Below are 55,112 nucleotides of genomic sequence, written 5' to 3' on the forward strand. Positions count from 1 at the left end.
GCGCCAGCTCCAGCCAGTTCGGAATGTAGTTGTGCAGCGGGCACTTCCAGCTGCAGTACGGATTGCCGCAATCCAGGCAGCGGCTGGCCTGGTGCTTGGCCTCGGCCTCGCCGAAGCGGCCGTACAGTTCGCTCCAGTCGCCGCTGCGGCGCAGTTCCAGCGGAATGCGCGTCGGCATCTGCCGGGGCATCTCGCGAAAAGCGAACACGGGCTTCTTGCTGTCCATCTTGCTCACGCGGCCCTCCGCAGATTCTCGGCCAGCGATTCCAGACTCGCGGCCTTCGGCTTCACCAGCCAGAACTTGCCGAGGAAATCGCGCATCTCGTCGAGGATGCGTCGCGCCCACGGGCTGCCGGTCAGCGCCACGTGCGTCTCCAGCAGATCGCGCAGGTGCGAGCGGTGGTTCTCGAAACCGTCCGACGCGATGCGCAGGATGTCGATGAGCTCGTGGTTGTAGCGATCGACGAAATCGCGCTCGGTGTCGAGCACGTACGCCATGCCGCCGGTGAAGCCCGCACCGAAGTTCAGGCCGGTGCGGCCCAGCACCGCGACCACGCCGCCGGTCATGTACTCGCAGCAGTGGTCGCCTGCGCCCTCGACGACCGCGGTCGCGCCGGAGTTGCGCACGCCGAAGCGTTCGCCCGCGCGACCGGCCGCATACAGCTCGCCGCCGGTGGCGCCGTACAGGCAGGTGTTGCCGATGATCGGCGTTTCGTGCGCGGTGAAACGCGCGCCGTGCGGCGGCCGGATGACGATGCGGCCGCCGGCCATGCCCTTGCCCACGTAGTCGTTGGCCTCGCCGTGCAGCTCGAACTGCAGACCGCCGGCGTTGAACGCGCCGAAGCTCTGCCCCGCGGTGCCATCGAAGCGCAACGAGATCGGAGCATCGGCCATGCCGCGGTCGCCGTGCGTGCGTGCGATGTGGCCCGAAAGACGCGCACCGATGCTGCGGTCGGTGTTGCGTATCGTGTAGGTGTAGGCGCCGCCGCGCTTGCCGGTGATGGCTTCGGACAGATCGATGTCGAGCTGCTTCGCCAGCCCGGTTGCGCCGCTCGCCGGTTGCGGTGCGCCGCAATGGCCGCCGTGCGCCAGCCCGCTGCCCGCTAGCAGCGGCGCCAGGTCCAGGCCGTGCTGGCGGTCGCCGTCGCCTTCGATCTGCCGCAGCAGGTCGGTGCGGCCGACGATCTCGCCCAGCGTGCGCACGCCCAGCTGCGCGAGCCAGTAGCGCACCTCTTCGGAGAGCAGTCGGAAGAAGTTCTCCACGCGTTCGGGCAGGCCGGTGAAGTGGTCGCGACGCAGTGCGTCGTCCTGCGTGGCCACGCCGGTGGCACAGTTGTTGAGGTGGCAGATGCGCAGGTACTTGCAGCCCAGCGCGATCATCGGCGCGGTGCCGAAACCGAAGCTCTCGGCACCCAGCAGCGCGGCCTTCACCACGTCCAGGCCGCTCTTCAGGCCGCCGTCGGTCTGCAGGATCACGCGCTCGCGCAGGTCGTTGGACACCAGCGCCTGGCGCGCTTCGGACAAGCCCAGTTCCCACGGCGTACCGGCGTAGCGGATCGAGGAGATCGGGCTGGCGCCCGTGCCGCCGTCGTGGCCGGAGATGGTGATCAGGTCCGCGCCGGCCTTCGCCACGCCGGTGGCGATCGTGCCCACGCCCGCGTGCGAGACCAGCTTCACCGACACCAGCGCCTGTGGATTGACCTGCTTGAGGTCGAAGATCAGCTGCGCGAGGTCCTCGATGGAATAGATGTCGTGGTGCGGCGGCGGCGAGATCAGGCCGATGCCGGGCATCGCGTAACGCAGGCGCGCGATCAGCTCGTTGACCTTGTGGCCCGGCAGCTGTCCGCCTTCGCCGGGCTTGGCGCCCTGCGCGACCTTGATCTGCAGCACTTCGGCGTTGACCAGGTATTCCGGCGTGACGCCGAAACGCCCCGATGCGATCTGCTTGATCTTCGAGACCTTGTCGGTGCCGTAGCGCACCGGGTCTTCGCCGCCTTCACCGGAGTTGCTGCGCCCGCCCAGGCGGTTCATCGCGATGGCCAGCGCTTCGTGCGCTTCGGGCGAGAGCGCGCCCAGGCTCATCGCGGCCGAGTCGAAACGCTTCACGATCGACGACACCGGTTCGACGTCGTCCAGCGAGATCGCGGTGGACTTCGACGCATCCACTTCCAGGAGGTCGCGCAGCGCCGCGGTCGGGCGCTCGTTCACCGCTTCGGCGTAACGCAGCCAGTCGCTCCAGTCGCCGCTGTGCACCGCGCGCTGCAGGTTCATCACCACGTCGGGATTGAACAGGTGGTACTCGCCGCCCGGCGTGTACTTCAGCAGGCCGCCGATGGCGGGCAACGCATTGGCGTTCCAGGCGTGGTCGGCCAGTTCCTGCGCGTCGGCCTGCAGGTCGTCGAAGCCGGCGCCGCCGATGCGCGAGGGCGTGTCGGCGAAGCACAGCTGCGTCACTTCGCGATCGAGACCGACGATCTCGAACAACCGCGCGCCGCGGTAGCTGCCGATGGTGCTGATGCCCATCTTCGAGATGATCTTCAGCAGCCCCTTCTTGATGCCGCGGCGGTAGCTGCGCCCGATCTCCGCGACCTGGCCATGCTTGGTCTTGAGGATGCCGCGCACGCCCAGGTCGTGCAGGGTCTGATACGCCAGGTACGGATAGACCGCGGTCGCGCCGAAGCCGAGCAGGCAGGCGAAGTGGTGCGGGTCGCGCGCCGTGCCGGTCTCGATGATGAGGTTGGATTCGCAACGCAGCCCCGTGCGCACCAGGTGCTGGTGCACCGCGCCGGTGGCGAGCAGCGCGTGCACCATCAGCCGCCCCTGCTCCGGGTAGCGGTCGCTGAGCACCAGCAGCACCTTGCCGGCGCGCGTGGCGGCTTCGGCTTCCGCGCAGATGCGCTCGATCGCCGCCTTCAGGCCTTCCTCGGGCGCGTAGTGCAGATGGATCAGCGTGTGCGAATGGTCGTACGGCGCCATCGCCAGCATCTGCCGCAACTTGCGCTGCGACAGCACGGGCGAGTTGAGGTGGATATGGTCCACGTTGCCCGGGCCGTCGACGAAGATGTTGCCTTCGCGACCCAGCTGCGTGGCCAGCGACATCACGCAGTCCTCGCGCAGCGGATCGATCGGCGGGTTGGTCACCTGCGCGAACGCCTGACGGAACTGGTCGTAGAGCGGGCGCACCTGCTGGCTCAGCACCGCCATCGGCACGTCGTCGCCCATCGAGCCGACCGCTTCCTGTTCGGTCTCGGCCAGCGGGCGCAGTACCTGCTCGCGCTCCTCGCGCGTCAGCTGGAACAGCTTCTGGAAGCGCGTCAGCGTTTCCGGATCGAACGGTTCGGCGGCCAGCGCGGGATCGATCAGCTCGGTCTGCAGGTAGGTCATGCCCTGCTTGAGCCAGCGCTTGTACGGTGCGCGGGCGCGGTTGATGCGGTCGATGGCGTCCGAATCGAGCACTTCGCCCAGGTACAGGTCCACCGCGATCATCTCGCCCGGGCCGAGCTTGCCCTTGGCCTCGATCTCCTCGATCGGCCGCTCCCACACGCCGGCTTCGGAGGCGATCAGGAAATGGCGGTCGCGCGTGCGCATCCATCGCGCCGGACGCAGGCCGTTGCGGTCCAGCGTGCACGCCGCGTAGCGACCGTCCACGGTGACGATGCCGGCCGGGCCGTCCCACGGCTCGGTATTGAGCGAGTAGTACTCGTAGAACGCGGCGAGGTCGGCGTCCTTGTACTCCAGCGACTGCGTCGCCGGCGGAATCAGGATGCGCATCGCCTTGAGCAGGTCCATGCCGCCGGCCTGCAGCAGCTCGAGCATGTTGTCGAGCGATTGCGAGTCCGAGCCGTCCAGCGTGACCACCGGATCGAACTCGGTCAGGTCCAGGTTCGGCGTGCGCCACGCGTGCGCGCGTGCCTGTGCCCAGGCACGGTTGCCGGAGATGGTGTTGATCTCACCGTTGTGCGCCAGCAGGCGGAACGGCTGCGCCAGCGGCCAGCGGGGCGTGGTGTTGGTGGAGAAGCGCTGGTGGAACACGACCACGCTGGCGGCCAGATCGGCGCGCTGCAGATCGGGATAGAGCTGCGACAACCGGTCGGGCAGCACCATGCCCTTGTAGCCGATGCTGGCCATCGACAGGCTGACGACATAGAAATCCGGCAGGTCGCGCAGTTGCTGCTCGGCACGGCGACGGGCGAGGAACAGCGAACGCTGGAAGCTGGCGGCGTCGAACGCGGCGGCCGGCTTCACGAAGATCTGCTCGACGCGCGGCATGGTGCGGCGTGCGAGTTCGCCACAGGCAGCGATGTCCACCGGCACCGTGCGCCAACCGGCGACGTCCACGCGTTCGCGTTGCAGTTGCGCGCCCAGGGTTTCCTTCGCGCGCGCGGCTTCGGCCTCATCGTGCGGCAGGAACACCAGGCCGGACGCGTAATGCGCGCCCAGTGCGATGCCGGCCTCACGGGCGAGGTTGCGCAGGAACGTGTCGGGCTGGCGGATCAGCAGGCCGCAGCCGTCGCCGCTCAGGCCGTCGGCGGCGATGCCACCGCGATGGGTCATGCGTACCAGCGCCTCGATCGCGCGATCGACGATGGCGCGGCTGGGCGCGTCGTCGAGGTGGGCGATCAGACCAAAGCCGCACGCATCCCGCTCGTCGCGGGGGTCGTACAGACCGACAGGGCCGGGGCGGTACTGCTGCTCCATCGTTACTCCGTCGCGGATTCACCGCTGGGTTGTCGTGCGCAAAGACAAAACGAACCTGGCTTTTCCAGGGATTTGCGGCGATGCCAAAGGCGGTCCGCTTGCGCGGTCCGGCCTGCCTCACCACCCTGGTTCAACCGAATAAATCACACTTTGTGCGCTGCGGCAATTTGCGAGCCAACGCGACGGCTCCGCGTCAAGTGCCATCATCCAAGTCATTGATGACATTGGGACATTCGTCCGACATTCGGGGGCGTTTGGTAACGATTGAAACCATCGGCGTTTCCGATGCGCGGTGGCCACCTGGTTCGTCTCCAGCTGCCGCCTGTCGTCATCACCGCGAAGGCGGGAATCCATCCATCCAAGGCCTCACGGCTACCGGAGGGCGTGACGCAGCCAACGCCGGATTCCCGCCTTCGCGGGAATGACGGCAATGAAGCAAAGCGTGTCGGCACGCGGCGCTAAACTTGCCGTCTCTTCGAACCTCCTCGGCCTTCCGTGACCGACACCGCTCCCGTCCCGGGCGCGCGCCGCCGCGCCGCGCTCGTCTTCATCTTCGTCACGATCCTGATCGACGTGCTGTCGTTCGGTCTGATCATTCCAGTGCTGCCGCACCTGATCGAACAGTTCGCCGGGGGCGACACCGCGCATGCGGCGTACTGGGTGGCGGCCTTCGGTTTCCTGTTCGCCGGCATCCAGTTCGTGACCTCGCCGATCCAGGGCGCGCTGTCGGACCGTTTCGGCCGGCGCCCGGTGATCCTGCTCTCCTGCCTGGGCCTGGGCCTGGACTTCGTGTTCATGGCGTTGGCGCCGTCGCTGGCGTGGCTGCTGGTGGGCCGCATCATCTCGGGCATCACCTCCGCCAGCTTCACCACGGCCAACGCGTACGTCGCCGACGTGACGCCGCCGGAGAAGCGTGCGAAGAGCTACGGCATGCTCGGCGCCGCGTTCGGCGTGGGCTTCATCATCGGTCCGCTGATCGGCGGCGCGCTGGGCGAAGTCGACCTGCGGTTGCCGTTCTGGTTCGCCGCCGGACTGGCGCTCGTGAACTTCTGCTATGGCTTGTTCGTGCTGCCCGAGTCGCTGCCGAAGGAACGCCGCAGTGCGCGCTTCGACTGGTCGCACGCCAACCCGGTGGGCTCGCTCGCGCTGCTCAAGCGCTATCCGCAGGTGTTCGGCCTGGCCGCCGTGGTGTTCATCGCCAACCTGGCGCACTACGTGTATCCCAGCGTCTTCGTGCTGTTCGCCGACTACCAGTACCAGTGGGGCCCGCGCGAGGTGAGCTACGTGCTGGCGATCGTCGGCGTGCTGAACGTGATCGTGCAGGCAGGGCTGGTGGGCAAGGTGGTGCATGCGATGGGCGAACGCCGCGCGCTGATCCTTGGCCTGACGTGCGGCGCGATCGGCTTCGGCATCTACGGCTTCGCCGACGTTGGCTGGGTGTTCCTGATCGGCCTGCCGGTGTCGGCCATCTGGGGCCTGGCCGCACCGTCCACGCAGGCGCTGATCACGCGCCAGGTGGGACCGGAAGTGCAGGGCCGCATCCAGGGTGCGCTGATGAGCCTGGTGAGTCTGGCCGGCATCATCGGCCCGGTCCTGTTCGCCGGCAGCTTCGGCTACTTCATCGACGATGCCGCACCGGTGCACCTGCCGGGTGCGCCGTTCCTCATCGCCGGCGTTCTGCTGGCGGTGGCGGTGGGGATCGCCTGGCGCTACGCACGCGTACCGGCGGCGACGCCGGTGACCGCGGTGGAAGCCGAGGCGCAGTGACGAAAGCCCCTCTCCCGACGGGAGAGGGGTTGGGGTGAGGGGTAACGGAGCGGAGGCGTTCAACCCTCCGGCAAGTTCGAAGGCTGCGCGCACCGCGCATCGACAACCGAATCCGGGCGTGGTCAGTCTTCCAGCGACGTGAGCAGCTCGCCCGGGAACGGCAGCAGCGCCCAGAACGCGATGTCCTCGCGCGCCCATTCGAACGCCGCTTCATTGAAGACTTCCAGCAGCGTGTCGAACTCCTGCAGGTTCGCCGCGCGCCAGGTCGAGGCGTTCTCGACCAGCAGCACGTAGCCCGGTGCCGGTCGCCAGGACAGATCGCGCAGGGCGTCCGACAGCGCATCCCAGTTGGCGCCGACCCACTCCGGGAACCCGCCCGCCTTCGCCAGCCGTTCCATCAAGCCCGCCTTGTCGGTGCAACCGGCCAGGTCCACGCGCATCACCGCGTAGTCCAGCCCCGCGCCCGCCTGCGCCATCACTTCGGCATCGCGTTCGTCGATGAAGTAGGCGCCGCTGTGCTCGGCGTCGGCAAGGATCGAACGCAGGTCCACGGCGTTCATCGACGCACCTGCGGCGAGGACCATTCAAAGCGGCGGAAACTGCCGTAGTGATCGTCGGTGTACCAGTACTCCACCGGTGGATCGCCTCCGGCAACGATGCGGCGTGGGCCGCGGTCGTTCGACCCGGGTGTGGGCACGGTGTACTCGCGGTAGTAACCCGAAGCCTGCGGCGGCAGCCGGCCTTCGCGATTCTGGAACACGCTGCCGTCCTGGCGGAACGGATGCGCCTGGCCGCTCGCGATGCGATCGAGCACCGCATGCGCCTCCACCGGCAGGAACGCGGGATAGACCGTGCCCTGCGCACTCTGTGTAAGCGCCGGCCCGGGTGGCGTACGCAACTCGCCGTCGCCGGAGCGCTTGCTCCACAGCCACAGTCCCAGCAGCGCGACGATGGCGACCAGCCAGATGTGTCGACGGCGCACGGTCGTGCCTCCGGATGGAATCAACCGCAGCGGATGCCGGTGATCGCGCCGCGGTCGTTGAGGTCGACGTTCACGCGATCCTCGCGGAAGTCCATCGTCGCCGGCTGGCCCGGACGCAGCACGCGTGCATCGCGGCTGCCGGTGTCGTGCAGGATGCGGTTGACCACGTCGTCATTCACGGCCGAGCCGATCGCCCAGCGCGCACCTTCGGCATTGCACACGCCGGTGGGCGGCTGGGCAGTTCCTGCGGCCGGAGGCGTCGACGCGCATGCGCAAAGCGAGGCGATGGTGGCGGCGAGCAGGAAGCTGCGGAACATGGGGGTTCTCCGTATCCGGGTGACGGGCGAAACGTGCGCCCGTGGCTGTGTGCGGGGTGTAAAGGGGAGGATACCGGAATGAGGTTGGTGGCCATGTGGGGGATGGGGATGACTCGGCATGCCGGGCAGTTGCTGACTGTCGGGCAGTTATTGGCTGTCATTCCCGCGAAGGCGGGAATCCAACCTTCAGTCGTCGCACGCTTTGCGAAGGGCGTGATGCAGAGCAAAGGCAAAGGCTTCCGCCCGAAAACGGGCGGGTTACTTTTGTCTTGGCAAAAGTAACCAAAACCGTTGGCTCCCTACGCGATCCGCCGCTGCGCGGCGGTTCCCTGCGCTCCTCGCCGGAAAAGGGACGTCGCCCAAACTCGCGCCGCTTCGCGGCACTCAAACAATGGGCGACTCTTCGCCCTTCTCCGGCTCCGGTGCTCGGCTCGCTCCGAAGTCGCAAGATCAACAGCGCCAGCGCCAGCGCCAGCGCCAGCAACAGCAACAGCAACAGCAACAGCAGCAATGGCAGCAACGGCAGCAACACCACCGAAACACCACCGTCGCGCTAAAGTCACACCATGCCGGATCTTCCCAACGCCCCCGCCTGCGAGCGCAACCGCGATCCCATCCTCGCCGTGTTGCAGCGTCACTTCGCCGATCGCCGCGAGGTGCTCGAGGTCGGCAGCGGCACGGGGCAGCATGCGGTGTACTTCGCCGCGGCCATGCCATGGCTGCGCTGGCAATGCAGCGATCGTGCAGACGCATTGCACGGCATCGGACTGTGGATCGATGAGGCCGCATTGCCCAACACGCCGGTGCCGGTGGAACTGGACGTCGCCAACGGCCCCTGGCCACGTGCGGGTACTGCGGGCGGTCGCTTCGATTCCGTGTTCAGCGCGAACACGCTGCACATCATGGGCTGGCCGGAGGTGGAGTCGTTCTTCGCCGGGCTGGGTGATGTGCTCGCGGACGATGCGACCCTGGTGGTCTACGGCCCCTTCAACTACGACGGCAGTTACACCAGCGATAGCAACCGCGATTTCGATGGCTGGTTGAAGGCGCGCGATCCCCGCTCCGGCATTCGCGGGTTCGAGGCGGTCGACGCGCTCGCGCGCGCCATCGGTCTGGAGCTCGCCGAGGACGTGGCGATGCCGGCCAACAACCGCTGCCTGGTGTGGCGCAGGAGCGCGACGTCGCGTTGACGCCGCAGCGCTAGAGTCGCCGTCACACCGTCCGGAGGCGAGGCGCATGGCACACAAGGTCATCTTCAACCTGCCGCGGCGCGAGCTGGGCCGGGAGGACGTCGAATTCGTGGTCGAGCGCGACGGAAAGCGTTTCGGAACGCTGCTGGTGTCGAAGGGCGCCATCGAATGGCGGCCCACCAACAAGGTCTACCGGCGCAAGCTCAACTGGGATCGCTTCGACCTGCTGATGCGTACGCTCGGCAAGCCGGTCTGACCACTCAGGCTTCCTGCCAGCGATACCAGCGGCGGTGTGCCAAGGCCAGCAGTTCACGGTCTTCGGGCGTGTCACCGTACGCGTGGATCACCGGATGGTCCGACAGGTCGTACTGCGCGCGAACGCGACGCGCCTTCTCCTCGCCCACGCATTGCGCACCGTGGTAACGGCCGGTCGCCACGCCGTCACGCATCTCCAGCGATGAGCACAGCAGCGCCAGTCCATGCAGTGCGCACCAGTGCTTCAGGTACAGATCGAAGCCGCCCGACACCACGACGACGGTGTCGCCCTGCTCGCGGTGCCATTGCAGTCGTTCCATGGCGTGCGGCCGCAGCGAAGCGGGGATGATCTCGCGTGCGAAGCGCTCGCCGAAGGCCTCGAGCTCTTCTTGCCTGCGACCCCGGAAGGCGAAGTCGGTGACGCGTTCGCGAATCGTGTTACCGCTAACCACGCCCAGCTTGTAGCCGACCACCAGCGGCGCCAACGTGATCCCGCCGACCGCGCGCTGGCGCGGGCTGGCGGCGAAACGCACGAATTCAGGGTAAAGCTCGCGGTTGGTCAGGGTGCCGTCGAAGTCGAACAGGGCCAGGTTCATGGGCGGGTCTGCGGAAAGCGACCAGCTTAGACAGCCGCACGCCCGATGTGCGACGCTCGTTGCCGACGCCGACCCGACGATCCCGCATGACGGACGAGAGCCCCGCGCCATCCAAGGCCACCCTGCGCGGCGAGGCCGCGTTGGTTCGAGCGCTGGGGCCGTTCCAGCTCGGGGCGTCCATCATCAACATCATCGTCGGCGCCGGCATCTTCATGCTGCCGGCACTGCTCGCCGCGCGCCTGGGCGCAGTCGCGCCGCTGGCGTTCGTCGCCGGTGCCGCGGCCATCGTGCCGATCGCGCTGTGCTTCGCCGCCGTCGGCAGCCGCGCCGTGGCGACAGGCGGCCCGTACACGTACGTCGGCGCCGCCTTCGGCCCGTTCGCGGGATTCCTGGTCGGCGCGCTGATGTGGATCTGCAATGTGACGTCCAGCGCCGGCGTGGCCGCCGCGCTGGCCACCCAGCTGCAGCAGGTCGCGCCCGTGCTGACGCAGCCAACGCCGCGCGCGATCCTGATCGCGGGCGTCTACTCCGCGCTGTTCGCGCTCAATGCGTTCGGCGTGAAGCTGGGCGCACGGATGATCGTGGGCCTTGCGGCGCTGAAGCTGACGCCGCTGTTCCTGCTGGCCTCGGTGGGCCTGTTCTTCATCGACTGGTCGCACGTGAGTTTCGATTGGCGTGCGGTGCCGTCGTGGGAAGCGCTGGGTTCATCGCTGGTGCTGGTCGTATTCGCCTACGCCGGCATGGAAACCGCGCTGGTGCCGACGGGCGAGGTGCGCGATCCGTCGCGCCACGTGCCACGTGCGACGCTGACCGCGATCCTCATCGTCGTGTTGCTCTACATCGGCATCCAGGCCGCCTGCCAGGGTGCGTTGGGCACTGGCCTGACGGGCAGGGCCGCGCCGGTCGCCGACGCCGCCGGTGCGCTGTGGCAGCCGGCGCGCACGCTGTTGCTGGTCACAGCGGGCGTGTCGATGCTCGGTTTCCTGATGGGCAATCTGTTCTCGTCCTCGCGCCTGCTGTTCGCGCTGGGCCGCGACGGCTTCCTGCCGCGCGCGTTCGGCATCGTCGATGCGCGTCACCGCGTGCCGATGCTGGGTCTGTTCGCGCATGCGGGCATCGCGGTCGCATTGGCGGTGGTGGGCACGTTCGAAACCATGGCGCTGATCTCCGGCGGCGCCATCTGCCTCGTGTTCGCTGCGGTCGCCGCGGCGGCGTGGCGCGCGCAACGCATGGGCCTGCGCGGTCACGGCGAACCGATGGTGCTGCCGCTCGGCGGCTTCGTGCCGGTGCTGGCGATGCTCACCATGGCCGCGATCCTCGCGACGCTGAGCGCGCAGGAGTGGCTGGCGATCGCGCTGTCGCTGACCGCGCTGGTGATCGTCTATGCGGTGCTCGCAGCGCTGCGCGGACGGTCCGCCCGCACCAGCCGGATCTGATCGCGCCTGTTCTCCCGAGCCGGCGCACGTGACGCCGTGTGTGCCGCTGTCAGCCCCGATGCTCCAACGCCAGGTACTCGGCCGACTGCATCTCGATCAGGCGCGAGGCGGTGCGCTCGAACGCGTGCGCGAGCTTCGTGCCCGTGTATAGCGCCGTCGGCGCGGCGGCGGCCGTGCAGACCAGGTTGACGTGGCGGTCGTACAGTTCGTCGATCAGGTGCACGAAGCGGCGCGCGGGATCGTCGTTGCGGCCGTCGAACAACGGAATGCCGCCGACCAGCACCGTGTGGTACTCGGTGGCGATCTCGATGTAGTCGCTGGCCGCGCGCGGACCCTCGCACAAGGCGGCGAAGTGTAGCCATGCATGCCCTTCGGCCAGCGCGCGTACCGGGATCTGCCGGCCCTCGATCACCAGCGGTCCCTGCTCGCGCGGACAAGCGGCGGCCAGTTCGTGCCAGCGTTCGCCCAGCCAGGTGTCCGAGGCCGCATCGAGCGGCGCGCGATACACGGGCGATCGCGTGAGCGCACGCAGGCGGTAGTCCTGCGCACTGTCCAGGTACAGCACCTTGCAATGTTTCTGGATCAGCGCGATCGCGGGCAGGAAGCTGTCGCGCTGCAGGCCGTCCTTGTAGAGGTGCTTGGGCTCGGTGTTGGAGGTGGTGACCAGTGCCACGCCCTCGGCGAACAGGCGTTCAAGCAGGCGGCCCAGCAACATCGCGTCGCCGATGTCGTTGACGAAGAACTCGTCCAGCACCAGCACGCGCAGCGTGCGCCCCCACTCGCGGGCGATGCTGGCCAGCGGATCGCTCTGCCCGGCGTGCGCACGCAACTGCGCATGCACTTCGCGCATGAAGCGGTGGAAGTGCGTGCGACGCTTCCCTTCGAACGGGAGCGCGTCGTAGAACAGGTCGATCAGGAACGTCTTGCCGCGTCCCACGCCGCCCCACAGGTACAGGCCCAGCGGCGGCTCGGGCTTCTTGCCGAACAGGCCGTCGAGCAGACCGCGCCGGGGTGGATCCAGCAGCGCGGCGTGCAGGCGGTCCAGCTCGCGCAGCGCGGGACGTTGCGCGGGATCTTCATTCCAGTCGCCGCGCGCCACGCCGGCGTCGTAGCTCGCCGACGGCGCGGCGGTCGAAGGTGCGGCGTTCGCGGCCGCGTGCGTTGCGTTCATGCGCCCTGCGGGAGTTCCGGCGGAAGGTACGGCTTCACGCCATGCTTGATCGCGCCGCGCAGGTCGATGAGGCGGCGATGGAAGAAGTGGCTGGTGTCGGGCATCTTCACCAGCTCCGGCGGTTGGCGTAGGCCCTTGAGGCTGTCGATCCACGCATACACCGCCTGCGGGTCGACGATCTCGTCGGCTTCGCCCTGGATCACCAGCCACGGGCATTCCGGCGGTGCGATCGTGCTGAAGTCCCAGTTGCGGCCGGCGGCCGGCGGCGCGATCGAGATCAACATCGACGGATGCAGCTCCGCCGCGCACTTGAGGGTGATGTAGGAACCGAAGCTGAAACCGGCCAGCCACAGCTTCGCGCCCGGACGCTGCGCGCGCACCCACGCGACGACGGCGCGCAGGTCCTCTGCCTCGCCACGGCCCTGGTCGAAGCTGCCGCTGGAGGCGCCCGTGCCGCGGAAGTTGAAGCGCACCGTGGCGATGCCCGACTCGCGCAGCGCGCGCGCGGTCATCGTCACCACCTTGTTGTGCATCGTGCCGCCGTCGGTGGGCAGCGGATGGCAGACGACGGCCACGGCATTGCGCGGCGGCGCCTCTGCGGCCTCGACGATGGTTTCGAGCACGCCGGCCGGGCCGTCGAGCATCAGCGTCGCGGTGGCCTCGTTCGGGAAGGCGGGGCTGGTCATGGCGTCATGATACGGGCGGGCGGATTCAGACCGCGTTCGGCCCCTCTCACGGGGCGCGGCGCAGGTCGAAACCGAGCAGCAGCGGATCGTGATCGGAACTGCGCCACGGGCCTTCGCCGCCGACGCGGTAGCCGGAGGACTCGGGTTCGTCGGCGTTGCCGTGCCACTCGACCGCGCCGCGCAGGCGTGCCGCGAAACCGGGGCTGAGCAGGGCGTGGTCGAGCCGGCCGATGCGTCCGTCGTAGACGTAGCTGTAGGGGGCTTGCGCGCCGACCACGTCGAAGGCGTCGCGCCAGCCGGCATCGACCAGCGCGCGGACCGGCGCTTCGCGTGCGTAGGCGTTGAGGTCGCCCACGATCAGCACGCGCTCGCGACCCTGGCCGGTCGGATCGGTGGCGAGCCAGGCGTCGAGCTTTTGCGCGGACGCGACGCGCGTGGCGTTCCAGCAGCCGGCGCCGTCGTGCTGGTCGCGGTCGGCGCCTTGCGCCTCGGTGCAGCCTTTCGACTTGAGGTGGTTGGCGACGATGACGAAGGGCGACCCGTCGACGCGCCCGCCCTTCATCGGAACGAACGCCTGTGCCAGTGGAACGCGGCTGTGTTCGCCGAACGGGCCGCCTTCCAGCAGCGCGGGCTTGCCCTGCGTGCGCACGCGGTCGTCGCGGTAGATGAGTCCGACGCGGATGGCGTTGTCGCCCGGGCCGGCGGCGACGCGCACGAAACGCCAGTGACCGCCGCCTGCGTTGAGTGCATCGACCAGCGCGGCGAGACTCGACTCCGGCCCGTAGCCGTCGTTCTCCAGTTCCATCAGCGCGACCACGTCGGCATCGAGACCGCGGATCGTGGCGACGTGCTTGGCCAGCTGCCGCGCCAGTTCGTCCGGCGTGCGCGCGCCGCGGAGCGTCGGGAAGCCGCCGCCCTGGCCGTCGCCGTTGAACAGGTTCTCCAGATTGAGTGCGGCGATGCGCACGTCGCCCGGCACCTGCGGCGGTTGCGGACGCGGCTCGGGCTGCAGCGTTGGTTGCGCGGTGAGCGACAGGCGGTACTCGCCCTTCGCGGCCTGATCGATGATGCCGATGGCGCCGTCGATGCGGCTGCCGCTGCGCGCATGGGCGAGGCCGTCGGGCCAATGCTCTGCGTCGCCGCCTGCTTCCAGCCAAAGCATGTTGCGCGCGTTGTGCGCCACGATGGCCGCCGCGGCGTCGCTGCCGGGTTCGGCACGTTCGCTGGGCTGCCACAGGCGGCCGTCGAGGCTGGCCATCACGCGGGCGTGGCGCTCGAAATCGCCCGTATCTGCCAGCGACAGCGGTGTGTCGATGCGCACGCGCATGCCTTCCAGGCGCTCCCAGTCGTCGGGGGCGGCGGTGATGGGCGTCGGCGTGACGGCGCCGGTGCCCAGGCGCACCGTCTGCGTCTGTTCCAGCGCGGTGCGCGTGCTGCCCTTGCCGGCGTCCAGTTCGGCGACGATGCCGCTCACCCGCACGCGGTCGCCCACGGCTGCGGTGGCGGGGCCGTGCACGAAGAGCGCGTCGGAGGTGGCGTCGTCGCCGTCGCCGCGATCCTGCACGTACCAGCCGTCGGCCGTGAGCGCGGTGATCACGCCTTCGACGGTGACCGTCTGACCGATCCGACTGCTTTGCGCGTCGTGGCCCTGCACCTCGCCGATGGGGGTGGCGCGCGTGCCCGGCAGGGTGGAACAGCCAAGCAGCAGGCAGGGCGCCAGCAGCAGGGCGGCAGGACGGTAGGGAAGGGGACGGGTCATCGCGCGATCGCCGGAGGAAAGGCGCGCATTATCGCGGTGACTGATGGCAGGCGCCTGTCGCGACGCGGCGAAGCGGGGGGTGGAAACGACAACGCCGCCCGGAGGCGGCGTCGTGCGGGGCCTTGGGAGGCGCCGGTTTACTTCAGGTTGGCCAGCATCCAGTCGACGGTCGCGATGACCTGCTCGTTGGTGAGGGCCGGGTTGCCGCCCTTGGCAGGCATCACGCCGGCGGTGCCGGTGAAGCCTTCGATGGCGTGCTTGTGCAGCGTGTCGGCACCCTTGGTGATGCGGTCGGCCCAATGGGCCTTGTCCAGCGTCGGAGCGCCGCCGGCGCCGGAGGTGTGGCAGCCGGTGCACAGGTTGTTGAAGATCACCGAACCGTCGGTCGTGCCGCCGTAGGCAACCTGCGAAGCGGCCTGCGCGGCGGCAGCCGCGGCGGCGGCCTGCTGGGCAGCGGCGCCGGTGCTGCCGGCGTACACCGCGCCGACCGGCTGGATGCGCTGCTGCGTGCGCTTGGCGACGTCGGGGTTCACTTCAGCCGGAATCTGGCTGTGAACGATCATCGCCGTGATGATCAGCCCGACGGTGACCACCATCAGGAACACGATCACCATCGAGAATTTCTTCAGGAATTCAAGGTCGTAGTTGCGCACAAACCCACCTATTGCGCGCGCCCGGCATGGGCACGCGAAGCCATCGACAAATGGCCGCACCGGGTGCGGCCGCGCGCCAGTATACGACCGGCTCCCGCACCTTCGTACGGGAGTGGCGCGCCCGGAGGGATTCGAACCCCCGACCAATGGCTTCGGAAGCCACTACTCTATCCGGCTGAGCTACGGGCGCCTGGCTGAGATCCCGCGCAAGAGGCCTGATCGGACGATCACGCCACGTCGCGCGGGGCTGGCATTCTAGCGGCAAAGCGCGGTGGCGTGCTGCCGCGCACCCGTCGATTCCCCCACGGCGCTGGCGCCGATCGAGCTTTTTTCCGCCGGACATGAGCTACGAACGCTTTCAAATCCCCCTGGCCCCGTCATTGCGCTCGCGCCTGGCGCTGTACTGGCAGCTGGTCCGTGGCGACCGTCCCATCGGCTGGCTGCTGCTGCTGTGGCCGACCTGGTGGGGCCTGTGGCTGGCCGCCGGGGGCGTGCCGCCGCTGTGGACGCTGTTCGTCTTCAGCGCGGGCGTGTGGCTGACCCGTTCGGCCGGCTGCGTGATCAACGACTACGCCGACCGCTGGCTGGATCCGCACGTGGAGCGCACCAAGGGCCGGCCGCTGGCCACCGGTGCGGTGCGTGGCCGCGAGGCGCTGGCGCTGTTCGCTGTGCTGATGCTGGCGGCTTTCGGGCTGGTGCTCACGCTCAACCGGCTGACGATCCTGATGAGCTTCGTGGGCGTCGCCCTGGCGGCCAGCTATCCGTACCTGAAGCGCTACACCCATCTGCCGCAGGTGTACCTGGGGCTCTCGTTCGGCTGGGGCATCCCGATGGCGTTCGCGGCGGTGCGCGGTGAAGTGCCCGCGCTGGCCTGGCTGCTGTACGCAGCCAACATCGTGTGGTCCACCGCCTACGACACCTGGTACGCGATGGTCGACCGCGAGGACGACCTGCGCATGGGCAGCAAGTCCACTGCGATCCTGTTCGGCGAGATGGACCTCATCGCGCAGGGCGTGCTGTACGCGTTGTTCTTCGTGGCCCTGGTGCTGGTGGGGCAGCGCGCGCAGATGGGCGTGTACTACTGGGCCGGCCTGGCCACCGCGCTGGCGTTGGTGGCCTATGAGTTCGCGATCGCGCGCGGCCGCGACCGCGCGGCATGTTTCCGCGCGTTCCTGCACAACCACTGGGTCGGGCTGGTGGTGTTCGCCGGTATCGCGGTCGATCTGGCGATGCGACCCGTGGTGGTGGCGGCCTGACTTACAGCACCGTTCCCAGCGTGCGCAGGCGGAAGCCCGCCATGATCTGCAGCACGCCGTAGACGATCGCGCCCAGTCCCATCCACAGCGCCACGGTGATCAGCCCGGCGGCGGGCGAGGCGACGAACATCCCGCCGAGGATGATCGCCAGCACGCCGCTGAGCGCGATCATCCATTCGCCCGTGATTTCCTTGCGGATGCGGATGGCCAGCACGATGCGGTACACACCCGCGACGATCAGCCATGCGGCTACGAACAACAGCAGCACGCCCGCGGTGGCGACCGGGTGGATCACGCCCAGCAGCCCGAACACGATCGACGCCAGTGCGTACAGCGCCAGCCACCCGCGCGACACCGTGACCTCGCGCCGGAACAGCGCGAACACGCTGAGGATGCCCTCGGCCAGCGCCATCACACCGAAGGCCCAGGCCATCGCGACAGCGGTTTTCGCGGGCCATACGAAGGCGAAGATGCCGAACAGCACGGCGATCACGCCGTACAGCACCAGCACCCACCAGCTGCGCCCCAGACCGGCGAACAGACCTGCGCTCATGGCGACCTCCCTGGCACGATGACCGCGATGCCGCGGCCTGCGCAGCGTGGGCAGCCGCTCGTCGCAGCCGCGTGAAGGGGGTGTGGATGTGCTCCGGTGCGCAACTGGCGCGTACCCCGACGGATTGCACAGGGCCGCCACGCGGAGGCGTGCTGCAATCGGTGCTTCGCCCGCACCGGAGTTGCGCCATGCGTCGTCTGTGCCTGTCGATCGTGTTGTTGTGTTTCGTCAATGCCGTCCACGCCCAGTCGGCCACGCGCGAACACTTCGCGCCCAAGGGCTGGGAGGGGTCCTACCACGGCCTGCATTACACGCCGGTCGTGCGCATCGGCGACCGCGTGATCGTGTCCGGCATTCCGGCGGCGGAAGGCGATACCGAAGAGGCGAAGATCCGCTGGGCCTTCCAGCAGATGCAGGCGCACCTTGAAGCGGCGGGCGCCAGCATGGCCGACGTGGTGGAGCTGCAGAGCTTCCATGTCGCGAAGGACCACGATGAGTTTCGTCGCCGCATCGAGCCGGTGCTGAAGGTGCATCGCGAATTCTTCAAGGACCACTACCCGGCATGGACCGCGGTGGGAACCACCGCGCTGTACTCGAGCGACGCACCGATGGAGATCCGGGCCGAGGCGGTCATCGGTTCGGGTGCGCGGGCGCGCGCGGATATCCCGAAGCCGCCGGCGGGCGCGCCGTAGCCGTGATCACGGCACGCGCGCGCAAACCCACACGTCCACCCGCGACACGCCAGCGCGCAGAAGTGCGTGCGCCGCCGAACGCACGGTGGCGCCGGTGGTCATGACGTCGTCCACCAGGGCCACGTGCGACGGCAACGCAGCGCGCGGGCGAACCGCGAACGCCTGGCGCAGGTTGCGCTGCCGTGCGGTGGCGTCCAGTCGCGATTGCGGCGAGGTGGCGCGCACACGAAGCAGCACATCGTCGCGCAGCGGCAGATGCAGCCAACGGGAGAGCGGGCGCGCGAGTTCCAGGGCCTGGTCGTAGCCGCGCTGGCGCAGCCGCCCGGCATGCAGCGGCAACGGCACCAGGGCCTGTGGCCGGTCCGCATCGGCCAGCGCCTGGGCCGTCAGCCGACCGAGCAACGCGATCGCGGCAAGGTCGCCATGGAATTTTGCCCGGGGCAGCAGCCGGTCGAGCGGAGCGCAGTAGACGAACGCGGCGTGGGCCCGGGTTTGAGGGGGCGGTCGCCGCAGGCAGCGTCCGCAGGCGGGGCTGGGCTGGGGTAGGGGCATCGCGCAACGGCCACAGGCCGCGTGCATGTACGGCAGTTTTTCACGGCAATTTGTGCAGAGATCAAGGCCGTTGGAACCACGTTCGCTGCAGATCAGGCAGCGCGTGGGCAGCCATCGGTGCCACGCGAAGCGGTCGCGGCTGTCAACTCCGTGCGCCATGGTTCGGTTGACAGGCTTCGGCATGGTTTCCAGACTGCCGGGCCTGTCCCGCCGCAACTGTCGGAAAGCCCCCATGACTGCTGTCAGCCAGACCCCCGCCGCCGAGCCGCGCCACGACTGGTCCCGCGCCGAGGTCCGCGCGCTGTTCGACCTGCCGTTCCCGGAGCTGCTCCATCGCGCCGGCAGCGTCCATCGCCAGCACTTCGATCCCGCGCAGGTCCAGGTCAGCACGCTGCTGTCGATCAAGACCGGCGGCTGCCCGGAGGATTGCGGCTACTGCCCGCAGGCCGCGCGCTATCACACCGGCGTGGAAGCCACGAAGCTGATGAGCACCGAGGCCGTGCTGGAGAAGGCGCGCCAGGCCAAGGCCGCCGGCGCCTCACGCTTCTGCATGGGCGCGGCCTGGCGCTCGCCGAAGGACCGCGACATCCCGAAGGTGGCGGCCATGATCTCGGAAGTGAAGGCGCTGGGCCTGGAGACCTGCGCCACGCTGGGCATGCTCTCGGGCGACCAGGCGCGCGCCCTGCGCGAGGCCGGGCTGGACTACTACAACCACAACCTGGACACCGCGCCGGAGTTCTACAACCAGGTCATCCACACCCGCGAGGTGCAGGACCGGCTGGACACCCTCGGCCACGTCCGCGACGCCGGCATGAAGACCTGCTGCGGCGGCATCGTCGGCATGGGCGAGAGCCGGGACCAGCGCGCCGGGCTACTGCAGACGCTGGCCAACCTGCCGGCGCATCCGGATTCGGTTCCGATCAACCGGCTGGTCCAGGTAGAAGGCACGCCGCTGGCTGGAACGGCCGAGCTGGACCCCTTCGAATTTGTGCGCACCATCGCAGTTGCACGCCTGCTGATGCCCCGTTCGATGGTCCGGCTCTCGGCCGGCCGCGAGTCGATGAACGACGAGTTGCAGGCCCTTTGCTTCCTCGCCGGTGCGAATTCCATCTTCTACGGCGAGAAATTGCTGACGACCGGTAATCCCGACACCGAGCGCGATATGGCATTGTTTGCCCGACTGGGGCTGCATCCGATGCCCCTGGTCCAAGAGCAGGATTCCGGGGGGAAAACCGTCCATGCCGACATCGTCGAATCGCAGCGCTGCTGCGCTGCGTAAGGCTTCGCCGTCGCGGAGCGCTTGCCCGTGGATCACGGTGCGCCCATGAGCCGCCCGGCATGGCGTGACCGCATCGCCGAAGCCCGCGCCCAGCGCGAGGCGGACTCGCGCGTACGCGTGCGCCGCATCGTCAGCCATCGCGACGGCGCCCGCTGCATCGTCGAAGGCCGTTCCCTGCTGAACTTCTGCGGCAACGACTACCTCGGCCTGTCTCAGCATTTCGCCGTGGTCGGCGCCCTTCAGGACGCCGCCTCGCGCGAAGGCGCCGGCGGCGTCGGCTCGCACCTGGTGTGCGGCCACCACCAGCTTCACGACACGCTGGAACGCGAACTGGCCGACTGGCTGGGCGCGCCCCGCGCGCTGCTGTTCGGGTCGGGATACCTGGCCAACCTCGCCGTGCTCCAGTCGCTGCTGGGCGACGAGGACGTGTGCGTGGAAGACCGGCTCAACCACGCCAGCCTGATCGACGCCGCACGCATGGCCGGCTGCCGCCTGCGTCGCTACCCGCACGGCGATGCCGAGGGGGCGATCCGCCAGCTGCGCAGCATGCCCGAGGGCATGGCGCTGCTGGCCACCGACGGCGTTTTCAGCATGGACGGCGACATCGCGCCGCTGCGCGAGCTGGCCCTGGTGGCGCGCGTGCAGAAGGCGCTGCTGTACGTGGACGACGCCCATGGCGTCGGCGTGGTCGGCCCGGACGGGCGCGGCAGCGTCGCGGCCTCGAAGCTGGGCGTCAACGATGTCCCGCTGCAGCTGGCCACGCTGGGCAAGGCGCTGGGCGGTTACGGCGCGGCCGTGCTGGGCGAGGCGGACCTGATCGGCCACCTGGCCGAAACCGCGCGCCCGTACCTCTACACCACCGCGCTGCCGCCGGCCCAGGCCGCGGCGACGCTGGCGGCGGTCAAGCTCGCCCGCACCGAACACTGGCGCCGCAACAAGCTCGACGAACTCGTTGGCCGTTTCCGCGAGCGCGCCCAGCGCGCCGGTCTGGCGCTGATGGATTCGCAGACCCCCATCCAGCCCGTGCTGTGCGGCGACGATGCCAGTGCGCTGGCCTTGGCGGGTGCGCTGGAGCAGGCCGGCTACTGGGTCGCAGCCATCCGTCCGCCGACGGTGCCGGAAGGCCGCGCACGCCTGCGCGTGACGCTGTCCGCGCTGCATGGCGTGGCCGACGTGGACGGCCTGGTCGATGCGATGGCCAAGGCCCGCGATCGCGCGCGGCTGGGCCTGCCCGCCGCCGGATCGCGGGAAACCGTCGTGACGCGATGAGCGGCGAGCGCGACCTCGCGCGCCTGCTTGCCGCCCTGTCGGTGAGTTCGCGCGACGGCGAGTTCGCCTTCGTGACCCGCGCCACCGCCGATCCCGGCCTGGCCGTCACCGCCTCGGCCAGCGTCCGCGAAACGGAGGGTTTCACCTACGTGGTGCCCTGCGCGGTCGCCGACGCACACGGCCTGCCGTACGATTTCCGCGCCGCCTGGCTCACGCTGGACGTGCACTCGGCACTGGATTCGGTCGGCCTGACGGCCGCCGTGTCCGGCGCGCTGGCCCGACACGGCATACCGTGCAATGTCCTGGCCGGCTTCCACCACGATCATCTCCTGGTCGCGGCCGACCGCCGCGACGACGCACTCGCGGTGCTGGCGGCCCTGGCGCAGGACGGCCACACCTGACATTCCCCCGGCCGGTCCGCACGCGGATCGGCGACGCAAGAGCCATCGACGCACCATGTACATCCAGACGCGCGGGCAGGGTCCCGCGCTGGCACTGATCCACGGCTGGGCCATGCACGGCGGGCTGTTCGCACCGCTGGTCGAACGCCTGTCCGATCGCTACACGCTGCACCTGGTCGACCTGCCCGGCCATGGCCACGCACGCGAGGACACCGCCCCGCTGGTCCCCGACGTGCTCGCCGCCGAGCTGGTCGCGCGCGTGCCCGACGCGGTCTGGCTGGGCTGGTCGCTGGGTGGGCAGTTCGCCCTGCGCGCCGCACTGGATTTTCCGGAGGAGGTGCGCGGACTGATCATGGTCGCGTCCTCGCCGCGCTTCGTGATCGACGAAGGCTGGCCGCACGGTGTGAAGCCGCAGTTGTTCCGCGACTTCGGTGAAGCGCTGGGCCGCGATTTCCGCGGCACGCTGGAAGGCTTCCTCGCGCTGGAAGCGCTGGGTTCCAGCTACGCACAGGAAGAACTGCGCAGCCTCAAGGCACAGGCCTTCGAACGCGGCGAGCCCGCACCGCGCGCCCTGCAGGAGGGCCTGGTGCTGCTGGACCGGCTGGACCTGCGCGCCGAACTGGCACAGCTGCGCGTGCCGAGTCTGTGGATTTCCGGTCGCCGTGACCGCCTCATCCCCGCCGGCGCCATGCCCGCGGCGGCGGCGATGGCGCACGACGCACGCAGCGTGGTGATCGCCAACGCCGGACACGCCCCGTTCCTGGGTGCAGCCGACGAAGTCGCCGCGCAGATCGACGCCTTCATGCGCGCGGTGACCGCGCCCGCCTGAGCGGAACCTCGGCGACTTCCCATCCCCCGTGCCCTGGCTTGATCGCGAGGGCGAAGCGCATCACCGTTGCTGGCCCCCATGACCGACACCTTCGACCACCGCCAGGTCCGCCGCGCCTTCTCGCGTGCCGCACACGGCTATGACGATGCCGCCGCGCTGCAGCGCGAAGTGGCCTCGCGCCTGATGGAACAGCTGGACTACCTCGACGATCCCGCACTCGATCGCGCGCCGCCGCAGGTCGTGCTGGATATCGGTTGCGGTCCCGGCCACGCCAGCGTCGCGATGCAGAAACGCTGGCCCAAGGCGCAGGTGCTCGCGCTGGACCTGGCGCTGCCCATGCTGCGCGAAACGCGCCATAACGCCGGCGGCTGGCGGCCTTTCGCGCGTCGTCCCGACGCGTTGTGCGCCGATGCGCGCGCGCTGCCGTTGCGCGACGCCAGCGTCGACATCCTGTTCTCCAACCTGTGCCTGCAGTGGGTCGAAGACCTGCCTGCCGTGTTCGCCGGCTTCCGTCGCGTGCTCAAGCCCGACGGCCTGCTGCTGGTGTCCACCTTCGGCCTGGATACGCTGCACGAACTGCGCGGCGCGTTCGCGCAGGCCGACAACGCGCCGCATGTGAGCCCGTTCGTGTCGATCGCGCAGTTCGGCGATGCGCTGATCGCGGCGGGCTTCAAGAACCCCGTGCTGGACCGAGACGAGTTCGTGATGGGCCACGACGACCTGCCCGGCCTGATGCGCGAACTGCGCACGCTGGGCGCGACGAACGCGATGAGCGAGCGCCGCCGCAGCCTTACCGGCCGCGCGCGTTTCGCCCGCGCCGCCGATGCCTACGAACCGTGGCGCCGGGACGGCCGCCTGCCGGCGACGTGGGAAGTGATCTACGCGCACGCGTGGGGCCCGCAACCGGGCCAGCCGATCCGCGTGGGCGGCGTCGACGAAGTGCACGTCCCGGTCAGCGGCATCCGCATCCGGAAACGCCCATGAACGCGCGCCGCACCGCGCTGGCGGCCGTCGCCATCGCGCTGGCATCGGCGTTCTTCTTCACCTGTACCTATGTGCTCAACCGCGCCGCGGCCGTCGAAGGCGGCCACTGGGCGTGGACCGCGTGCCTGCGCTACCTGATCACGTTGCCGCTGCTGTTGCCGGTGATGCCGTGGCAGGGCGGCATTGCGCCGGTGTGGCGCGCGATCCGTGCGCATCCCGGCCCGTGGCTGTTGTGGAGCGGCATCGGCTTCGTGCTGTTCTACGTGTGCCTGAGCTACGCCGCATCAAGCGGGCCTTCATGGCTGATCGCCGGCACGTTCCAGCTCACCGTGATCGCCGGCATGCTGTGTGCGCCGTTCCTCTACAAGGACGCACGCGCGCGCATCCCGCGCGCCGCGCTGGCCACGGGCCTGCTGGTGGTGGCGGGCGTGCTGACGCTGCAGTTCGGCCATCGCGGCGGCGCACTCGATCGCGATGCCTGGGTGGCGCTGGCGCTGGTTGCGGTGTCGGCCTTCGCCTATCCGCTGGGCAACCGTGGCCTGCTGCTGCACCTGGAGCGCGCCGGCGTCGAACTCAACGCCACGCAGCGCGTGTTCGGCATGACCCTGGCCAGCCAGCCGATGTGGTGGGCCATCGCCGCACTCACCTTCGCCCAGGTGGGAGCGCCGTCGCTGGGGCAGGTATCGCTGGCCGCCGGCGTTGCGTTGGGCGCGGGCGTGATCGCCACGGTGCTGTTCTTCCAGGCCACCGGCATGGTGCGTCACAACCCGACCGCGTTGGCGGCCGCCGAGGCGATGCAGGCGGCGGAGATCCTGTTCGCCACCGTGATCGGCGTGTTGTGGCTGGGCGAAGCCTGGCCGCAGGGCCGCGCGCTCGCGGGTGCGGTGATCGTGGTGGTCGGCATCGTGGTGTTCAGCCTCGTCGCGGCGCGCGCGTCTGCGGGCGACCGTCGCGCGGTGCAGGAGATGCGCGGCGATCGCGGGGCGTGACGGTTCGAGGAAAGCGTTCAGCGGCGCGCTCGTAGAGTCGCCGCATCGCTCCGATGTGCATGCGCCGATGACCCGACACGCCCCCATCCGATTCGCACTCCTGCTGCTGGCCTGCGCCGCGGCATCGCCGACGATGGCGCAGTCCTTGCCGGAGGAGTGGGGTTTCGACCCGTCCGCACTGGTCGCCGACGGCCGTGAACTGCTGCTGCGCGCCCCCGACGCCAGCGTCGATGGCCTGTTCCAGGCGGTGCACGCGAGCGCCCGGTTGCCGCAGGATGCCGATGCGTTGTGCGCGCTGTTCGACCCCGATGCCGAGCGCAGTCTGGACGGTTACAACACCATCGCCTCGCGCCTGAGCCAGGACAGCCGCGTGCGTTTCGCCGATGCGGTCACGGCGTTTTTCGTGGCCGCGGCGCAAAGCCCAAGGCAACCCTTCGACGCCACACGCGCGGCGCAGTCGCTCAAGGTCGCCGGCGTGCGTGCGGCCATCCTCAACGATGGCTTCCTTGCCGGTCTCAACGGCACTGACCACACCGCACGTTGTCGTTCGGTAGGCTGGCTGCTGGATGCCCTGCAGGCGCAACCGGCGGCCGAGCGCGCATCGGTCATGCGCCTGCTGTTGAGCCAGGGCCTGGACCATGTCGCGCTGGCCGGAGCGGCGCAGCGCTGAGGTTCAGCGCACCGCCTCCACGCGGAACATGACGCGTCCGCGCCAGGGGGTTCCCAGCGTCACGGCGCGATAGCCGCGTTCGACGATGCGCTCGTGCACCCGCGGCCAGTCGCCTTCCTTGCAGATCCACACCACGCCGCTCTCGCGTTCGTCCAGCTCCACCGCGAGTGGTTCGTCGTAGGCGGGGTTGAAGCGCGGCTGGCGCAGTTCGTCGATGGAGAGCTTCTCGATCTGCGTGCCGCGCCCCAGGTGCAGGTGCAGGCCGTAGCGCGCCATGTCCTCGACGAACACCACTTCGTTGATGGGTGCCGGCGCGCGTGCGCGGATCGCGTCGGCCCAGTCGGCCGCATTCTTGTGTGTCGGCCAGGCCGCGGCGGCGAGCGCCAGCCCCGCCAGCAGTGCGGACCATGCCGCCAGCCACGGCCATCGCGGCAGGCCGCGGCCTTCGCGCTGGCGCTGCAAGGCCACCGTCACCGCCAGTGGCACGAACAACGGCAACACGTACAGCGGAAGCCGCGAGCGCGCCAGGCAGAACACTGTCAGCGGCAGCAGCACCCACAGCACGAGCAGCAACCACGGCGCGTCGTGCTCGCGACGCTGGGCATCGGTGAACCACGGACGCACCAGACCGGGCAGTGAGCGCGCCCAGCGCAGCAGCGCCGGTGTCCATGGCAACGTGCCCAGCAGCAGCGTCGGCACGTAGATCTGCAGCCAGCCATACCACTGCCCGTGGCGGCCGAACTCGTTGGTCAACACGCGGTTGACCACTTCATCGCCGACGAAATAGCCGAACAGCCCCGGATTGTTGGCGAACACCGCCAGGTACCAAGGTGCGGCAAGCAGCACGAACAGCAACACGCCGGACCACTGCAGCACGCGCGAGCCGCGTTGTCCGGGCAGCAGGAAATCGAACAGCAGCACCACCGGCAGCGTGACCAGCCCCGGTGGCCCCTTGGTCACGAACGCCAGCGCGAAGCCCACCCACATCAGCGCCAGCCAGCCGCGCGGAGACCGGGAGTGGCCGAAACGCGCTTCGACGAACGCCCACATCGCCAGGTTCACCATCGCCGCCAGCACGTAATCGGTGGTGATGAACTGCGAAGCCCCGAAGGCGAACAGCATCGAGGCATAGACCGCGGCGGCGGTGACGCCGCTGCCGGGCGACAGACGCGTGGCGATGCGCCCGGCGAACCACACGCACAGCAGGTACGACAGCGCGGCCGGCAAACGTGCGGCCCACGGGTTCGCGCCGAACACGGCGACGCTGCTCGCGATGGCCCAGTAGGTCAGCGGGGGCTTGGTCCAGTGGCCGACCTCGTGGCTGCGGCGCGGACTGAGCCAGTCGCCGCTGTCGAGCATGTTCAGCGCGACATTGGTGTAACGGCCCTCGTCGGGATCCCAGATGCCGCGCACGCCGAGGAAGGCCAGCGCCAGCACGGCCGAGAGCAGGGCGACCCACAACACGGGCGAGCGCAGGACAGACGGCATGCCGGCTCCGCCGGGAAGGTCCGGGCGGAGTGTGTCGCAGGGAAGGTTAGAGAAGCGTCGGAACGCGGGGGGCGGTCAGCCGCCGACCTGCGCGATCCAGTCCTCGAGGTTGTAGTAGTTGGTCACGCGGCGGATGCGGCCGTCGCGCACCTCGAAGAACGCGCCGCCGGGCAGCACGTACTTCTGCCCGTGTGCCGCCGGCAGGCCGGCATCGTCGGCCAGGTACTCGCCGTGCACGATGTACTCCGCCGCCGCGCGCGCGCCGTCGGGCGAGACCATCACCACGATGTCGTGGAGCTGCTCGCGATAGCTGCGGGCCATGCGCTGCAGGAATGCCGAGAATGCTTCGTGGCCGATCTCCCGCGGACCCTGGTTGAGGTCGTGCTGGATGTCCTCGCCCAGCAGCGCGAGCATGCCGTCCCAGTCGCCTCGGTTGAACGCCGCGTAGTAGGCCAGGATCAGTTCGGTGGCGCGGTCGTTGGAGCGGGTTCCGTCGATCTTCATCGCGAGTCCTTGCGGAGCCGGACGGGGGTGCCGGCAGACCCCGATGATAGCGGCGCGCCGCCCGGCCTGGACCGTGATCGCATCCGTGAAAAAGCACAGGCCGGGACCGCGCGCAGGGGGCGTTCCGTTTGACACCGGTGGCCTCGTCGGAGCCGCCGCGCGCCCCGGATCCGCGCGGCGGTCCGGCCACCCGCATGGGGCGAGCCGCAGACCGCGTCGTCCCGAATCAGGCCCTGAATTCGAAGCTGCAGATCTCCGCGCCGTTGTTGCGGCACTGGTTCTCGATGACGCGAAGCCCCGGCGCTCCATGCGGTCCGCCGAGCAGGCCGCCCAGCATGCCGCGCAGGAAATGGCAGCACGCGCCGTGCTGGCCGCGATGGCAGAAGGGGCTGTTGCGCACGCACAGGCTGCCCTCGTGCAGCTCGGCCTGCACGATCTGGCGCATCGCCGGCAGCGCGACGTGGCGCACCGCCTCACCCAGGTCCATATGCCTGCCAGGAGCGAAGTCGCGCTTGTATACCCATGCGCCCACACGCTGGCCCACATAGCGCAGCGCCGGCTCGCGCTGATCGGGTCTGAGCTCGCGCTCCAGCGCGAGCAGCGGAATGAAGATGTTCGGGTAGTCGCGCGCCAGTTGCGGCAGCAGCGCTTCGATGCGGCGCGAATCGGCGATCGTGGGCAGCGTGTTGGTGCGCATCGGCGAGGGCAGCTCGCCCACTTCCGGCGGCGCTTCCACCACGGGCACGACGCCGTCGGGACGACCGGCCTCGAAACTGCGCACCAACGGGTGCGTGCCCAGACATTCCTCCAGCTGCGTCAGGCCCGTGTGCGGGCCGCGCACCAGCATGGTGAGCACCACGCCGTCGTTGCCGCTGGCCATGCGCTGGCGCAGCAGCGTGAAGCCATGGGCGATCACTGCCTGGCCAAGGGCCAGCAGCAACCCTTCGCGCCGGTCGGAGACCACGCGAAACTCAAGATCCACCATCAGCCACCTCCCCGTGGGCTGAGTGCCGTTTTCGATGCCGTCGGCGCGGTCGATCCAGCGACGTCCCCGGGTCCCCACCCGGCGCCGCCCTGCGGCGGCTGGACGCCGTAGTCGCTCACGGCAAATTCGGCAAAGGTATTGTTCGCAACGTCACATAAAAAGCAATGCCGCGCGAGGCGTCCGGCCTCAGCCGCGTGCGAACAGGGCCGGCAGCGTGTCCGGATCGACGTTGCCACCCGACAGCACGATGCCCACGCGCTTGCCGGCGAAGGTGTCGCGGTGCGTCAGGACCGCCGCCAGCGCCACCGCGGACGACGGTTCGATCACCTGCTTGGCGCGCTGCCAGAACAGGCGCATGGCGGCGACGGTGTCGGCGTCGTCCACCGCCAGTACCTGGGCGCCATGGCCCTGCAACATCGCGAAGTTCGGCGCCCCCAGCGTGCCGCGCAGACCGTCGCAGATGGTGTCCGGGGTGAACTCGGTGACGCGCTCGCCGCGCTGCATCGATGCCGCGGTCTCGGCCGCACCGCTGGGTTCGGCCAGGTACAGCGCCGTGCCCGGCGAACGCGCGGCCACGCTGAGCGCGGTACCGGCGGCGAGCCCGCCGCCGCCCACGGGCACCACCAGCGCGTCGAAGTGCGCCGCGCCGTTGAGCAGTTCCAGTGCCGCCGTGCCCTGGCCGGCGATCACGCGCGGGTCGGTGTACGGGTGCACTAGCTCCGCGCCGGTCTGCGCCTGCAGCTGCGCGCAGCGTTCCTCGCGTGCGGCGATCGTCGGTGCGCAGCGGTGCAGGGTGGCGCCGTAGGCTTCGATCGCCGCCAGCTTGGCCGCGACCGCGCCTTCAGGCACCACGACATGGCAGGCGACCCCGCGCGTGCGTGCCGCCAGTGCGAGCGCCGCGCCGTGGTTTCCGGACGAGTGCGTGACCACGCCGCGTGCAGCGTCGGCATCGTCCAGCGACCAGATCGCGTTGCACGCGCCGCGGAACTTGAACGCCCCGGCGCGCTGCAGGTGTTCGGCCTTGAAGTGGAGCTCGCAGCCGGCCAGCGCGTCGATGCTGTGCGCCCGCAGCACGGGCGTGACATGCGCGTGCGGCGCGATGCGCGCGGCCGCGGCCAGGACGTCATCGAAGACGGGCAGGGCGGTACGGGACTGGGCGGTGTCGTTCATGGGGCGATGGTAGGCCTTAGCGGCGGGCGTTGAGCAGGCTGACGGCGGCCGAGCCGGCCACGACCAGCGCCGCGCCGATCCAGCCGATGGAAGTGATGCGTTCGGGCGCCAGCCACTGCGGCCACAGCGCATGCACCGCCCAGGCGGCGGCGATGCACAGCAGCGGCGTGATGGCCAGAATCGCCGACACGCGCGAGGCTTCCCAGTGCGCCAGCGCTTCGGCGAACGCACCGTAGGCGCCGATGGTATTGAAGGCGCAGTACGCCAGCAGCGCCCAGTGCAGGGCGTCGAGTTTCAGCAGCGCCGCCGGGTGCGCGAACGGCAACAGCGCGATGCTCGCGAACACATAGATGAAGAGCAGGATCTGCATCGAACCCAGCCGCATCAGCAACTGCTTCTGCAGCAGCGCGTACACCGCCCAGACGATGGCGCCGACGATCACCAGCGCCGAGCCCAGCACATAGCCCGGCGCCTTCGCGCTGGCGGCCAACTGGTCGGCGAAGAACAACCCCATGCCCGCGACCAGCAATCCCAGCCCCAGCCATTGCGCCGCGCGGAAGTGCTCGCCGAACACCCAGATGCCACCCAGTGCCATCAACAGCGGCGCCAGCTGGATCAGCAGCTGCGCGTTTGCCGGCGTGGTGTGCTGCACGCCCAGCAGGTAGAAGACGTAGTTGCCCACCAGCATCAGTGCGGCCACGCCGAGCATCGTCCACCCGCGCCCATCCAGTGCCCGGTACCCGCCCAGTCGCCCGCGCGCGCCCAGCCATGCCGCGGTGACCACGGACGCGACGAGGAAACGGAACCAGGTCAGGGTGATGGGGTCCAGCGCCTGCAACACCAGCTTCAGCGCGACCGGGAGGGTTGCCCAGCAGGCGGCGGTGATCAGGGTGAGTGTCAGTCCCAGGCGCCAATGGCCGGAGGCTTGGTGGAGATTCATGGGCGCGAACTGCGGCAGGGGCGTGGCATGCTGGCACCGCGCCTCGCGCGCGGCAATGCGTTTCCGGTCCGGACGGTGTGGCGAACCGTGTCGACTGAACGCCATCGCGGACGCGCTGCGCACGCCGGAAGAATTAAGGCCGAGTTCAACGCACCGGCCGGATGCTGGCGTCCATACCCTGGGGGGTCCGGATCATGATGCGCAAACTGCTTGTTCCCGCGATGGCAGCCCTGCTGCTGGCCGGCTGTGTCACCGGCTACGGTTACCGCGGCTATGGCGGCCACGGCGATTACTACTACGGCCAGCCGAGCGTCGAGTACCGCTACTACGGTGGCTACGGCGGCTACTACGGCTATCCGGGCTATCCGTACTACGGCGGCTACGGCTACTGGGGTTCGCCCTATCGCTACGGTTATTCCCCGTACTACGGCTACCCGCGCTATCCGTACTACAGCTACCCGTACCGCTATCCGCACCGCCACTACGACAACCGCCCCGGCCGTCCGTACCAGGGACAGCCGCCGCGTCAGGGTGGCAACGGTCCGTGGACGGGCGTGGACGATCTGCGTCGCCGCATCAATCAGTCGGCACCGCCCCCGGGCAATGCGCCGCGCTATCAGTCGCAGCCGAACTGGACCCGTCCGCCGCAGCAGCAGGCGATCGGCCAGCCGCGTCCGACCGGTGATTCGCGACCGTCGGGTGAGCCGCGTCACAACAGCACCCCGCGTCCGGCACCCCGTGCCGGCAACCGCCATCACGTCCAGGAACAGGAACGCTGACCGCCGGTCGCAACCCGGGGCCCAGTCACATTTTTTCGCTTGCGTCGGGCAGCGACTGACGGCAATCTGCCCTCATTGACCGAATGCGTCGCTTTTGGACGTAATTCGAATTCGACCCGGCTCCATGTCGGCGCCCGATGAGGAACCACGGATCCCCCCTGTTCCGTCCCCATCGGGCGTCGGCGCCCAATACGGCCCGGCACCGACCCGGTCCCAGAAACGCCAAAGGCGCCGATATCGGCGCCTTTGCTTTTGCGGCCCTGCCGCGACACAAAAAAAGAGGGGCCGAACGTCCCCCGACATTCGGCCCCCCGGCTTCCCCCGCGAGCGCTTGGCCAGCCCCTGTTCCAATTCCGGCCGGCGGCGAGCGCCTGCCCCGCTGGGTGCAAAGACTATGTCGCAGGAACCGTGCCAACTTTCATGTCCCATTCATCCTCGCGGGCACGTGCGACCCTGCTGACCTAGAATTCGCGCCCGGGCCGTCCACCTGCGCCATCCGCAATACCTCGACGAATGAGCCAGAACTTCTACCAGTACGACGTCATCGTGGTCGGCGGCGGCCATGCCGGCACCGAAGCCGCGCTGGCGTCCGCACGCGCCGGCGCGCGCACGCTGCTGCTCACGCACTCGGTCGAAACGGTCGGCGCGATGAGCTGCAACCCGGCCATCGGCGGCATCGGCAAGGGGCATCTGGTCAAGGAGATCGACGCCCTCGGCGGCGTCATGGCGCGCGCGGCGGATGCCGCCGGCATCCAGTGGCGCCGGCTCAACGCCAGCAAGGGCCCGGCCGTGCGTGCCACCCGCTGCCAGGCCGACCGTTCGCTGTATCGCGCCTTCATCCGCCACGCGGTGGAGAACCAGCCGAACCTGACACTGTTCCAGGCCGCGGTCGACGACATCGCCTTCGAAGTCGGCAAAGTGACCGGCGTGGTCACCCAGACCGGCCTGCGCTTCGACGCCCCCGCCGTGGTACTGACCGCCGGCACCTTCCTCGCCGGCAAGGTCCACGTCGGCCAGACCACGTACGCGGCCGGTCGCGCCGGCGACCCGCCCGCCGTCGCGCTCGCACACCGGCTGCGCGAAGGTCCGTTCGTGGTGGATCGCCTGAAGACCGGCACGCCGCCGCGCATCGACGGTCGCACGCTCGACTATTCGGTGATGGAGGAGCAGCCCGGCGACGATCCGCGTCCGGTGATGTCCTTCATGGGTTCCACCGCCGACCACCCGCGCCAGGTGTCGTGCTGGATCACCCACACCTCCGAGCGCACCCACGAGATCATCCGCGGCGCGCTGGACCGTTCGCCGCTGTACACCGGCCAGATCGAAGGCATCGGGCCGCGCTACTGCCCGTCGATCGAGGACAAGGTGGTGCGCTTCGCCGAGAAGGCCAGCCACCAGATCTTCGTCGAGCCCGAAGGCCTCACCGTCGCGGAGATCTACCCCAACGGCATTTCCACCTCGCTGCCGTTCGACGTGCAGCTGGCGCTGGTGCGTTCGATCCGCGGCTTCGAGCAGGCGCATATCACGCGCCCGGGCTACGCCATTGAGTACGACTTCTTCGACCCGCGCGGGCTGAAGTCCACGCTGGAGACCAAATCGGTCGAAGGCCTGTTCTTCGCCGGGCAGATCAACGGCACCACCGGCTACGAGGAAGCCGCCGCACAGGGCCTGCTGGCCGGCGTCAACGCTGCCCGTTTCGTGCGTGGCATGGAGGGTTGGAGCCCGCGCCGTGATGAGGCCTACCTTGGCGTGCTGGTGGACGACCTGATCACCCACGGCACCAGCGAGCCGTACCGCATGTTCACCTCGCGCGCCGAGTACCGCCTGCAGTTGCGCGAGGACAACGCCGACCTGCGCCTGACCCCCGTGGGTCGCGAGCTGGGCCTGGTCGATGACGCCCGCTTCGCCCGCTTCGAGGCCAAGCGCGAGGCGATCGCGCGCGAGAACGCCCGCCTGGGTGCCGTCTGGGCCGCGCCGAACAATGCGCTCGGCCGCGAAGCGATGGCGACACTGGGCATCGAGATCAGCCGAGAGACGTCCGCGCTGGATCTGCTCAAGCGTCCGGAACTGGACTACGCCGCACTGATGACCGTGCCCTCGCTGGGCCCGGCGGTCGCCGATGCGGAGGTGGCAGAGCAGGTCGAGATCGGCGTGAAGTACGCCGGCTACCTCGACCGCCAGCGCGAGGAGATCGCGCGCCAGCAGCGTCACGAGACCACGCCGATTCCGGACGGATTCGACTACGCCGCCGTGCGCGGTCTGTCGGCCGAGGTGCAGCAGAAACTCGAGCGCGTACGCCCGCAGACCGTCGGCCAGGCGCAGCGCATCCCGGGCATGACGCCGGCGGCCATCTCGCTGCTGCTGGTGCACCTCACGCGTGCGCGCCGCTCGCGGGTGGCCTGAGGCAACAGTTCAGCCCGCCTCGAACCAGGCGGTCGCGCGCGCCCTGTTGGCGACATTGGACCGGTTGGCGAATCGGAACGGGCCCATCCCTCGCCGGGATGACGGCCCGGAGGGCGCGGCGTACCCTTCGCGCATGAAAGCCATCCCCCTGCTCCTTCCGCTTGCGCTCCTCGCCTGCGTCGCGTGCGATCGCAAGGCGCCCACCGCGGCGACACCGCCTCCGGCCGGCGACGCCGCAACGACCCATGCGGCACCGCAGCTGCGCTCGCAACCGTGGTCGCTCCCTGCCACCGGCGACGCCGCGCAGCCCGATCTGGTCCGCGCACCCGATGGCAGCCTGCTGCTGTCGTGGATGGAAACGCAGGGCGACGCCCACGCGATGAAGTTCGCCCGCTTCGCCGATGGCAAGTGGAGCGACGTGCGCGAAATCGCGCGCGGCAGCGAGTGGTTCGTCAACTGGGCCGACACGCCGCACATCGCGCAGACCGGTGACGGCGCGCTGTGGGCGCACTGGCTGCAGAAGTCGGCGAACGCGAAGTACGCGTACGACGTGGCGCTGGTGCGCTCCGGCGACGGCGGCGCGACGTGGTCCAAACCCACGCTCGTCAACGACGACGGCACCGCCAGCGAACACGGTTTCGTGTCCTTGTGGCCGGCGGCGAACGATCGCATCGGTATCGCGTGGCTCGACGGTCGCAACACGGCCAGTGCCCACGGCAGCGGACACGGCGGCGGGCACGGTGGGCACGACGGCACGATGATGCTGCGCACGGCGCAGTTCGACGCGGCGCTCAAGCGCCACGACGAACGCGAACTGGACGCCGACACCTGCACCTGCTGCCAGACCGACGCCGCGATGACGCCGCGCGGAGCGCTGCTGGTCTACCGCGGACGCACGCCGCAGGAAGTACGCGACATCCTGGCCCTGCGCATCGCGCCGGACGCGAAACCTGGCCCGGTGCATGCCGACGGCTGGGTCATGCCGGCCTGCCCGGTGAACGGTCCCGCCATCGCCGCGACCGGCAACGACGTGCTGGTCGGCTGGTATACCGCCGCTGGCGACGTGCCGACGGTGAACCTCGCGCGCAGTGCCGATGGCGGCGACGCGTTCGCCGCGCCACTCGCACTGGATCGCGGCGCCCCGGTGCAGGGACGCATCGATGTCGGACTCGATCCCGCGTCGGCATGGGCGCTGTGGCTGCGCGAGGACGACAACGGCCAGTCGTTGCAGATCGCCCGCTTCACGCCGGACCTCGCGCGCGAGCTGCAGCGCGGCGAGGTGGCGAAGCTGCAGGGCCGCGGGCGCGGCACCGGCTTCGCCAAGCTCGCGCTGGCCGATGGCAACGCCTTCGTGGTGTGGACCGACATCGTCGACCAGAGACCGCGGCTTCACGGCGCGCAGTACACGCTCGCGCCATGAACACGACCCCGCTGCGCGGTGGCTGTCACTGCGGGCGCCTGGGCTGGGAAGCGCGGCTGTCGCAATCCGCCGCCACGCTCTCGCCGCGCGCCTGCGACTGCAGCTTCTGCACGAAGCATGGCGCCGTCTGGTTCTCCGACGCGCACGGGTCGGTGCACCTGCGCCTGCGCGGCGAGCCGTTGCGTTACCGCCAGGGCTCCGCGCAGGCCGAGTTCATCGCCTGCTCGCATTGCGCCGTACTGGTGATGGTGACGTGCCTCATCGACGAGCGCACGCACGCCGCGCTCAATGCGCGCACGGTCGACGGCCCGGTGCCGTTCGCACCGGAGCAGCCTGCATCGCCCCAACGACTGGATGCCGACGACAAGCGCGAACGCTGGTCGCAGCTGTGGTTCCCGGACGTGCGCTTCGATTACGTCGACGACTGACGCGATTCAGGCATCCAGCGCGAACAGCTGCAGGTCTTCCTCGCCCATGCACACGGTCTCCTCGAAGCGCAGCCCGATGCGTTCGAGCACCTTCACCGATGCCGCGTTGCCGGGCGATACGATCGCCAGCAGGCGAGGCATGCCCAACACGCGCATCGCGTGGTCGCGCACCGCGCTGCACGCTTCCACTGCGTAACCCTTCGACCAGTGTCGCGGCAGGAAGGCATAGCCGATGTCGGGGGCCGGTAACGTGTCGCGACGCAACACGCCGCTCAGGCCGATCGATTCGCTGGTCTCTTTCAGCTCCACCAGCCATAGCCCATAGCCGTTCTGTGCGTAGCTGGCGCGCGGCCCGTTGTGGATGTAGTTCACCGCGCTGCACAGGTCGCGCACGCCGCGATCGCCGATGTTGTCCAGGAACGACGGGTCGGTCAGCAATTCCAGGATGAAGGGCGCGTCGCGCTCCTCGATCTCGCGAAGGCGAAGGCGTTCGGTTTGCAGGATCAGCATGCGTTGTCCGGATTTCTGTGTCGTTCCCAGTGATACCGCTGGGAACGATCATATTGTCGTGCGTGCGGTCATGTCGCGTATCAGCGCTGCAGGTCGAACACTGCGCGCACGCTCTCACGATACTCCACGTCCGATTGCAGATAGCGCCCGGACGAACCCATGCGGGTACCCGTCACTTGCACCCGGTCCAGCGTGGTCGCGTTGTACTGGTATTCGACGTTGGATCCCTGGCTGTTGATGCTGTAGACCGGTCCCAGTTTGCCCCCGAACGCGGTGGCCAGGTCGGCCGCCTGCTGGCGTGCCACCGCGATGGCCTGCAATCGCGCCTCCTCCCGCAGTGCCTTCTCGCGAGTCGACTCGAACGACACGTTGGCGATGCCCGTGGCGCCGGCGCCCAGGCCGAAATCGAGGAACTCGTTGAGTCGCGTGAGGTCGTTGAGCACCACCGTCACCTTCCGCTCGGCGACGAAGCCACGCGACACGCGGCGGCCGTTGTCGTCGAAATCGACGTCCTCGCCGGTCGACAAGTCGGAGGCACGGATGTCCTTGTCCTGTATGGCGTACCGCGACAGCCCTTCCAGCAAGGCATTGACCGCGACATCCACCTTCTGTTTGGCGACCAGGGGGCGAGCATCGCGCTGCAGGAAATCGAAGCTCACACGCGCCGAATCGGGCCGCGCAGAGACCTTGCCCTCGCCGCTGGCGATCACGTGGGGGCCATCGGGCAGCGGCGTGCCCGCCACGCTTGTCACCGGGACCAGCAACGCCACCGCGAACGCCAATGAATGCATCGACCGCATCGATCCGCTCCATTCCCCTGGAGCCGGCAGGCTAGCACGCGTGCCTATTTCTCCCGCCGCCAGTTGATCGAAGCACGGTTCTCCACCGTGCTCGATTCGATCTGCACGTCGAAGCCCTTGCGCAGCAGGTACTTGAGCATCAGCACCTGGCCGGTGCCCAGCAGCGATACGCCGTAGCCGACGTACAGGCGCGGCGAGAGATGCTTGCCCACGCCGAGCACGCTGCCGCCGAGCGCGCGGCTTTCGCTGACGCCCGCATCGTCCAGGCCCAGCTTCGCGCCCAGCTGCGAGGCGATGAGGCTGCCGCCTGCCGAAAGCGCGGCGCTCGCGGCGGTGACCTGCCGGCTTTCGTCGCTGCTGGCGCTGGCCAGCGGACGGCCCAGCGTGAGGTAGGCCAGCGCTTCGGACTGCGAACTGGCTGGATCGGACCAGACCGTCGCGGTGGGCGCACTGGCGCGGCCGCGGATGTCGACGCCGGCCGTCACGTCGCCGACCACGCGTTCGGCGCGCACGTTGAGGATCGGATCGGACACGGGACCGCCCGACCACGACAACTCGCCGCGCGTGATGTTGAGTTCCTGACCGTACGCCTTGTACGTGCCGTGCACCTGCAGCTGACCGCTGGCCGTCATCTCGCGGCCGGGGTGCGAGCGCACGCGCATCCGGCCGCCCAGTCCGCCTTCCAGGCCAAAGCCGTTGAGGCGGACGTCGTCGCCGAGCACGAGCGCCAGGTCCAGGTCGAGCGGCGAGGCGGCGGTCCGCTCTGGATCCTCCGGATCCAGCACCACCACATCCGGCGACGCCGATACGCCCTGGTCCAGTCGTTCCAGGTCGATGCGTGCCGAAGGCACCGTGACCGTGCCGGTTACCGTGATCGGCTGACCGGCGGCATAGCGCACCTGCAGGTCGGGACTGGCGACGGCGTGCAGGTCGCGCGTGTCGGATACCAGCACGTTCTGCCCGCGGACCGTGAGCAGGAGTGGCGCGGTGGTGTCCTGCCAGTTGAGGGTGCCATCGACCTTGAGCGTGCCCTCGCCAGAACGTATGGAACCGGCGATGCGCGCGGTGCCGTCGGGCAGTGCATCCAGGTGAACGTCGCCGTTGTCGAGCACGATGGCCAGCGACGGGATTTCGGTGCTGAACTCGCTCAGCCGTGCCTGCCCGCCGATCTGCGGACGTGCACGCGTGCCGCCCAGCGTGAGTCGCGCATCGAGCCGGCCCTTGGGTTCCATGATGTCGGGCGAGAACAGCTCCAGCCATACCAGCTCGGTGGTGTTGACCGCGACGTTGCCTGACAGCGGCGCGTAGTCGTCCCAGCCGGTCGTGATGCTGGCCTCGATGCGGCCGCCGCTGTTGAAGGCCGTGCCCAGTTCGGCATGGATGCGACGCGGGTCGAAGGTCGCGTCGAGGACGAGGTTGTCGTAGTTCAGAACTTCGCGCCGGGAGCGCGCGCTGTTCTTCAGGCCGCCACCGGCCGAACGCACGTGCACCTCGCCGCGCCATGCATTGCCGGCGGGTCGCAGCTGGCCATCGAGCGAGATCTCGCCGCGCAGCACCCACGGCCGGCCGTCCTCGCGCTCGGGCAGATACGGGACCAGCAGACTCAGCGGCAATGCATCGCCATTCACCGCCAGCCCGCGACGCGGCCAGTCGGCGCTGGCGCACAGCGAACCGCCGCCGCTGGAGACGAAACAGCTGTTGCTCAGCGAGCCGTTGCGGCCATCCCAGCTGAAACGGGCTGCCTGCTGCAGGTGCCACGACGCGCCACGCGTGGGCGCCAATTGGAATGCCGACAGCGCGCCCTGCCACGTCGTGCCGCGTCGTGCCGCATCGCCGGCCAGCGTCAGGTGACCGATGTCGCCATGCGCCTCGCCCTGCAGATGCAGCGATTCCACGGCGCCGCGTGCGTCCAGCGTCACCGACGACAGTGGCAGGCCAACCTCCAGTCCGGTGGCCCGCACCGCGATCGCGCCGTTGCCGCGCTGCCAGGGCAGGCGGCCCTTGGCGGTGAACGTATCGGCGCGGTAATCGCCGTACTTCAGCCCGCTGCCGGTGAGGTCGGCCACGACATCGGGCGCGGCCCGCGGACCCTTCACCTGCAGCGTGCCGCGCAACGTGCCGGCGCCACCGGGCAGCAGGTCCGACAACACCAGCGGCGCGAACGTCGCGTCGATGTCCAGCGCCGAAGCGACGCGGCCCTTCGCATCGATGCGGCTGCCGCCGAGCGTCAGCGCGACATCGCCTTCGTACGCCGTCTCGCCACCGGCGGTGCCGGCGCCGTGCATCGTGAAGTGCGCGCGGCCCTGCAGCGGACGATTGCGCAGGCGGCCGCCCAGTTGCGACGCGTCGGCGACGATCTCCAACCCGCCGTCGTCGCGCGTGCGGCCGGTGGTGGTCAACTTGCCGTTGACCGAGCCCTTCCAGTCGGCGGCGAAATAGCCCGGATCGAAGCCGGCCAGGGTGGTGTCCAGATTCCACGACAGCGACGGCGCCCAGGCCACCGTGCCGGTGCCGTCGAGCGTGCCGCTGGGCATGCGCGCCTGCAGCGTCTTGAGCACCATGCGTTCGTCGTTGCCGCGTCCGTCGAAGCGCACCGTGGCCTGCTCGCGATCCCGGCGCAGCGTGGCGTTGCCGATGGCGGCCCATGATTTCAACGTGCCGGCGAACCCCAGGTCCGCATCCACGCCGATCGCGACCGGCACTTCCTGCGCACCCTGAGGCGCCTGCGTCGTGGCCTGCTGCAGCTTGCGTGCGCTGACGCTGGCCGGCGGATTGGGCGCCGCGGCGGCGACGGTCGTCGTGCCGCCGAAGGTGAGCCCGCGCGCGTTCGCGGCGAAACGGAAACGTGCGTTCGCCGCATCGGTGAAATCGGCGGTGCCACGCAGCGTCGCCTCGCCGCCGAAGATACGCAACGCCAGTGGCTGCACGTCCAGCACCTGGTTCTCCAGTTTCACTTTCGACGGCAGCACCGTCGCGACGAGATCGCCGCGGCGCAGTTCGCCGCGCAGGTCGGCCGCGCCACCCATGCCGTCGGCGCTGAAGCTGAAGACGATCGGCTGATCGTCGTCTCTCGCCTCAGCGCCGGTGAGGAGGCCTAGGTCGAGACCCTCGGCGTCCGCGTCCAGCCGCCAGCGTGGTTCATCGCGACCGTGCAACACCAGGCTCGCATGCAGCGGCGAGGGCACGTGTCCAGCGATGGCGACGTTCATGCGCGACAGATCGCCACGCGCGACCACTCCCACGCGTGCCGGCGTGCGGCCGTCCGCCGCGGGCAGCACCGCGCTGGCGGTGAGGTCGGTGCGGTAGTCCTCGCGCGGCAGGTAATCGCCGTGCAGGTTGAACCGGCCGCGGTCGCTGTCGACGAACACGCGTTCGACATGCAGACGGCCTTCGCGTGCATCGAGTCCGCCGCGCAGCGTGCGCACGTCGATGAGCTTCTCTTTCTCCTGCGTCAGCAGGAAACCGTCCACACGTACGTCCTCGGCCTGCAGCTCCAGCGGCGGTGCGATCTCCGGCAACACCTCGGGCCAGCGCGGCAGCTCGAACGGCTCGTCGCTCTTGGGGATCTCCAGGGTCGCGTTGCGGATCTGCAGGGCATCCAGGCGCAGACGCCTGCGGATCAGCGGACGGATCGCCGGGTCGATGTGCACGCGTTCGGCAGTGAACACAATGCGGTCGTAGGTGAAGCGCACGCCGTTGAGCGTGAGCGGACCCGATAGCGGACCTTCGAGCGAACGCCACGACAGCGTCGCGTTGTCCGGCAGGCGCGCGACGATCTGCGCCATCAGCAGGTCGCGACCGCCGATGCTGGTCAACAGCCAGTACAGGAACACACCGGCCAGCAGCGCCACTGCAACCGAGAGGATGCCCGCGCGTACCGCCAGCCAACGCAGGCGCGCGAAACGGCGCTGCCGCAGCTCCGCGATGCGCTGCTCGCGCGGGTCTTCGTTGCCTGGAGTCGCCGTGTTCATGCGCTACCAGTCCGCACCGATGTTCAGGTAGATCTCGTAATCCGAGTCCGGGTCGTTCAGGCCGCGCGCGATGTCCACGCGAACGGGCCCCACCGGCGAGCGCCAGCGTACGCCGATGCCGACGCCGGTGTGCAGGTCGAAGTTCTGGTCGCGGTCGGTGCTGTCGGTCACGTCGCTGCCGAACTTGTTGAAGGCATCGCCCGCGTCGACGAACACGGCCGCGCCCCAGGTGTCGTTGAAGTAGTGCTCGAACTCCGCCGAACCGGTCAGCACGTTCTTCGCGCCCAGCGCGTACTTCTTGCCGTCGCTGCCGATGGTGGAGGGGCCGACTTCGCGGAATGCGTAGCCGCGGATGCTGCGGTCGCCACCGGCGAAGAAGCGCAGGCTCGGTGGCATGTTCACCAGTGCGTTGGTGAAGGTGCCGCCGACTTCGCCGCGCACGATCAGGCGGTTGTTGTCGCCGATGGCCTGATACCAGCGTGCGACGCCCCATGCCTGCGCGAAGTTCGCATCGGAACCGAGGCCTTCGAGGCCGCCGCGCACTTCCACCGTGATGCCGATGCCGTGACGCGGAAAAATGCGGTCGTCCGCGTCGATGAACTCGGCGCGCAACGAGGGATACAGGAACGTCGCGTAGTTGTAGGCGGTGGCGGCGAACACCGGCTCGTCGTCCGTATCGTCGTCGGGGTCGGAGCCGTCCGTCCCCTCGGGGACGGTCGCATAGGCCCAGCGCTCGCGCAGCGCGTGCAGCGACGCCACGGCGTTGAGGCGACGGTTGATCTGTCCACTCCGGCTGGCCACGAGCTCGACCTTGTTCGTGTCCATGTAGTCGGTCTGTTCGTCGTAGTACTGCGCGCTGAAGGTGTACCAGCCGTCCAGCCACGCGAACGCGGGAATGCGGTACTGCGCGGTCGCGGTCTTGCGCTTGGAGGCCCAGTCGATCTGGCCCAGCGCCTTGTGGCCGCGGTCGTTGACGTAACGGCGTTCCATGCCCAGGCGAACACCGGGGCCGCTGTCGGTGCCGTAGCTCAGGCCCGCGGTGTAGATGGTGCGCTTGGCCGGCGTCAGCGTGACGTTCACCGGTACTTCGTTGTCGACAGCGTCTTCCGGGCGGGGCTCGATCTCGATGCTGGAGAAGTAGTCCAGCCGCGCCAGCGATTCGCGGAAGCGGTCCAGCTTGCCCTGGTGGTAGTAGCTGCCCTGGTCCCAGTAGATCAGCTTGTCGAGCAGGCTCCTGCGGATGATCTGGTGCGGTGTCTGCTCGATGTTGATCGGGCCCATGTCGTAGCGGCCACCGCTGCTCCACACCAGGTCGATGTCGGCGGCACGCTCGGCGCGGGTGACTTCGACGCGGCGCGAACTGAAGTCGGCATCGAAGTAGCCACGCTCGGCCAGGCGGCGCGTGATCTTGGTCTTGCTCGCCTCGTACAGCTCGTGGTTGAAGATGTCGCCGACCTGCGGCCGGAACGCGGCCAGGTCCTGCTTCAGGTAACGGTCCTCGTTGCCCTCGCCGATGATGGCGATGTCGGCACGCCGCACGCGCACGGGTTCGTCCAGGGTCACGGTGATGGTGACGGTGACGCCGGTGTCGCCGTTACCGCTGCGCTCGACGACGATCTTCGGCGAGTAGAAGCCGAAGGGTTCCAGCGCCTCGCGCGTTTCGTCCTCGGCTTCGCGGACCAGGTAGCCCAGTCGGCGCCCGGGCACGTCCTGGCCGATCGCATCCACCACCGACAGCGCGCCGCGCACGTTGGTGGTTTCGGCCTCATCCAGACCGTGGATATCCACCCGCACGACCTTCGCGGCCTCCGCCGTTCCGGCTGCGGTGAGCAAGAACGCAGCGGTGGCCAGTACGCGGGGGAAGGTCGGCATGCGGGGCAGGATAACCGGGGCGTGCGCCGGAGCTGGTTAACGGTCGGTGTAGACCGGCAGGCAGCGGCAGCCGGTGTGGCGCCGCTGTGCATGAAGCCGGGCCGCCATGGCCCGGCCGTGCATCGTCAGATCGACAGGTGTTCGATCGCCGCGACGCTACCCAGGCGGTCCGACAGGCGCTTGAGCAGCGCGAGGCGGTTGTTGCGCACGGCGGCATCGTCGACGTTCACCATGACGCCGTCGAAGAAGGCATCGACCTGCGGACGCAGCCGCGCCAGTCGGCCCAGAACCGCGACGTAGTCGCGTTGGGCCAGCAGCGGATCGGTGTCGGCGATGGCGCCGTTCACCGCATCGGCGAGTTCACGCTCGGCGTTCTCGGCGAACTTCGACGCGTCGATCGACGAGGGCACGTCACCCTCGACCTTCTTCAGGATGTTGCGGATGCGCTTGTTGGCGGCGGCCAGCGCTGCGGCTTCGGGCAGCTTGCTGAACTCGGCGATGGCATTGAGGCGATGATCGAAGTCGGGCAGCGAATCGTGCGCGACGTTCTCCACCGCATCGAACTGCACCGACGCCACGCCGCGATCGGCGTAGTAGCCACGCAGTCGGTCGTAGACGAACTGGGTGACGTCGTAGCTGCCGATGTCGGCCGCCTTCACCGGCTGCAGCGCAACGGCGCGTTCGACCAGCTCGTGCAGCAACAGGTCATGGCCGCCTTCCAGCAGCGTGCGCGCCAGACCCAATGCATTGCGGCGCAGCGCGAACGGGTCCTTGTTGCCGGTGGGCTTAAGGCCCGCGGCGAAACCGCCGGCCAGCGTGTCCAGACGTTCGGCGATGGCCAGCACCTGGCCCAGCTTCGAAGGGGCGATGGCGTCGCCGGCGAAGCGCGGCATGTAGGCCTCGTCGATCGCGTGCGCGACGTCCAGCGGCTGGTTCTCCACCGCGGCGTAATAGCGGCCCGCGATGCCCTGAAGTTCCGGGAACTCGCCGACCAGTCGCGATTGCAGGTCGGCCTTCGACAGCACCGCGGCGCTGCGCGCCAGCGCGGGATCTACCCCGACCTGCGCGGCGATGCCTTCCGCCAGCGCGGCCACGCGCGCGACCTTGTCGGCGATGGTGCCCAGCTTGTCCTGGTACTTCACGTTGGCCAGGCCATCGTTCATCGACGACAGGCCCTGCTTCATGTCCTCGACGAAGAAGAACTTCGCATCGGCGAAGCGCGGACGGATCACGCGCTCGTAGCCCTTGCGGACCTCGGTCTCGTCCTTCGATTCGATGTTGGCGATGCCGATGAAATGCTCGCCCAGCTTTCCTTCCGCATCGAGGACGGGGAAGAACTTCTGGTTGGCCTCCATCGTGGCGATCAGCGCTTCCTGCGGCACGGCGAGGAACTCGCGCTCGAAACTGCAGGCCACGGCCTTGGGCCACTCGGTGAGGCCATTGACCTCTTCCAGGATGCCGGTGTCGATGCGCGCGTTGCCGCCGGCGTTGCGCGCGGCGGCCTGGACTTCCAGCACGATGCGCTCGCGGCGCTCGTCCGGATCGACCAGCACCTTCGCACCGCGCAGCGATTCGACGTAGTCCGCCGGCGTGCTGAACCAGACCGGCTTGTCGTGCATGAAACGGTGGCCGCGACTCATGCGGTCGCTCGTGGTGCCGAACAGTTCAGCCTCGACCACGTCCTTGCCCAGCAGCAGCACCAGCCAGTGCACGGGGCGCGCGAAGCCGTAATCGTGGTCGCCCCAGCGCATCGGCTTGGGGATCGGCATGGCGGCGACGGCTTCGCGCAGGATCTCCGGCAGCAGCGAGGCCGTGCTCGCGCCCGGCTTCACCGCGCGATGGACGAAGCGTTCGCCCTTGTTGTCGGTGGTCTTCTCCAGCTGCGTCCAGTCGATGCCGGCCTTGGCCGCGAAGCCCTGCAGCGCCTTGGTCGGCTGGCCATCGGCGTCGAGCGCGATGTTGAGGTACGGGCCGAGCACTTCGGACTTCTGTTCCGGCTGCTCCAGCGCCACGCCCGGCAGGCGCACGGCCAGGCGACGCGGTGTGTACAGCGGCTTGGCGTCGTCGCGCTCGAAGGCGATGCCGCGCTTGGCCAGCCCGTCGATGACGCCGTCGAAGAACGCCTGCCCCAGTCCGGGCAGGGCCTTGACCGGCAGCTCTTCGGTGCCCAGTTCGATCAGAAGGGGAGACATCGTGCTCATCAAGGTTTCCATCTTTCTTCCCTCTCCCTTTGTGGGAGAAGGACCGGCGCGAAGCGCCAGGGAGAGGGGGCGCGGAAGCGGGGCAGAACCCCTCTCCCTCGCCGCTGCGCGGCTTTCCCTCTCCCGCAAGGGGAGAGGGGAACAACATCAGGCGACTTTCGCCGCCTTCCTGAGAACCGGGAAGCCGAGCTTCTCGCGTTGTGCGTAGTACGCCTCGGCCACGCCCTGGGCGATGCGGCGCACGCGCAGGATGTAGCGCTGGCGTTCGGTCACGCTGATCGCGCGGCGCGCGTCGAGCAGGTTGAAGCTGTGGCTGGCTTTGCACACCTGGTCGTAGGCGGGCAGCGGCAGGCCGAGTTCGATCAGCTTCAACGCTTCCTTCTCGCAGGCGTCGAAGCGATGGAACAGTTCGGCCACGTCGGCGTGTTCGAAGTTGTACGCCGACTGCTCCACTTCGTTCTGGTGGTAGACATCGCCGTAGGTGACCGGCGTGCCGTCGGGGCCATGCGTCCAGATCAGGTCGTAGACGTTGTCCACGTTCTGCAGGTACATGCACAGGCGCTCGAGACCGTAGGTGATCTCGCCCAACACCGGCCGGCATTCCATGCCGCCGGCCTGCTGGAAGTAGGTGAACTGCGTGACTTCCATGCCGTTGAGCCAGACCTCCCAGCCCAGGCCCCAGGCGCCGAGCGTCGGCGATTCCCAGTTGTCCTCGACCAGGCGCAGGTCATGCACCAGCGGGTCCACGCCCAGCGCCTTGAGCGAATCGAAGTACAGCTCGACGATGTTGTCGGGGCTGGGCTTCATCGCCACCTGGTACTGGTAGTAGCGCTGCAGGCGGTTGGGGTTCTCGCCATAGCGGCCATCGGTGGGGCGGCGGCAGGGCTGCACATAGGCCGCGTTCCACGGCTCCGGACCAAGCGCGCGAAGGAACGTGGCCGGATGGAAGGTGCCGGCGCCGACCTCCAGGTCGAGCGGCTGGATCAGCACGCAGCCCTGGTCCGCCCAGTAGGCGTTCAGACGCTGGATCAGTTCCTGGAAAGTAGGTGCGGCCATGGTCTCGGTGGGGGAACTGCAAAGCGGGTTAGTATAGCCACGGGCCTTGATGCTGCTGGTTTTTTCGCCTTCCGGCGCGGCGGCCACGGCTCCGTCCGACCCCCTCGCATCCGCGCGGGATGCCGATCCACCGCCGTCGTCCGTCATTGCCGTGAACCACCGTCATCCCCGGCCTTTCCTGATCCTTGAAACCGGCCAGCCGGTCGCCTCGATGCGTCGCCACCGCGGCTTTCCGCACTGGATCCGCGTCGCCGCGGGCCTGACCGCCGACGAAGCGGTGGTGGTCAACGTGGAAGGCGGCGATGCACTTCCGCAGCGCGAGGGGTTCGCCGGCACGATCATCACCGGATCGGCCGCCATGGTCACCGAGCGTCGCGACTGGAGCGAGCGTAGTGCCGCCTGGCTGCGCGATGCCGCGCAGGCCGGCATGCCGCTGTTCGGCATCTGCTACGGACACCAGTTGCTCGCGCACGCGCTGGGCGGCGAGGTCGGCGACAACCCGACCGGTCGCGAGATGGGCACCATCGGGCTGGAACTGCACCCACATGCCGATGAGGACCCGTTGTTCCAGGGGCTTCCGTCGCAGTTCGCCGCGCAGGCCACGCACCTGCAGACGGTGCTGCGCACCCCGCAGGGCGCCACGGTGCTGGCGCGCTCGACGCAGGACGACTGCCATGCGTTCCGCTGGGGCGATCGCGCCTGGGGCGTGCAGTTCCATCCGGAATTCAGCGCCACCCACATGCGCGGTTACGTGCAGGCCCGGCGCGAGGCGCTGCAGAACGAAGGGCGCTGCGCGAAGTCGCTGGCCCGTTCGGTGAGCGCCACGCCGTACGCGCGCCGCGTGCTGCGCCGTTTCGTGCGCCACGCGCGCAACCTGCACGGGCATTGATCCGCTACGTTCCGTTCATCGCATGCGGCCATCGCGCTGCATGTCCCCCCTTACACCACGAGCAATCCCCCATGACCACACACGCCACCGGCCCGTTCTCCGGCCTGTCCTGGCTCAAGCGCGCCATCAACCTGGGGCGTACCAACGCCAGGGCCGTCTTCGGCGCGGCCTCGATCATGATGGCCGCCGCGCTGTTGCCCAGCATCGTGCAGCTGATCGTGCTCTCGATCCTCAAGCCCGGGCCGAGTGGGTCGATGGTGGTGGCGGCACTGGCCACCGTGCTGTCGCTGCTGATCCTCTCGCCGTTGATCGGCGGCTATCTGCGCCTGATCGATGCGACCGAACACGGCCGTCCCGCAAACGCGATCGATGTGTTCGCGCCCTTCCGCGAAGGCGGCGATGCCGGGCGGCTGATCCGCTTCGGTGTGTTGATGACGCTGACCTACGTGGTGATCGCGCTGGTGCTCCTCAGCCTGTTCGGTGAGGGCATGGGCGAGTGGTATACGCAGATGGCGCAGCTGCAGACGCAGGCGGCCGGCGGTCAGGTCGATCCGTCGCAGATCCCCGAGGTGCCCGAGGGGTTCGGTCGCCTGCTGGGCGTGGGTTCGGTGGTGTTCCTGATTCTGTCCGGCGTCTATGCGATCGGCTTCGGCCAGGTCGCGCTGGGCCAGCGCTCCACCGGCGAAGCGATGGCCGATGGTTTCGTGGGCACGTTCAAGAACCTCTTGCCGCTGCTGTTGCTGGCCGTGGTCGCGGTACTGGCGATGATTCCGGTGGGGCTGCTGCTGGCGCTGGTGCTCGGCGTGGTCAGCGCGGTCGGCAGCCTGCTGCATCCGACGCTGGGCCTTGCGCTGATGCTGCCGCTGTACCTGGCCTTCATGGTGGCGTTGTACGTGGTGCTGTTCGGCATCATGTACTTCATGTGGCGCGACGTGTGCGGCGAACCGCCAGCGCCGCGCGCGGACGAAGTCGCCCTGTAATCAGCCGCCGAACGCGCGTTCGGCCGCGGCCTGCGCCAACTGCATCAGGTGGCCCGTCAGGGCCACCGTGGCTGCGACGGCGGTGAACGCCTGCACGGCCAGCCACGCACGGGCCCATGCGGGCCACGCACTACTCGCCGAGCGAACCACGCGCGTACCGCTCACGCGGTCGTGCAGTGCCAGGTGATCCGGCGGCAGCGCCGCCATCGCGTGGCCGAGATTGAGCGTGAGCCACGAAAGACCACCCGCGAGCTGGCGCGCGAGCGCGTGCGCCGCACCGATCGCCGCGCCATGGCGATCCACCACGCGCAGCCCCATGGCCCGCTTGCCGGGACTGCCCTGCCAGCGCGAGCACTCGCCCGCGACGTGCAGGATCAGGCTTCCCATCACCAGCGCGACGGCGACCGGCACGGCCATCCGGGTCAGTGCCGCTTCGACCGCGGCGACGCCGCTCACGAGCGAGGGATGATCGAGTACGCGTGCCGGGTCGAGCGCATCGCCGCCGAGCGCGCCGTAGAACGCGGTGAACAGCTCGGCGAAGCGGACATCCAGCGCACGTGCGTCGGCGAAGAAACGGGGAAGCAGCAGCGGCGATGCCACCAGCGCGACCAGCGCGGCATCCAGCGACCAGGCCGCGTACCGTCGCCAGAAGCCGCCGGGCGCGGTCACGCGGTCGGTGACTGCTCGGAGACCGGCTTGAGCCAGCGAGAGGCGAGGATGCCCAGCTCGTAGAGCAGGACCATCGGTATCGCCAGCATCAGCTGCGAGACGACGTCGGGCGGCGTGATGATCGCCGCGACCACGAACACGCCGACGATGGCGTAACCGCGGGAATCCTTCAGCTGCTGCGGCGTCACCCAGCCCAGCAGGACCAGGATCACCAGCGCCACCGGCAGCTCGAAGCTGGCGCCGAAGGCGAGGAAGATCACCAGCACGAAGTCCAGGTACTTGCCGATGTCGGGTGTCATCGCCACCACGTCGGGCGTGAAGCGGGCGAGGAACCCGAACACCGTGGGCAGCACCAGGAAAAACGCGAAGGCGCAGCCGATGTAGAACAGCGCCACGGCCGAGACCAGCAGAGGAACCGCCAAGCGCTTCTCGCGCTGGTACAGACCCGGCGCGACGAACGCCCAGGCCTGGTAGAGCAACCACGGCACCGACACCAGCAACGCTGCGAAGAACGCCAGCTTGAGCGGGACGAAGAAACCACCCGCCGGGTCCACCGCCACCAGTTTTCCGCTGGCAGGCAGGCTGGCCAGCAGCGGCTGGGCGAGCATGGCGTAGATGTCCGAGGCGAACGGCATCAGCGCCAGGAAGACGAGGATCAGCCCGACCACCGCGCGCAGCAGGCGCGCGCGCAGTTCGATCAGGTGGTCGATCAGGCGGGGTTCGGCGCTTTCCTCGGAATGTGCGGCGTCGTGATTGCGGTTCATCGGCGCGGAGCCCCCTCGGCGGAGGCTGCGGGAACCGCGGCCGCGTGCTCGCGCGGCACCGTTGCCGAATCCGTTTCGACCGGCAGCTCACGCGGGGGCGCCGGCATCGGCGCGTCCAGCGGCAATTCCGCCTGGGGTGGGTGCAGGTCCGGATCGGACGACGACGCCAGCGAACGCTCTTCGATCTCGGCCGGCACGTCGGTCGTACTGGCCGTGTCGGAGGTGCGCACGTCTCGATCCAGTGCGTCCAGCTCGCGCTGCAACGCTTCCTGCTCGCGCTTGATGCGGTTACGCGCCTCGTCGAGGCTGGCGCCCAGCTCCAGCTGCGTTTCGCGCAGCGACTCCTGCGTCTCGCGCAGGCTGCGCTTGAGTTCCTCGGCCGCCAGCTCGCTTTCCAGTTCGGACTTCACCGAATGCCACTGGGCGCGCGCACGACGCACCCACAAGCCCGCGAATCGCGCGGCCTTGGGCAGGCGCTCGGGACCCAGCACCAGCAGGGCCACGATCGCGATGACGAAGATCTCGGAAAACCCGATGTCGAACATGGCCGGCGAGCGACGGGATCAGCCGCGCCGCGTCAGCGCGGGTTGCGGTCGTCCTGCTTTTCTTCGGTGGACTGACGGGTGTCGTCGCGACGCGACTCGTCGCGGAGCTGACCGGCCGGGCGGTCGTCATCGTCGTCGCGCATGCCCTTCTTGAAGCCCTTCACCGCTTCACCGAGGTCTTTGCCGACATTGCCCAGGCGCTTGGTACCGAAGACGAGCACGACGATCGCCAGGACGATCAGCCAGTGCCAGAGACTAAAACTGCCCATGGAAGTGTCCGCAGTAGATGGATGCTCAGGATACCGCAGCGGCATGACACGCGCTGTCATGCCGCTGGTGAAAACCGGTTAACCGTGCGGGTTTCAGGGCAGCGGTTCGGCCTGAACCGGGCTTTCCACGGTCTCGAAGGCACTCGGCTGGGTTTGTGCCGGCTGCGTCTGGGCGGCGCGAACCGGCGCGGCGGCGGTGGCGGACGTGGTGCTGGCCGGACGCGATGCGCCGGAACGGGCGCGCGAGTCGGCATCGTTGTGGGCACGCGCATTGCGCGCGATGGCGCTGGCTTCCTCCAGGCGATCGCGGAAATCCACCACCGCATTGGAAGGCTGCCCGTGCGCGCGACCTTCGAAGATCATGCGCGGCGTGGTGTCGCGGCCGTAGACGGATTCGTTCGCGGCGTCGTCGATGGACAGCACGGCGCCGTCGAGGGCGATGCCGGCGAACAGGCCGCGCGCGCGCGACCACGACCAGATCTCGGCCTTGAGCTGGCCGTCGGTGGCGGTGGAGGCGTTGCGGCCGACCGGGCCCGCGGCCACGCCGGCGTCGGCGCCCAGGGTGACCTTGCCGTTGACGATGGAATCCAGACCGCGGTCGCTGCGGAACACCAGCACGATGTCGGCCGACTGCACGCCGGCCTGGAAGCCGATGCTGCCGCCGGTGAGCTTGACGAAGCTGGGCGCGGACCACGTGCCGTCGGGGTTCTTCACCGACAGCAGGCCGTGGCCGCGACGTCCGCCGAGCACCAGGCCGACCTTCAGCGCGTCGGGCACGACCACGATGCCGCGTGCCTCGTCGAGCAGCTTGTCGGGAATGCCGGCTTCGGGGATCTGTTGGATATCGGTCAGCACGCGCACCGCCTGGCGGGCGCGCTCGTCCTCCTGCGGACCGGCCATGGCGGCGGTGGCAAGGCTCAGGCTGATCATCAGGACGGCAAGGCGCGGCAGGCGGGACATGGCGGACTCCAGGGGAAAGTCGATGTGCGACCGCCGGCAGGCAGTCGGTTCAGGCTAGTGATACGGCAATGAATCGTCACCGAACCGGCGCCGGCGTCAAGCGCCGGAAGTGGACGTACCTCGCATAAGCTGATCAATCCGGCGCCACGATCGTACCGATCGGCGCAGTGGATCGCAGAATGCGAACGGCCCGATGCGGGTGCGCGGAGTCCGGCGCAGCTGTCATCCTATGCGGCATGCCCGCTCACGCCAGCCGCGACGCCGCTCCCGACGGCGCGCCCACCGTTCCCACCGATCCGGCGCCGGACACCGCACTGGTCCTGGTCAACCTCGGCACGCCCGACGCGCCGACCCCGTCCGCCGTGCGTCGCTACCTGGGCGAATTCCTGAGCGACCGCCGCGTCGTCGCCCTTCCGCGCTGGCTATGGCTGCCGCTGCTGCATCTGGTGATCCTGCCCCTGCGCGCCACGCCGGTGGCGAAGAAGTACGCCAGCATCTGGCTGCCCGGCGACGACGGGGGCTCGCCACTGGCGGCCCACACGCGCCGGCTGGCGCGCGCGGTGCAGGCACAACTGCCGTCGCTGCGCGTGGTCGATGCGATGCGCTACGGCACGCCCGCGTTATCCGCGCGCCTGCGCGAGCTGCGGCAACAGGGTGTGCGCCGCGCGGTCGTGCTGCCGCTGTATCCGCAGTACTCAACGACCACCACCGCATCGGTCGCCGACGTGCTCGCGCGCGAACACGCGCTGCCCACGCGCATGGTCGAGGACTACCACGTCGACGCAGGCTGGCTCGACGCCGTCGCCGACTCGATCCGCGCACATCGCGAGGCGAACGGTGCGGGTGAGCACCTGCTGTTCTCCTTTCACGGTCTTCCGCAGCGGCTGGTGGACGCGGGCGATCCCTACGCGCGCCAGTGCGAGGCCGGCGCGGCCGCCATCGCACAACGCCTGGGCCTGGCGCGCGACGCCTGGACGCTGAGTTACCAGTCGCGCTTCGGTCGCGATAAATGGCTTGAGCCCAGCACGGAAGGCACGCTGCACGCGCTGGCCGCACGCGGCGTGCGAAACGTCGACGTCGTCGCGCCGGGGTTCGCCGTGGACTGCATCGAGACGCTGGAGGAAGTGGCGATGATGCTGGCGGAGAAGTTCGCCGCACACGGCGGAACGCTGCGATACATCCCCTGCCTCAACGACAGCCGGCCGCATGCGCACGCGCTGGCGGACATCGCGCGTCGTGCGCTGGAGAACTGGACCTGATGCCTTACCGCGGCCTGCACGAATTCACTCTGGATACGCCCACCGGCCGCATTTCCGGCCTGCGCGCGGGCGACGCCGGTGCGCCGCGCGTGCTCGCGCTGCATGGCTGGCTCGACAACGCCGCCAGTTTCGTCCCGTTGGCCGCACACCTGCGCGGTATCGACCTGGTCGCGGCAGACCTGCCCGGCCACGGCGCCAGCGCACATCTGCCGGCGGGTGCGGATTACTCGTTCGCGGCCGCCGTGAACGCGGTGCTCGACATCGCCGATGCACTGGGCTGGGAGCGCTTCTCGCTGCTCGGTCATTCGATGGGCGCGGGCATCTCCAGCCTGGTCGCGGCGTCGTGCCCGCAGCGCGTGGAGCGCCTGGTCGCGATCGAAGCGCTGGGCGCGCTGGCCGAAGTGCCCGAGCGCACCGTTTCGCGCATGCGCGAGGCCATCGCGGCCACGCGCGCGCTGCGCGGCAAGTCGCTGCGTGTGTTCCCGGACATCGCCGTGGCGGTACGCGCACGCATGACCGCGGGCGCGCAGGTCGGCAGCCGGCTGGAAGAGACCGCGGCGCGCCTGCTGGTCGAACGCGGCGTGGTGCCGGTGGAAGGCGGCTTCACCTGGTCGAGCGACCCGCGCCTCACGCTGCCCACCATGCAACGCCCGACCGAACCGCAGGTGCGTGACCTGGTCGCCGGCATCGAGTGCCCGACGCGCGTGATCTTCGCCAATCCGGCGCAGCCGTACCTGCCCGATCCGCTGCGACGCGAACGCACCGCGCTGCTGCCGCGCGGCGAGCTGGTGGTGATGGAGGGCGGGCACCATCTGCACATGGAACAGCCGGCGGAAGTGGCGGCGGTGATCGGAGACTTCTTCACGCGCGACTAGCGCGCAGTGCCTATCAGGCTTTCCCGCACAAGGCCCGCAACGTGGCCTTGAGCCTGCGGCCTTCGCTGTGGAAGTACTCGCGCTCCTCGCGCCAGTGCGGGCTGCGCGCCTCGACCTCGCGCCAGAACGCGCGCGAGTGGTCGGCGTGGATCAGATGGCAGAGTTCGTGCACCAGCACGTACTCGAACGCACTGGGACGCGCGAGCACGAGCGACAGGTCCAGCGCCATCGAGCCGTCCGGCGCCAGCGATCCCCACTGCGAGGACATGATCTTGAACGTCACCCGGCGCGGCGCGCGCGGCAGCGACGGCAGATAGCGCGGCAGCCATTGGCCCACATCCGCGCGACCCTGCGCCTCGTAGAAATCGCGCGCCGCACGCCGCAGCGCCGCATCGCCGGCGCGGGCCGGATGCGCGAACACCAGGTCGCCGCTGCCATCGACCGCGTGGTCGAGCCGGGTGAAGCGCCCCGTCTGCCAGTGCACGGCATGCAGCGCGCCGCGCAGCGGCAACGAAGTCGTGATGCCCGCTTCCAGCGCGGGCATGGCATCCATCGCGTAACGCGAGAGTTGCGTCGCGAGCCAGTCGCGGTGCTCGGCGATGAAACGGTCGGCGGAGGCCAGGCTCGCACGCATCGGCAGCGTGAGGCGCGCACCGCGCTCGTCGACGGACAGCTTCAGCCGGCGCGCGCGCGGATCCCGCACGCGCTGCAGCTCGATGTTGCGACCGTCGGCCAGTTCGATCTGCAGGGTTTCGCGTTCCACCGTACGCGGCGTGGGCGCGAACAGGCGGGCGAGCGGGCGCAGGGGCGAGGGCATGCAGGGATCATAGCCGCCCGTGTGGCGGCGAATATGACGACGCGGGCACGTCCGCCCGCATCGCCGACGTCAGGCTTCTGCCTTCGACAGTTTCAACGCGCCTTCCAGCACCGTGAACAGGCGGCGGAACTCGCCGGCCATCAGCACGAAGCGTGCATCGAGTTCGGCGCGCAGGTCGTCGCGCTCGGTCGACTCGAGCTCGTCCACGGCGCCGTCGAGCAGCTTGAACTTGCGCACGATCAGGTCCTCGCCGAGCACGAACGACACGTGGTCGTCCAGGTTCAGCGCCAGGCGCGTGACCTGCTTGCCCGATTCCAGGTGCTTGGCGATCTCGTCGCTCTGCAGCTCCATGCGCTGCACCTTCACCACCGCGCCCTGGTCGATGGGATCGCGCAGTTCGCATTCATCGCCCAGCGACAGGCCTTCGGGCAGCGGCTCGCCGGCGACCCAGCCGGTCAGCACCGAGCGCGGTGCGACTTCGGCGTTCAGCGGCAACGCCGGGAAGCTGCCCAGCGCGCGACGGATCTCGCTGACCACGTTCTCGCCGGACTTGCGGCTGGAGGTATCCACCGCGACCACGCCCAGTCCCATGTCGATCAGTGCGTCGGTGCGACTGGGCTTCACGAACGCGCGCGGCAGCAGGTCGGTGATGAGTTCGTCCTTGATGCGCTTGCGCGTCTTGCCGCCGGGTCGGCGGCCTTCCTTCGCCTCGATCTCCGACAGCTTCTTGTTGAGCATGTCGTTGACGACCGAGCCGGGAAGGATCTTGTCTTCACCGCCGACGGCCAGCCACGTGGCATCGCCCTGGCTGTGCGACATCGCGTCGGCGTCGCGGCCGAACGGCGAGATGAAGCCGCGGCTGGACAGTTCCAGCGGACCCACCGGCTTGAGCTGGCATTCGCCCAGTCCGGTTTCGAGTGCATCGAGCTTGGTGGTGGTGGGGAAGCGGAACAGCGTCAGGTTGCGGAAGAACATCGAAGGTCCTGTGGTGTGACCGGCGCCGTCATCCCTGCGAACGCGGGAAACCGGTGCCTGTGTCGCGACAAGCATGAAGCCGCCGGATCCCCGCATTCGCGGAGACGGCAACCCCGAGGGCGGAAAGGGTTATGACTCGTCCTGCGCGTGCGGCTCGCCGGCCAGCCAGGCATGCGCGTCCGGCAGCGGCGCCTCGCCGTGGCGGCCGAGCGCGAGGAAGTCGAACAGCTTCGGATCGCTCAGCTGCGAGGGGCGGACGTCGCCCAGCGCACGCGCGATGGTCTCGATGCGGCCGGGCGTTTCGCGCTCCCACGCGTCCATCATCTTCTTCACCTGCTTGCGCTGCAGGTTCTCCTGCGAGCCGCACAGGTTGCACGGAATGATGGGGAACTCCTTCGCCTGCGCATAGGCGGCGATGTCGTCCTCGCGCACGTAGGCGAGCGGACGGATCACGACGTGCTTGCCGTCGTCGCTGAGCAGCTTGGGCGGCATGCCCGCGAGCTTGGCGTGGAAGAACAGGTTGAGGAAGAACGTGGCGACCAGGTCGTCGCGGTGGTGGCCCAGCGCGATCTTGGTGAAGCCGTTCTGCTCGGCATAGG

The 55,112-nt window shown here is 69.2% G+C and carries 54 protein-coding genes and 1 tRNA gene (2 of these 55 cut by a window edge); 23 read left to right on the forward strand and 32 right to left on the reverse strand.

What is annotated here, in order from left to right; all coding sequences use genetic code 11:
* Both QLQ15_RS04340 and gltB read right to left on the reverse strand, forming a co-directional pair.
* Positions 1-226, reverse strand: the 5' end (the start) of a protein-coding gene (locus QLQ15_RS04340; protein WP_283213926.1) for an FAD-dependent oxidoreductase. The gene continues 1,259 nt to the left of window position 1, outside the view; 226 of the gene's 1,485 nt are visible here — the first part of the coding sequence; its start codon is at positions 224-226; its stop codon lies off the left edge, out of view.
* Positions 227-231: 5 nt separating this feature from the next.
* The gene (gltB, locus tag QLQ15_RS04345) at positions 232-4,698 is read right to left on the reverse strand and encodes a glutamate synthase large subunit (RefSeq protein WP_283211621.1); all 4,467 of its coding nucleotides are present in this window, start codon (positions 4,696-4,698) and stop codon (positions 232-234) included.
* A gap of 495 nt (positions 4,699-5,193) precedes the next feature.
* Here gltB and QLQ15_RS04350 point away from each other — a divergent pair, with 495 nt between their 5' ends.
* Positions 5,194-6,465, forward strand: a complete 1,272-nt coding sequence (locus QLQ15_RS04350; RefSeq protein WP_283211622.1) for a TCR/Tet family MFS transporter — start codon at positions 5,194-5,196, stop codon at positions 6,463-6,465.
* Between the two features lie 122 nt (positions 6,466-6,587).
* On the opposite strand, the gene QLQ15_RS04355 is transcribed toward QLQ15_RS04350, so the two are convergent.
* From QLQ15_RS04355 to QLQ15_RS04365, 3 genes are read right to left on the reverse strand one after another with little or no spacing between them, the layout of a single operon-like run.
* Positions 6,588-7,025 carry a barstar family protein gene (locus tag QLQ15_RS04355; RefSeq protein WP_283211623.1) on the reverse strand — a complete coding sequence of 146 codons (438 nt, stop codon included), beginning with the start codon at positions 7,023-7,025 and terminating at the stop codon, positions 6,588-6,590.
* Positions 7,022-7,447, reverse strand: coding sequence for a guanyl-specific ribonuclease (locus tag QLQ15_RS04360; protein ID WP_283211624.1), 426 nt, complete (start codon positions 7,445-7,447; stop codon positions 7,022-7,024). The genes QLQ15_RS04355 and QLQ15_RS04360 overlap by 4 nt, the downstream gene beginning before the upstream one ends.
* A gap of 20 nt (positions 7,448-7,467) precedes the next feature.
* Positions 7,468-7,764, reverse strand: a complete 297-nt coding sequence (locus QLQ15_RS04365; RefSeq protein ID WP_283211625.1) for an I78 family peptidase inhibitor — start codon at positions 7,762-7,764, stop codon at positions 7,468-7,470.
* A gap of 78 nt (positions 7,765-7,842) precedes the next feature.
* Between QLQ15_RS04365 and QLQ15_RS04370 the strand changes: the two genes are divergently transcribed.
* The 4 genes from QLQ15_RS04370 to QLQ15_RS04385 all read left to right on the forward strand — a co-directional run bounded on the left by QLQ15_RS04370 (position 7,843) and on the right by QLQ15_RS04385 (position 9,210).
* Positions 7,843-8,046 carry a hypothetical protein gene (locus QLQ15_RS04370; RefSeq protein WP_283211626.1) on the forward strand — a complete coding sequence of 68 codons (204 nt, stop codon included), beginning with the start codon at positions 7,843-7,845 and terminating at the stop codon, positions 8,044-8,046.
* A gap of 140 nt (positions 8,047-8,186) precedes the next feature.
* The gene (locus QLQ15_RS04375) at positions 8,187-8,321 is read left to right on the forward strand and encodes a hypothetical protein (RefSeq protein ID WP_283211627.1); all 135 of its coding nucleotides are present in this window, start codon (positions 8,187-8,189) and stop codon (positions 8,319-8,321) included.
* A 9-nt stretch (positions 8,322-8,330) separates the two neighbouring features.
* Positions 8,331-8,954, forward strand: a complete 624-nt coding sequence (locus QLQ15_RS04380) for a DUF938 domain-containing protein (protein ID WP_283211628.1) — start codon at positions 8,331-8,333, stop codon at positions 8,952-8,954.
* A 46-nt stretch (positions 8,955-9,000) separates the two neighbouring features.
* Complete coding sequence (locus tag QLQ15_RS04385; RefSeq protein WP_283211629.1) at positions 9,001-9,210, forward strand: hypothetical protein; 210 nt, start codon at positions 9,001-9,003, stop codon at positions 9,208-9,210.
* A gap of 4 nt (positions 9,211-9,214) precedes the next feature.
* Here the strand turns inward: QLQ15_RS04385 and QLQ15_RS04390 are convergent, their stop codons facing one another.
* Positions 9,215-9,805: an HAD family hydrolase gene (locus QLQ15_RS04390; protein ID WP_283211630.1), complete on the reverse strand. Its 591-nt coding sequence runs from the start codon at positions 9,803-9,805 to the stop codon at positions 9,215-9,217.
* 86 nt (positions 9,806-9,891) lie between these two features.
* Here QLQ15_RS04390 and QLQ15_RS04395 point away from each other — a divergent pair, with 86 nt between their 5' ends.
* Positions 9,892-11,241, forward strand: coding sequence for an APC family permease (locus tag QLQ15_RS04395; RefSeq protein WP_283211631.1), 1,350 nt, complete (start codon positions 9,892-9,894; stop codon positions 11,239-11,241).
* A gap of 49 nt (positions 11,242-11,290) precedes the next feature.
* Here QLQ15_RS04395 and zapE read toward each other — a convergent pair whose 3' ends face one another.
* From zapE to QLQ15_RS04420, 5 genes are all read right to left on the reverse strand, one after another.
* Positions 11,291-12,412 carry a cell division protein ZapE gene (gene zapE, locus QLQ15_RS04400; RefSeq protein WP_283211632.1) on the reverse strand — a complete coding sequence of 374 codons (1,122 nt, stop codon included), beginning with the start codon at positions 12,410-12,412 and terminating at the stop codon, positions 11,291-11,293.
* Positions 12,409-13,098, reverse strand: coding sequence for an alpha/beta hydrolase (locus QLQ15_RS04405; RefSeq protein WP_283211633.1), 690 nt, complete (start codon positions 13,096-13,098; stop codon positions 12,409-12,411). Before QLQ15_RS04405 ends, zapE begins: the two co-directional genes overlap by 4 nt.
* 46 nt (positions 13,099-13,144) lie before the next feature.
* Positions 13,145-14,857 carry an ExeM/NucH family extracellular endonuclease gene (locus tag QLQ15_RS04410; RefSeq protein WP_283211634.1) on the reverse strand — a complete coding sequence of 571 codons (1,713 nt, stop codon included), beginning with the start codon at positions 14,855-14,857 and terminating at the stop codon, positions 13,145-13,147.
* A 137-nt stretch (positions 14,858-14,994) separates the two neighbouring features.
* Positions 14,995-15,510, reverse strand: coding sequence for a c-type cytochrome (locus QLQ15_RS04415; protein ID WP_283211635.1), 516 nt, complete (start codon positions 15,508-15,510; stop codon positions 14,995-14,997).
* A gap of 113 nt (positions 15,511-15,623) precedes the next feature.
* Positions 15,624-15,700: transfer RNA gene (locus tag QLQ15_RS04420), tRNA-Arg, on the reverse strand.
* 151 nt (positions 15,701-15,851) lie between these two features.
* Between QLQ15_RS04420 and ubiA the strand changes: the two genes are divergently transcribed.
* Entirely contained in the window at positions 15,852-16,766 is a 915-nt protein-coding gene (ubiA, locus tag QLQ15_RS04425; protein ID WP_283211636.1) for a 4-hydroxybenzoate octaprenyltransferase, read from the forward strand.
* A 1-nt stretch (position 16,767) separates the two neighbouring features.
* On the opposite strand, the gene QLQ15_RS04430 is transcribed toward ubiA, so the two are convergent.
* A complete protein-coding gene (locus QLQ15_RS04430; protein ID WP_283211637.1) occupies positions 16,768-17,319 on the reverse strand; it encodes an HdeD family acid-resistance protein in 552 nt (183 codons plus the stop codon).
* Positions 17,320-17,507: 188 nt separating this feature from the next.
* Here QLQ15_RS04430 and QLQ15_RS04435 point away from each other — a divergent pair, with 188 nt between their 5' ends.
* The gene (locus QLQ15_RS04435; RefSeq protein WP_283211638.1) at positions 17,508-18,011 is read left to right on the forward strand and encodes a Rid family hydrolase; all 504 of its coding nucleotides are present in this window, start codon (positions 17,508-17,510) and stop codon (positions 18,009-18,011) included.
* A gap of 6 nt (positions 18,012-18,017) precedes the next feature.
* On the opposite strand, the gene QLQ15_RS04440 is transcribed toward QLQ15_RS04435, so the two are convergent.
* On the reverse strand, positions 18,018-18,722 hold the full coding sequence (locus QLQ15_RS04440; RefSeq protein ID WP_283213927.1) for a ComF family protein: 705 nt from the start codon (positions 18,720-18,722) through the stop codon (positions 18,018-18,020).
* A 73-nt stretch (positions 18,723-18,795) separates the two neighbouring features.
* Between QLQ15_RS04440 and bioB the strand changes: the two genes are divergently transcribed.
* From bioB to QLQ15_RS04475, 7 genes are all read left to right on the forward strand, one after another.
* Complete coding sequence (gene bioB, locus QLQ15_RS04445) at positions 18,796-19,842, forward strand: biotin synthase BioB (protein ID WP_283211639.1); 1,047 nt, start codon at positions 18,796-18,798, stop codon at positions 19,840-19,842.
* A 45-nt stretch (positions 19,843-19,887) separates the two neighbouring features.
* Entirely contained in the window at positions 19,888-21,111 is a 1,224-nt protein-coding gene (gene bioF / locus QLQ15_RS04450) for an 8-amino-7-oxononanoate synthase (protein WP_283211640.1), read from the forward strand.
* Positions 21,108-21,512 (forward strand): ACT domain-containing protein, encoded by a 405-nt coding sequence (locus tag QLQ15_RS04455; RefSeq protein ID WP_283211641.1) that lies wholly within the window; start codon positions 21,108-21,110, stop codon positions 21,510-21,512. The genes bioF and QLQ15_RS04455 overlap by 4 nt, the downstream gene beginning before the upstream one ends.
* Before the next feature lie 55 nt (positions 21,513-21,567).
* Complete coding sequence (bioH, locus tag QLQ15_RS04460) at positions 21,568-22,341, forward strand: pimeloyl-ACP methyl ester esterase BioH (RefSeq protein ID WP_283211642.1); 774 nt, start codon at positions 21,568-21,570, stop codon at positions 22,339-22,341.
* 78 nt (positions 22,342-22,419) lie between these two features.
* Positions 22,420-23,325 (forward strand): malonyl-ACP O-methyltransferase BioC, encoded by a 906-nt coding sequence (gene bioC / locus QLQ15_RS04465; protein WP_283211643.1) that lies wholly within the window; start codon positions 22,420-22,422, stop codon positions 23,323-23,325.
* On the forward strand, positions 23,322-24,314 hold the full coding sequence (locus QLQ15_RS04470) for a multidrug resistance efflux transporter family protein (protein WP_283211644.1): 993 nt from the start codon (positions 23,322-23,324) through the stop codon (positions 24,312-24,314). Before bioC ends, QLQ15_RS04470 begins: the two co-directional genes overlap by 4 nt.
* Positions 24,315-24,381: 67 nt before the next feature.
* Positions 24,382-24,984, forward strand: coding sequence for a hypothetical protein (locus QLQ15_RS04475; protein ID WP_283211645.1), 603 nt, complete (start codon positions 24,382-24,384; stop codon positions 24,982-24,984).
* Positions 24,985-24,987: 3 nt separating this feature from the next.
* On the opposite strand, the gene QLQ15_RS04480 is transcribed toward QLQ15_RS04475, so the two are convergent.
* From QLQ15_RS04480 to QLQ15_RS04500, 5 genes are all read right to left on the reverse strand, one after another.
* Positions 24,988-26,472, reverse strand: coding sequence for an ArnT family glycosyltransferase (locus tag QLQ15_RS04480; protein WP_283211646.1), 1,485 nt, complete (start codon positions 26,470-26,472; stop codon positions 24,988-24,990).
* A gap of 75 nt (positions 26,473-26,547) precedes the next feature.
* A complete protein-coding gene (locus QLQ15_RS04485; RefSeq protein WP_283211647.1) occupies positions 26,548-26,976 on the reverse strand; it encodes a ketosteroid isomerase-related protein in 429 nt (142 codons plus the stop codon).
* A gap of 226 nt (positions 26,977-27,202) precedes the next feature.
* Positions 27,203-27,961 carry an ACT domain-containing protein gene (locus QLQ15_RS04490; RefSeq protein WP_283211648.1) on the reverse strand — a complete coding sequence of 253 codons (759 nt, stop codon included), beginning with the start codon at positions 27,959-27,961 and terminating at the stop codon, positions 27,203-27,205.
* A 186-nt stretch (positions 27,962-28,147) separates the two neighbouring features.
* Complete coding sequence (locus tag QLQ15_RS04495; protein ID WP_283211649.1) at positions 28,148-29,131, reverse strand: pyridoxal-phosphate dependent enzyme; 984 nt, start codon at positions 29,129-29,131, stop codon at positions 28,148-28,150.
* A gap of 16 nt (positions 29,132-29,147) precedes the next feature.
* Positions 29,148-30,071, reverse strand: a complete 924-nt coding sequence (locus tag QLQ15_RS04500) for a DMT family transporter (RefSeq protein ID WP_283211650.1) — start codon at positions 30,069-30,071, stop codon at positions 29,148-29,150.
* Between the two features lie 194 nt (positions 30,072-30,265).
* On the opposite strand from QLQ15_RS04500, the gene QLQ15_RS04505 reads away from it, so the two are divergent.
* The 4 genes from QLQ15_RS04505 (at position 30,266) to QLQ15_RS04520 (ending at position 35,101) form a co-directional block, all read left to right on the forward strand.
* On the forward strand, positions 30,266-30,850 hold the full coding sequence (locus QLQ15_RS04505; protein WP_283211651.1) for a hypothetical protein: 585 nt from the start codon (positions 30,266-30,268) through the stop codon (positions 30,848-30,850).
* A gap of 513 nt (positions 30,851-31,363) precedes the next feature.
* Positions 31,364-33,253 carry a tRNA uridine-5-carboxymethylaminomethyl(34) synthesis enzyme MnmG gene (gene mnmG, locus QLQ15_RS04510; protein WP_283211652.1) on the forward strand — a complete coding sequence of 630 codons (1,890 nt, stop codon included), beginning with the start codon at positions 31,364-31,366 and terminating at the stop codon, positions 33,251-33,253.
* 133 nt (positions 33,254-33,386) lie between these two features.
* A complete protein-coding gene (locus tag QLQ15_RS04515) occupies positions 33,387-34,673 on the forward strand; it encodes a sialidase family protein (RefSeq protein WP_283211653.1) in 1,287 nt (428 codons plus the stop codon).
* The gene (locus tag QLQ15_RS04520; protein WP_283211654.1) at positions 34,670-35,101 is read left to right on the forward strand and encodes a GFA family protein; all 432 of its coding nucleotides are present in this window, start codon (positions 34,670-34,672) and stop codon (positions 35,099-35,101) included. The genes QLQ15_RS04515 and QLQ15_RS04520 overlap by 4 nt, the downstream gene beginning before the upstream one ends.
* A 6-nt stretch (positions 35,102-35,107) precedes the next feature.
* Here QLQ15_RS04520 and QLQ15_RS04525 read toward each other — a convergent pair whose 3' ends face one another.
* From QLQ15_RS04525 to glyQ, 6 genes are all read right to left on the reverse strand, one after another.
* Positions 35,108-35,611: a GNAT family N-acetyltransferase gene (locus tag QLQ15_RS04525; RefSeq protein ID WP_283211655.1), complete on the reverse strand. Its 504-nt coding sequence runs from the start codon at positions 35,609-35,611 to the stop codon at positions 35,108-35,110.
* A gap of 80 nt (positions 35,612-35,691) precedes the next feature.
* Positions 35,692-36,411, reverse strand: a complete 720-nt coding sequence (locus QLQ15_RS04530) for an SIMPL domain-containing protein (RefSeq protein WP_283211656.1) — start codon at positions 36,409-36,411, stop codon at positions 35,692-35,694.
* Between the two features lie 44 nt (positions 36,412-36,455).
* Positions 36,456-40,382: a translocation/assembly module TamB domain-containing protein gene (locus QLQ15_RS04535; protein ID WP_283211657.1), complete on the reverse strand. Its 3,927-nt coding sequence runs from the start codon at positions 40,380-40,382 to the stop codon at positions 36,456-36,458.
* A 3-nt stretch (positions 40,383-40,385) separates the two neighbouring features.
* Positions 40,386-42,254: an autotransporter assembly complex protein TamA gene (locus QLQ15_RS04540; RefSeq protein ID WP_283211658.1), complete on the reverse strand. Its 1,869-nt coding sequence runs from the start codon at positions 42,252-42,254 to the stop codon at positions 40,386-40,388.
* A gap of 125 nt (positions 42,255-42,379) precedes the next feature.
* Complete coding sequence (glyS, locus tag QLQ15_RS04545) at positions 42,380-44,455, reverse strand: glycine--tRNA ligase subunit beta (RefSeq protein WP_283211659.1); 2,076 nt, start codon at positions 44,453-44,455, stop codon at positions 42,380-42,382.
* Between the two features lie 147 nt (positions 44,456-44,602).
* Complete coding sequence (gene glyQ / locus QLQ15_RS04550; RefSeq protein WP_283211660.1) at positions 44,603-45,511, reverse strand: glycine--tRNA ligase subunit alpha; 909 nt, start codon at positions 45,509-45,511, stop codon at positions 44,603-44,605.
* Positions 45,512-45,662: 151 nt separating this feature from the next.
* Here glyQ and QLQ15_RS04555 point away from each other — a divergent pair, with 151 nt between their 5' ends.
* Both QLQ15_RS04555 and QLQ15_RS04560 read left to right on the forward strand, forming a co-directional pair.
* A complete protein-coding gene (locus tag QLQ15_RS04555) occupies positions 45,663-46,400 on the forward strand; it encodes a glutamine amidotransferase (RefSeq protein ID WP_283211661.1) in 738 nt (245 codons plus the stop codon).
* A 71-nt stretch (positions 46,401-46,471) separates the two neighbouring features.
* Positions 46,472-47,380: a hypothetical protein gene (locus QLQ15_RS04560; RefSeq protein WP_283211662.1), complete on the forward strand. Its 909-nt coding sequence runs from the start codon at positions 46,472-46,474 to the stop codon at positions 47,378-47,380.
* On the opposite strand, the gene QLQ15_RS04565 is transcribed toward QLQ15_RS04560, so the two are convergent.
* The 5 genes from QLQ15_RS04565 to QLQ15_RS04585 all read right to left on the reverse strand — a co-directional run bounded on the left by QLQ15_RS04565 (position 47,381) and on the right by QLQ15_RS04585 (position 50,587).
* Positions 47,381-48,049, reverse strand: a complete 669-nt coding sequence (locus tag QLQ15_RS04565) for an RDD family protein (RefSeq protein WP_283211663.1) — start codon at positions 48,047-48,049, stop codon at positions 47,381-47,383.
* Entirely contained in the window at positions 48,046-48,813 is a 768-nt protein-coding gene (gene tatC / locus QLQ15_RS04570) for a twin-arginine translocase subunit TatC (protein ID WP_283211664.1), read from the reverse strand. The genes QLQ15_RS04565 and tatC overlap by 4 nt, the downstream gene beginning before the upstream one ends.
* Entirely contained in the window at positions 48,810-49,358 is a 549-nt protein-coding gene (tatB, locus tag QLQ15_RS04575; protein ID WP_283211665.1) for a Sec-independent protein translocase protein TatB, read from the reverse strand. Before tatB ends, tatC begins: the two co-directional genes overlap by 4 nt.
* 32 nt (positions 49,359-49,390) lie before the next feature.
* The gene (gene tatA / locus QLQ15_RS04580; protein ID WP_283211666.1) at positions 49,391-49,627 is read right to left on the reverse strand and encodes a Sec-independent protein translocase subunit TatA; all 237 of its coding nucleotides are present in this window, start codon (positions 49,625-49,627) and stop codon (positions 49,391-49,393) included.
* A 93-nt stretch (positions 49,628-49,720) separates the two neighbouring features.
* Positions 49,721-50,587: a lipid-binding SYLF domain-containing protein gene (locus QLQ15_RS04585; RefSeq protein WP_283211667.1), complete on the reverse strand. Its 867-nt coding sequence runs from the start codon at positions 50,585-50,587 to the stop codon at positions 49,721-49,723.
* 236 nt (positions 50,588-50,823) lie between these two features.
* Here QLQ15_RS04585 and hemH point away from each other — a divergent pair, with 236 nt between their 5' ends.
* Together hemH and QLQ15_RS04595 are read left to right on the forward strand one after the other, a co-directional pair.
* The gene (hemH, locus tag QLQ15_RS04590; RefSeq protein ID WP_283211668.1) at positions 50,824-51,846 is read left to right on the forward strand and encodes a ferrochelatase; all 1,023 of its coding nucleotides are present in this window, start codon (positions 50,824-50,826) and stop codon (positions 51,844-51,846) included.
* On the forward strand, positions 51,846-52,721 hold the full coding sequence (locus tag QLQ15_RS04595; RefSeq protein ID WP_283211669.1) for an alpha/beta fold hydrolase: 876 nt from the start codon (positions 51,846-51,848) through the stop codon (positions 52,719-52,721). The genes hemH and QLQ15_RS04595 overlap by 1 nt, the downstream gene beginning before the upstream one ends.
* A 13-nt stretch (positions 52,722-52,734) precedes the next feature.
* Here the strand turns inward: QLQ15_RS04595 and QLQ15_RS04600 are convergent, their stop codons facing one another.
* From QLQ15_RS04600 to ttcA, 3 genes are all read right to left on the reverse strand, one after another.
* Positions 52,735-53,538 (reverse strand): M48 family metallopeptidase, encoded by an 804-nt coding sequence (locus QLQ15_RS04600; RefSeq protein ID WP_283211670.1) that lies wholly within the window; start codon positions 53,536-53,538, stop codon positions 52,735-52,737.
* 69 nt (positions 53,539-53,607) lie between these two features.
* A complete protein-coding gene (locus QLQ15_RS04605) occupies positions 53,608-54,513 on the reverse strand; it encodes a recombination-associated protein RdgC (protein WP_283211671.1) in 906 nt (301 codons plus the stop codon).
* Positions 54,514-54,642: 129 nt separating this feature from the next.
* Positions 54,643-55,112, reverse strand: the 3' portion of a protein-coding gene (ttcA, locus tag QLQ15_RS04610) for a tRNA 2-thiocytidine(32) synthetase TtcA (RefSeq protein WP_283211672.1). 430 nt of this gene lie beyond the right edge of the window; the window shows 470 of its 900 coding nt (coding positions 431-900); the start codon falls outside the window, past its right edge — the gene reads right to left on this strand; it ends in the stop codon at positions 54,643-54,645.

It is taken from the genome of Lysobacter stagni (assembly GCF_030053425.1).
Taxonomy (GTDB): domain Bacteria; phylum Pseudomonadota; class Gammaproteobacteria; order Xanthomonadales; family Xanthomonadaceae; genus Lysobacter_J; species Lysobacter_J stagni.

What these genes read in the sequence shown, in the direction of transcription:
- QLQ15_RS04435 (WP_283211638.1), top strand. Translation starts at nt 17,508, where the DNA reads ATGCGTCGTCTGTGCCTGTCGATCGTGTTGTTGTGTTTCGTCAATGCC.
- glyS (WP_283211659.1), bottom strand. Translation starts at nt 44,455, where the DNA reads ATGAGCACGATGTCTCCCCTTCTGATCGAACTGGGCACCGAAGAGCTG.
- tatA (WP_283211666.1), bottom strand. Translation starts at nt 49,627, where the DNA reads ATGGGCAGTTTTAGTCTCTGGCACTGGCTGATCGTCCTGGCGATCGTC.
- bioF (WP_283211640.1), top strand. Translation starts at nt 19,888, where the DNA reads ATGAGCCGCCCGGCATGGCGTGACCGCATCGCCGAAGCCCGCGCCCAG.
- bioC (WP_283211643.1), top strand. Translation starts at nt 22,420, where the DNA reads ATGACCGACACCTTCGACCACCGCCAGGTCCGCCGCGCCTTCTCGCGT.
- QLQ15_RS04605 (WP_283211671.1), bottom strand. Translation starts at nt 54,513, where the DNA reads ATGTTCTTCCGCAACCTGACGCTGTTCCGCTTCCCCACCACCACCAAG.
- QLQ15_RS04495 (WP_283211649.1), bottom strand. Translation starts at nt 29,131, where the DNA reads ATGAACGACACCGCCCAGTCCCGTACCGCCCTGCCCGTCTTCGATGAC.
- QLQ15_RS04505 (WP_283211651.1), top strand. Translation starts at nt 30,266, where the DNA reads ATGATGCGCAAACTGCTTGTTCCCGCGATGGCAGCCCTGCTGCTGGCC.
- QLQ15_RS04585 (WP_283211667.1), bottom strand. Translation starts at nt 50,587, where the DNA reads ATGTCCCGCCTGCCGCGCCTTGCCGTCCTGATGATCAGCCTGAGCCTT.
- QLQ15_RS04535 (WP_283211657.1), bottom strand. Translation starts at nt 40,382, where the DNA reads ATGAACACGGCGACTCCAGGCAACGAAGACCCGCGCGAGCAGCGCATC.
- zapE (WP_283211632.1), bottom strand. Translation starts at nt 12,412, where the DNA reads ATGAACGCAACGCACGCGGCCGCGAACGCCGCACCTTCGACCGCCGCG.
- glyQ (WP_283211660.1), bottom strand. Translation starts at nt 45,511, where the DNA reads ATGGCCGCACCTACTTTCCAGGAACTGATCCAGCGTCTGAACGCCTAC.
- QLQ15_RS04440 (WP_283213927.1), bottom strand. Translation starts at nt 18,722, where the DNA reads ATGGCGCACGGAGTTGACAGCCGCGACCGCTTCGCGTGGCACCGATGG.
- QLQ15_RS04365 (WP_283211625.1), bottom strand. Translation starts at nt 7,764, where the DNA reads ATGTTCCGCAGCTTCCTGCTCGCCGCCACCATCGCCTCGCTTTGCGCA.
- QLQ15_RS04475 (WP_283211645.1), top strand. Translation starts at nt 24,382, where the DNA reads ATGACCCGACACGCCCCCATCCGATTCGCACTCCTGCTGCTGGCCTGC.
- QLQ15_RS04500 (WP_283211650.1), bottom strand. Translation starts at nt 30,071, where the DNA reads ATGAATCTCCACCAAGCCTCCGGCCATTGGCGCCTGGGACTGACACTC.
- QLQ15_RS04410 (WP_283211634.1), bottom strand. Translation starts at nt 14,857, where the DNA reads ATGACCCGTCCCCTTCCCTACCGTCCTGCCGCCCTGCTGCTGGCGCCC.
- QLQ15_RS04455 (WP_283211641.1), top strand. Translation starts at nt 21,108, where the DNA reads ATGAGCGGCGAGCGCGACCTCGCGCGCCTGCTTGCCGCCCTGTCGGTG.
- QLQ15_RS04480 (WP_283211646.1), bottom strand. Translation starts at nt 26,472, where the DNA reads ATGCCGTCTGTCCTGCGCTCGCCCGTGTTGTGGGTCGCCCTGCTCTCG.
- QLQ15_RS04515 (WP_283211653.1), top strand. Translation starts at nt 33,387, where the DNA reads ATGAAAGCCATCCCCCTGCTCCTTCCGCTTGCGCTCCTCGCCTGCGTC.
- QLQ15_RS04600 (WP_283211670.1), bottom strand. Translation starts at nt 53,538, where the DNA reads ATGCCCTCGCCCCTGCGCCCGCTCGCCCGCCTGTTCGCGCCCACGCCG.
- bioB (WP_283211639.1), top strand. Translation starts at nt 18,796, where the DNA reads ATGACTGCTGTCAGCCAGACCCCCGCCGCCGAGCCGCGCCACGACTGG.
- QLQ15_RS04390 (WP_283211630.1), bottom strand. Translation starts at nt 9,805, where the DNA reads ATGAACCTGGCCCTGTTCGACTTCGACGGCACCCTGACCAACCGCGAG.
- QLQ15_RS04560 (WP_283211662.1), top strand. Translation starts at nt 46,472, where the DNA reads ATGACCACACACGCCACCGGCCCGTTCTCCGGCCTGTCCTGGCTCAAG.
- QLQ15_RS04355 (WP_283211623.1), bottom strand. Translation starts at nt 7,025, where the DNA reads ATGAACGCCGTGGACCTGCGTTCGATCCTTGCCGACGCCGAGCACAGC.
- QLQ15_RS04595 (WP_283211669.1), top strand. Translation starts at nt 51,846, where the DNA reads ATGCCTTACCGCGGCCTGCACGAATTCACTCTGGATACGCCCACCGGC.
- QLQ15_RS04405 (WP_283211633.1), bottom strand. Translation starts at nt 13,098, where the DNA reads ATGACCAGCCCCGCCTTCCCGAACGAGGCCACCGCGACGCTGATGCTC.
- QLQ15_RS04540 (WP_283211658.1), bottom strand. Translation starts at nt 42,254, where the DNA reads ATGCCGACCTTCCCCCGCGTACTGGCCACCGCTGCGTTCTTGCTCACC.
- QLQ15_RS04395 (WP_283211631.1), top strand. Translation starts at nt 9,892, where the DNA reads ATGACGGACGAGAGCCCCGCGCCATCCAAGGCCACCCTGCGCGGCGAG.
- QLQ15_RS04470 (WP_283211644.1), top strand. Translation starts at nt 23,322, where the DNA reads ATGAACGCGCGCCGCACCGCGCTGGCGGCCGTCGCCATCGCGCTGGCA.
- ubiA (WP_283211636.1), top strand. Translation starts at nt 15,852, where the DNA reads ATGAGCTACGAACGCTTTCAAATCCCCCTGGCCCCGTCATTGCGCTCG.
- QLQ15_RS04370 (WP_283211626.1), top strand. Translation starts at nt 7,843, where the DNA reads ATGAGGTTGGTGGCCATGTGGGGGATGGGGATGACTCGGCATGCCGGG.
- hemH (WP_283211668.1), top strand. Translation starts at nt 50,824, where the DNA reads ATGCCCGCTCACGCCAGCCGCGACGCCGCTCCCGACGGCGCGCCCACC.
- QLQ15_RS04525 (WP_283211655.1), bottom strand. Translation starts at nt 35,611, where the DNA reads ATGCTGATCCTGCAAACCGAACGCCTTCGCCTTCGCGAGATCGAGGAG.
- QLQ15_RS04380 (WP_283211628.1), top strand. Translation starts at nt 8,331, where the DNA reads ATGCCGGATCTTCCCAACGCCCCCGCCTGCGAGCGCAACCGCGATCCC.
- tatC (WP_283211664.1), bottom strand. Translation starts at nt 48,813, where the DNA reads ATGAACCGCAATCACGACGCCGCACATTCCGAGGAAAGCGCCGAACCC.
- QLQ15_RS04520 (WP_283211654.1), top strand. Translation starts at nt 34,670, where the DNA reads ATGAACACGACCCCGCTGCGCGGTGGCTGTCACTGCGGGCGCCTGGGC.
- QLQ15_RS04490 (WP_283211648.1), bottom strand. Translation starts at nt 27,961, where the DNA reads ATGGTGGATCTTGAGTTTCGCGTGGTCTCCGACCGGCGCGAAGGGTTG.
- bioH (WP_283211642.1), top strand. Translation starts at nt 21,568, where the DNA reads ATGTACATCCAGACGCGCGGGCAGGGTCCCGCGCTGGCACTGATCCAC.
- QLQ15_RS04485 (WP_283211647.1), bottom strand. Translation starts at nt 26,976, where the DNA reads ATGAAGATCGACGGAACCCGCTCCAACGACCGCGCCACCGAACTGATC.
- mnmG (WP_283211652.1), top strand. Translation starts at nt 31,364, where the DNA reads ATGAGCCAGAACTTCTACCAGTACGACGTCATCGTGGTCGGCGGCGGC.
- gltB (WP_283211621.1), bottom strand. Translation starts at nt 4,698, where the DNA reads ATGGAGCAGCAGTACCGCCCCGGCCCTGTCGGTCTGTACGACCCCCGC.
- tatB (WP_283211665.1), bottom strand. Translation starts at nt 49,358, where the DNA reads ATGTTCGACATCGGGTTTTCCGAGATCTTCGTCATCGCGATCGTGGCC.
- QLQ15_RS04530 (WP_283211656.1), bottom strand. Translation starts at nt 36,411, where the DNA reads ATGCGGTCGATGCATTCATTGGCGTTCGCGGTGGCGTTGCTGGTCCCG.
- QLQ15_RS04385 (WP_283211629.1), top strand. Translation starts at nt 9,001, where the DNA reads ATGGCACACAAGGTCATCTTCAACCTGCCGCGGCGCGAGCTGGGCCGG.
- QLQ15_RS04430 (WP_283211637.1), bottom strand. Translation starts at nt 17,319, where the DNA reads ATGAGCGCAGGTCTGTTCGCCGGTCTGGGGCGCAGCTGGTGGGTGCTG.